General features: G+C 58.9%; 49 protein-coding genes (1 of these 49 running past the window's edge). 29 read left to right on the top strand and 20 right to left on the bottom strand.

Translation table 11 applies throughout. The features are described from left to right. Positions 1-923, bottom strand: the 5' portion of a protein-coding gene (gene acsA / locus SVU69_08175; GenBank protein ID MDY6942978.1) for an acetate--CoA ligase. The gene continues 841 nt to the left of window position 1, outside the view; the window shows 923 of its 1,764 coding nt (coding positions 1-923); the start codon lies at positions 921-923; the stop codon falls past the left edge of the window. A gap of 307 nt (positions 924-1,230) precedes the next feature. Between acsA and SVU69_08170 the strand changes: the two genes are divergently transcribed. The 5 genes from SVU69_08170 (at position 1,231) to SVU69_08150 (ending at position 6,440) form a co-directional block, all read left to right on the top strand. Further along, on the top strand, positions 1,231-2,640 hold the full coding sequence (locus SVU69_08170; protein ID MDY6942977.1) for an O-antigen ligase family protein: 1,410 nt from the start codon (positions 1,231-1,233) through the stop codon (positions 2,638-2,640). Between the two features lie 8 nt (positions 2,641-2,648). Further along, the gene (locus tag SVU69_08165; GenBank protein ID MDY6942976.1) at positions 2,649-3,560 is read left to right on the top strand and encodes a glycosyltransferase family 2 protein; all 912 of its coding nucleotides are present in this window, start codon (positions 2,649-2,651) and stop codon (positions 3,558-3,560) included. A 108-nt stretch (positions 3,561-3,668) separates the two neighbouring features. Beyond that, positions 3,669-4,832, top strand: a complete 1,164-nt coding sequence (locus SVU69_08160; protein ID MDY6942975.1) for a glycosyltransferase family 4 protein — start codon at positions 3,669-3,671, stop codon at positions 4,830-4,832. 86 nt (positions 4,833-4,918) lie between these two features. Then, complete coding sequence (locus SVU69_08155) at positions 4,919-5,623, top strand: serine/threonine-protein kinase (GenBank protein MDY6942974.1); 705 nt, start codon at positions 4,919-4,921, stop codon at positions 5,621-5,623. Positions 5,624-5,669: 46 nt separating this feature from the next. Next, complete coding sequence (locus tag SVU69_08150; protein ID MDY6942973.1) at positions 5,670-6,440, top strand: lipopolysaccharide kinase InaA family protein; 771 nt, start codon at positions 5,670-5,672, stop codon at positions 6,438-6,440. A gap of 7 nt (positions 6,441-6,447) precedes the next feature. On the opposite strand, the gene SVU69_08145 is transcribed toward SVU69_08150, so the two are convergent. Beyond that, the gene (locus SVU69_08145) at positions 6,448-7,791 is read right to left on the bottom strand and encodes a metallophosphoesterase family protein (GenBank protein ID MDY6942972.1); all 1,344 of its coding nucleotides are present in this window, start codon (positions 7,789-7,791) and stop codon (positions 6,448-6,450) included. 86 nt (positions 7,792-7,877) lie between these two features. Between SVU69_08145 and SVU69_08140 the strand changes: the two genes are divergently transcribed. Beyond that, positions 7,878-8,732, top strand: coding sequence for a DUF481 domain-containing protein (locus tag SVU69_08140; GenBank protein ID MDY6942971.1), 855 nt, complete (start codon positions 7,878-7,880; stop codon positions 8,730-8,732). Positions 8,733-8,750: 18 nt separating this feature from the next. Here SVU69_08140 and SVU69_08135 read toward each other — a convergent pair whose 3' ends face one another. Continuing rightward, positions 8,751-10,514 (bottom strand): alkaline phosphatase D family protein, encoded by a 1,764-nt coding sequence (locus tag SVU69_08135; protein MDY6942970.1) that lies wholly within the window; start codon positions 10,512-10,514, stop codon positions 8,751-8,753. Positions 10,515-10,666: 152 nt separating this feature from the next. Between SVU69_08135 and SVU69_08130 the strand changes: the two genes are divergently transcribed. The 4 genes from SVU69_08130 to traF (SVU69_08115) all read left to right on the top strand — a co-directional run bounded on the left by SVU69_08130 (position 10,667) and on the right by traF (SVU69_08115) (position 15,896). Then, complete coding sequence (locus SVU69_08130; GenBank protein ID MDY6942969.1) at positions 10,667-11,674, top strand: PHB depolymerase family esterase; 1,008 nt, start codon at positions 10,667-10,669, stop codon at positions 11,672-11,674. A 134-nt stretch (positions 11,675-11,808) separates the two neighbouring features. Further along, positions 11,809-13,080 (top strand): conjugal transfer protein TraF, encoded by a 1,272-nt coding sequence (traF, locus tag SVU69_08125; GenBank protein ID MDY6942968.1) that lies wholly within the window; start codon positions 11,809-11,811, stop codon positions 13,078-13,080. Between the two features lie 63 nt (positions 13,081-13,143). After that, the gene (traF, locus tag SVU69_08120) at positions 13,144-14,355 is read left to right on the top strand and encodes a conjugal transfer protein TraF (GenBank protein ID MDY6942967.1); all 1,212 of its coding nucleotides are present in this window, start codon (positions 13,144-13,146) and stop codon (positions 14,353-14,355) included. Between the two features lie 206 nt (positions 14,356-14,561). Continuing rightward, positions 14,562-15,896, top strand: a complete 1,335-nt coding sequence (traF, locus tag SVU69_08115) for a conjugal transfer protein TraF (protein MDY6942966.1) — start codon at positions 14,562-14,564, stop codon at positions 15,894-15,896. A 203-nt stretch (positions 15,897-16,099) separates the two neighbouring features. On the opposite strand, the gene SVU69_08110 is transcribed toward traF (SVU69_08115), so the two are convergent. Further along, positions 16,100-17,368: a diguanylate cyclase gene (locus SVU69_08110; GenBank protein ID MDY6942965.1), complete on the bottom strand. Its 1,269-nt coding sequence runs from the start codon at positions 17,366-17,368 to the stop codon at positions 16,100-16,102. A gap of 171 nt (positions 17,369-17,539) precedes the next feature. Next, positions 17,540-18,739 (bottom strand): diguanylate cyclase, encoded by a 1,200-nt coding sequence (locus SVU69_08105; protein MDY6942964.1) that lies wholly within the window; start codon positions 18,737-18,739, stop codon positions 17,540-17,542. A 274-nt stretch (positions 18,740-19,013) separates the two neighbouring features. On the opposite strand from SVU69_08105, the gene SVU69_08100 reads away from it, so the two are divergent. Both SVU69_08100 and SVU69_08095 read left to right on the top strand, forming a co-directional pair. Continuing rightward, positions 19,014-19,355, top strand: coding sequence for a hypothetical protein (locus tag SVU69_08100; GenBank protein ID MDY6942963.1), 342 nt, complete (start codon positions 19,014-19,016; stop codon positions 19,353-19,355). A gap of 227 nt (positions 19,356-19,582) precedes the next feature. Then, positions 19,583-20,359: a glucose 1-dehydrogenase gene (locus SVU69_08095; GenBank protein MDY6942962.1), complete on the top strand. Its 777-nt coding sequence runs from the start codon at positions 19,583-19,585 to the stop codon at positions 20,357-20,359. A gap of 61 nt (positions 20,360-20,420) precedes the next feature. On the opposite strand, the gene SVU69_08090 is transcribed toward SVU69_08095, so the two are convergent. Then, positions 20,421-21,458 (bottom strand): Glu/Leu/Phe/Val dehydrogenase dimerization domain-containing protein, encoded by a 1,038-nt coding sequence (locus tag SVU69_08090; protein ID MDY6942961.1) that lies wholly within the window; start codon positions 21,456-21,458, stop codon positions 20,421-20,423. Between the two features lie 527 nt (positions 21,459-21,985). Here SVU69_08090 and SVU69_08085 point away from each other — a divergent pair. From SVU69_08085 to SVU69_08070, 4 genes are all read left to right on the top strand, one after another. Further along, complete coding sequence (locus tag SVU69_08085) at positions 21,986-23,929, top strand: serine protein kinase (GenBank protein MDY6942960.1); 1,944 nt, start codon at positions 21,986-21,988, stop codon at positions 23,927-23,929. Between the two features lie 168 nt (positions 23,930-24,097). Further along, entirely contained in the window at positions 24,098-25,240 is a 1,143-nt protein-coding gene (locus SVU69_08080; GenBank protein MDY6942959.1) for a DUF444 family protein, read from the top strand. A gap of 23 nt (positions 25,241-25,263) precedes the next feature. Further along, a complete protein-coding gene (locus SVU69_08075) occupies positions 25,264-26,640 on the top strand; it encodes a SpoVR family protein (GenBank protein MDY6942958.1) in 1,377 nt (458 codons plus the stop codon). Positions 26,641-26,751: 111 nt separating this feature from the next. Next, positions 26,752-27,027: a hypothetical protein gene (locus SVU69_08070; protein ID MDY6942957.1), complete on the top strand. Its 276-nt coding sequence runs from the start codon at positions 26,752-26,754 to the stop codon at positions 27,025-27,027. 22 nt (positions 27,028-27,049) lie between these two features. Here SVU69_08070 and SVU69_08065 read toward each other — a convergent pair whose 3' ends face one another. Both SVU69_08065 and SVU69_08060 read right to left on the bottom strand, forming a co-directional pair. Beyond that, on the bottom strand, positions 27,050-27,571 hold the full coding sequence (locus tag SVU69_08065) for an NUDIX hydrolase (protein MDY6942956.1): 522 nt from the start codon (positions 27,569-27,571) through the stop codon (positions 27,050-27,052). A gap of 95 nt (positions 27,572-27,666) precedes the next feature. Further along, positions 27,667-29,544, bottom strand: a complete 1,878-nt coding sequence (locus SVU69_08060; GenBank protein MDY6942955.1) for a diguanylate cyclase — start codon at positions 29,542-29,544, stop codon at positions 27,667-27,669. 330 nt (positions 29,545-29,874) lie between these two features. On the opposite strand from SVU69_08060, the gene SVU69_08055 reads away from it, so the two are divergent. From SVU69_08055 to SVU69_08005, 11 genes are all read left to right on the top strand, one after another. Further along, the gene (locus tag SVU69_08055) at positions 29,875-30,711 is read left to right on the top strand and encodes a PaaI family thioesterase (GenBank protein ID MDY6942954.1); all 837 of its coding nucleotides are present in this window, start codon (positions 29,875-29,877) and stop codon (positions 30,709-30,711) included. A gap of 34 nt (positions 30,712-30,745) precedes the next feature. Continuing rightward, positions 30,746-31,519, top strand: coding sequence for a class I SAM-dependent methyltransferase (locus SVU69_08050; protein ID MDY6942953.1), 774 nt, complete (start codon positions 30,746-30,748; stop codon positions 31,517-31,519). A gap of 175 nt (positions 31,520-31,694) precedes the next feature. Beyond that, on the top strand, positions 31,695-32,546 hold the full coding sequence (locus tag SVU69_08045) for a class III extradiol ring-cleavage dioxygenase (GenBank protein MDY6942952.1): 852 nt from the start codon (positions 31,695-31,697) through the stop codon (positions 32,544-32,546). 529 nt (positions 32,547-33,075) lie between these two features. Continuing rightward, positions 33,076-34,452 carry a V-type ATP synthase subunit B gene (locus SVU69_08040; protein ID MDY6942951.1) on the top strand — a complete coding sequence of 459 codons (1,377 nt, stop codon included), beginning with the start codon at positions 33,076-33,078 and terminating at the stop codon, positions 34,450-34,452. Beyond that, positions 34,433-35,038: a V-type ATP synthase subunit D gene (locus tag SVU69_08035; GenBank protein ID MDY6942950.1), complete on the top strand. Its 606-nt coding sequence runs from the start codon at positions 34,433-34,435 to the stop codon at positions 35,036-35,038. Before SVU69_08040 ends, SVU69_08035 begins: the two co-directional genes overlap by 20 nt. Next, positions 35,035-36,855: a V-type ATP synthase subunit I gene (locus tag SVU69_08030; GenBank protein MDY6942949.1), complete on the top strand. Its 1,821-nt coding sequence runs from the start codon at positions 35,035-35,037 to the stop codon at positions 36,853-36,855. Before SVU69_08035 ends, SVU69_08030 begins: the two co-directional genes overlap by 4 nt. Further along, complete coding sequence (locus SVU69_08025; protein MDY6942948.1) at positions 36,852-37,298, top strand: ATP synthase subunit C; 447 nt, start codon at positions 36,852-36,854, stop codon at positions 37,296-37,298. Before SVU69_08030 ends, SVU69_08025 begins: the two co-directional genes overlap by 4 nt. An 11-nt stretch (positions 37,299-37,309) precedes the next feature. Beyond that, complete coding sequence (locus SVU69_08020) at positions 37,310-38,023, top strand: hypothetical protein (protein ID MDY6942947.1); 714 nt, start codon at positions 37,310-37,312, stop codon at positions 38,021-38,023. Then, complete coding sequence (locus tag SVU69_08015) at positions 38,020-38,709, top strand: DUF2764 family protein (GenBank protein MDY6942946.1); 690 nt, start codon at positions 38,020-38,022, stop codon at positions 38,707-38,709. The genes SVU69_08020 and SVU69_08015 overlap by 4 nt, the downstream gene beginning before the upstream one ends. Positions 38,710-38,727: 18 nt before the next feature. Beyond that, positions 38,728-40,605 (top strand): V-type ATP synthase subunit A, encoded by a 1,878-nt coding sequence (locus SVU69_08010; protein ID MDY6942945.1) that lies wholly within the window; start codon positions 38,728-38,730, stop codon positions 40,603-40,605. Between the two features lie 186 nt (positions 40,606-40,791). Continuing rightward, entirely contained in the window at positions 40,792-41,085 is a 294-nt protein-coding gene (locus tag SVU69_08005) for a hypothetical protein (GenBank protein ID MDY6942944.1), read from the top strand. A 122-nt stretch (positions 41,086-41,207) separates the two neighbouring features. On the opposite strand, the gene SVU69_08000 is transcribed toward SVU69_08005, so the two are convergent. The 9 genes from SVU69_08000 to SVU69_07960 all read right to left on the bottom strand — a co-directional run bounded on the left by SVU69_08000 (position 41,208) and on the right by SVU69_07960 (position 54,045). Further along, a complete protein-coding gene (locus SVU69_08000; GenBank protein ID MDY6942943.1) occupies positions 41,208-42,629 on the bottom strand; it encodes a PepSY-associated TM helix domain-containing protein in 1,422 nt (473 codons plus the stop codon). A 2-nt stretch (positions 42,630-42,631) separates the two neighbouring features. After that, on the bottom strand, positions 42,632-43,180 hold the full coding sequence (locus SVU69_07995; protein ID MDY6942942.1) for a hypothetical protein: 549 nt from the start codon (positions 43,178-43,180) through the stop codon (positions 42,632-42,634). Between the two features lie 60 nt (positions 43,181-43,240). Then, on the bottom strand, positions 43,241-45,430 hold the full coding sequence (locus SVU69_07990; GenBank protein ID MDY6942941.1) for a TonB-dependent siderophore receptor: 2,190 nt from the start codon (positions 45,428-45,430) through the stop codon (positions 43,241-43,243). A 104-nt stretch (positions 45,431-45,534) separates the two neighbouring features. Continuing rightward, on the bottom strand, positions 45,535-46,704 hold the full coding sequence (locus tag SVU69_07985) for a heparan-alpha-glucosaminide N-acetyltransferase domain-containing protein (GenBank protein MDY6942940.1): 1,170 nt from the start codon (positions 46,702-46,704) through the stop codon (positions 45,535-45,537). Further along, the gene (locus SVU69_07980) at positions 46,701-49,127 is read right to left on the bottom strand and encodes a GNAT family N-acetyltransferase (protein ID MDY6942939.1); all 2,427 of its coding nucleotides are present in this window, start codon (positions 49,125-49,127) and stop codon (positions 46,701-46,703) included. The genes SVU69_07985 and SVU69_07980 overlap by 4 nt, the downstream gene beginning before the upstream one ends. Beyond that, positions 49,094-50,281: an MFS transporter gene (locus tag SVU69_07975; protein ID MDY6942938.1), complete on the bottom strand. Its 1,188-nt coding sequence runs from the start codon at positions 50,279-50,281 to the stop codon at positions 49,094-49,096. Before SVU69_07975 ends, SVU69_07980 begins: the two co-directional genes overlap by 34 nt. Then, the gene (locus SVU69_07970) at positions 50,278-51,642 is read right to left on the bottom strand and encodes a SidA/IucD/PvdA family monooxygenase (GenBank protein MDY6942937.1); all 1,365 of its coding nucleotides are present in this window, start codon (positions 51,640-51,642) and stop codon (positions 50,278-50,280) included. The genes SVU69_07975 and SVU69_07970 overlap by 4 nt, the downstream gene beginning before the upstream one ends. Then, on the bottom strand, positions 51,643-53,226 hold the full coding sequence (locus SVU69_07965) for an aspartate aminotransferase family protein (GenBank protein ID MDY6942936.1): 1,584 nt from the start codon (positions 53,224-53,226) through the stop codon (positions 51,643-51,645). 336 nt (positions 53,227-53,562) lie between these two features. Beyond that, positions 53,563-54,045, bottom strand: coding sequence for a cupin domain-containing protein (locus tag SVU69_07960; GenBank protein MDY6942935.1), 483 nt, complete (start codon positions 54,043-54,045; stop codon positions 53,563-53,565). A 218-nt stretch (positions 54,046-54,263) separates the two neighbouring features. Here SVU69_07960 and SVU69_07955 point away from each other — a divergent pair, with 218 nt between their 5' ends. Both SVU69_07955 and SVU69_07950 read left to right on the top strand, forming a co-directional pair. Next, a complete protein-coding gene (locus SVU69_07955; protein ID MDY6942934.1) occupies positions 54,264-54,623 on the top strand; it encodes a CidA/LrgA family protein in 360 nt (119 codons plus the stop codon). Beyond that, complete coding sequence (locus SVU69_07950) at positions 54,623-55,345, top strand: LrgB family protein (protein MDY6942933.1); 723 nt, start codon at positions 54,623-54,625, stop codon at positions 55,343-55,345. The genes SVU69_07955 and SVU69_07950 overlap by 1 nt, the downstream gene beginning before the upstream one ends. Here SVU69_07950 and SVU69_07945 read toward each other — a convergent pair. The 3 genes from SVU69_07945 to SVU69_07935 all read right to left on the bottom strand — a co-directional run. After that, on the bottom strand, positions 55,296-56,066 hold the full coding sequence (locus SVU69_07945; protein MDY6942932.1) for a CDP-alcohol phosphatidyltransferase family protein: 771 nt from the start codon (positions 56,064-56,066) through the stop codon (positions 55,296-55,298). The genes SVU69_07950 and SVU69_07945 overlap by 50 nt on opposite strands. Beyond that, positions 56,063-56,944, bottom strand: coding sequence for a class I SAM-dependent methyltransferase (locus SVU69_07940; protein MDY6942931.1), 882 nt, complete (start codon positions 56,942-56,944; stop codon positions 56,063-56,065). The genes SVU69_07945 and SVU69_07940 overlap by 4 nt, the downstream gene beginning before the upstream one ends. Positions 56,945-56,947: 3 nt before the next feature. After that, positions 56,948-57,671: glycosyltransferase family 4 protein (locus tag SVU69_07935; GenBank protein ID MDY6942930.1), on the bottom strand; the 724-nt coding region annotated here is incomplete at its 5' end.

Raw genomic sequence — 57,671 nt, 5'->3', positions numbered from 1 at the left:
ACCGAAACCGATTCGTTCTGTAAGGTGCGATACCACCGCTCGGCGTCGAACTCCTGTTCGTCCACCAGCATGGTCGCGCCGATGGTCAGGGGCGCGATGATGCCGTAAGAGGTTCCGGTCACCCAGCCCGGATCGGCGGTGCACCAGAAAACGTCCTCGGGATGCAAATCCAAGGCGTAGCGTCCAGTCGCCTGGTGCGCCACGACAGCCCCATGCACATGCATCGCGCCTTTGGGCCGACCGGTGGTCCCACTGGTGAAATGCAACAAGGCGAGATCTTCCTCGGCGGTGGGCGCGATCACGAACTCATCGCGGGCGCCATCCATCAACCCCTGCAGGTTAAGCGTCCCCTCGGGCGGGTCAGCGTCGGCCGGCAAGCCGGCAATCAACACCTGCTGCAGATCCGGCAGCGATTCCCGCAACTGGGAGACCTTGCGCCGATAGAGCGGGGCGGTGGTCACCAACACTTTGGCCCGCCCGATACTCATGCGCTGGTGAATGGGTTCCGGCCCGAAAGCCGAGAACATGGGACAGAACACGCTGCCGTTTTTCAGCGTTCCGAGCGCGGCGATATAAAGTTGCGGGATGCGACCGGCCAGTGCGAACACGCCATCGCCTTTGCCCAGGCCCAAAGTTCGCAGCACACCGGCAAAGCGGTCGGTGAGGCGTTTCAGTTCAGCGTAGCTGAAATCATGAGCCTGGCCCTCTTTATCGAGCCACCGAATGGCGGTTTTGCTGCCCATGCCATGCGCCACGTGGCGATCCACCGCCTCGTAGGCGATATTCAGCCCGCCGCCGGCTAACCCGTCCAACGCTCCGCGGGCGGTGTCCCAGGAGAAGTCCCGCTGGCTCGCCTCGTAGTCTGTCAGATTCGGGGCAACGGCGAACGCCTGAGCGCGCTTGTGAATGATGTCCGCGGTCATGTCCAAGCTCCGTGTCTAGCTGATACAACTAGCATAGGCAGCGCGAAGCGGGACAACGCTTGATACAAATCAAACGATCCCCGCCAAACACGCCCACCCGGGCGCTCCGTCATGCGGGTGTCACATCCAGCCGCAGCCAGGAACCCAGAGACTCGGCGGCACTGATCATTCATGGTATCGTGCCACCGCAAGTTGCGAGAACGGTGTGTGGTGAGAAACCCGCTGGTGGGAAAATCGATCGGCCGCGACCGTTCCAAGAATCGTTTGACTGGATCACAAATCGATACCGGGGGGCTTCGAATTGGGCGTGAGCCAACAGGCTAAAGAGCTTGTTGCCAAGGTGAACCGGGAGCCTACACAGTGGTTTCCTGCACAGGGCGGCGCCCGCCGCGCAGCGAGCGTTTGGCCCGAGCGCATCGGCTTGATCGGCTTATTTCTCTACGCCACGTTTTTCCCGCTCCACAAAAAACTGTGTTACTACGGCGAATGGTTAATGGTGCCGGCACTGTTGCTGGCTTGGCGAACCGCCGGTCCCCATCTGCGTCGCGACCCGGTCTTCCGCTTGTTTTTGATTTGGGGGGCCTATCTCGTCGTGGTGAGCGTTCTGGCCACCCAGGTCACACCGGTGGAACTCGGCAGCCAACTGAGCCATGCCCGGCCCTGGTGGCGGCTGGGCTGGATCGCCATTGTGGCGTGGTGGATGGGTGGCAGTCTCACCTCGCTCAAGCGTCTGTATCTGCTGCTGTTGATCGGCTTCACGCTGCATATGTTGCCGTTCTTTCTCTATCCCCACTATTGGTCTTTGGGCGTCACCGGCGGGCGCTTGCGGTATGGTATGAACGCCCAGCGCAGCGGACTTTTCATCGCCACCACGGTTTTCGGTCTGATATTTCTGGCCCGTGATTTTTGGGGTGACCGGCGCGGGCGCTGGTACGTGCAGCGAATCACGCTCTGGGGTGTCTTACTGGTGTTGATGGTGCTGGCCGTGGTGTTCAATCAAACCCGCGGCGTTTGGCTCGGAATCGTGTCGGCTTTGTTGGCCGCGCTGCCGTTCTACCTGTGGCATGTGTTTCGGGGACCCTCCGATCGATCATCCCGCCGCTATGCCTGGATCAGTGTGGGCGCACTGGTGCTGGCGATCGTCCTGACCGCCAGCCAATTCGATACCCTGAGCCAACGACTGGCGCAAGAGAGGCCGGTGTGGGATGCAGTGGTCAGCGGTCATCTGGAAGAGATACCCAACACGTCCTTGGGGCGGCGGATTCACATGTGGCTTTGGGCCATCGAAACCTGGCGCGAGCGGCCGCTGATCGGCTGGGGTATCCGCAGCACAGCACCGCTGGCGGCTCAGAGTGAGTTACCCCAGGTGCTGGACGGTTTCGAGACCACCCATGTTCACAATACCTGGCTGGAAATTCTGCTCACCACCGGACTGCTCGGCGTGGGGTTTTTCGCCGCCTTCTTTTACTTCGTGGCCAGAGCGGCCATTCGTGCTTATCGACGAGGCCACTTGCCGTATCGCTACCTGATGCTGAACCTGTGTCTGTTCGTGTTGTTTTTCGTCGCCAATTTCACTGAGGCCCATGTCACCAAATGGATCTTTTGGCCCTATATTGCCCTGTTCGGCGGCGCGCTCTATTCCTTGGAGTTATGGCATCAGGCCACACCTGAAGCGCTAGAGAACCCACCCATGCCCACCGCCAAAGCGGCGACCTGAGCTCAGCCATGGCCGCCTCGTTCAGCATTATCATCCCGGCCTACAACGCTGTAGGCTTTCTCCGTCGGGCAGTGGATTCTGCCCTCGCCCAGGCATGGGAGGAGGTGGAAATCATCATTGTCGATGACGGCTCCACCGACGGCACGCCGGCAATGGCAGCGGACTATCAAACGCAGCATCCCGATCGCGTGCGCTTTGTCGAGCAAACCAACCAGGGGCCCGGCGCGGCACGAAATCATGGCATCAGCAAGGCGCAAGGCGATTTCATCTTGTGTCTGGACGCCGACGATGAGTTAGTGCCCGAGGCGCTGGGGCTTTTCGCCGAGAAAATCGCGCAGGTGCCGGAGGTGGAAATGGTCTTTGCAGGCTATTTCTCCGTCAGTTTGGATGGTGATCGCAAAGCCTACTGTCCCGAGCCGGTCGCCGCTGACCCCATGCGTAACTTTCTGAATTACATTCGTGGCCGAGGCGTCACCCCCACCCATGGCGCGGTGGCCATACGGCGCAAAGTGTTCGATCAGCTGCATTACCCAGAGTCGATCCGCAACAACGAAGATGTGGTGCTGTTCGCCCAGATCCTGGCCACCCGTGTCGTGGCCTCGCTGCCTGACCCTATTTTGCTGAAATACAAAAGGGTCGGGAGCTTGCGCTACGATCAGGCCGCGGTTGCCGAAGCCTCGCAGCGCGCGGCCCAATTGCTGTTCGATGCGAATATCCTGCCGCCGGCATTCATACGCCACCAAGCAGAGTTTCAATCCAGCCGCCATTTGGCCCGTTTTCGAACCCTGTATCGGGACAAGCGCTTTGCCGAAGCGCGGGCGCAATACCATCAGGCGATTAAGATCTACCCGCGCCATCTGTTCCGGATGAACGCGTTGGCAAAATATCTTCGGTCTCTGCGACGTGACAAAGCGAACTGACATCCCTTCCGCCGGTCCGGCTCCGCTCGGAGTCGCCACGCCCATCCCGCCGGCGCGGAGCCGGACCGGGGCAGCGATCTTTAAACAACCATCAACCATCTCAACACCATGAAGCACGGCTATCACCTGGCGCTGGTACAGCCCAAATACCGACCTGACGGCGGCGCCGAACAGATTCTCTCTCGCATTCTCACCGCCCTTCAGGGCGAGGACATGCAAATCACCGTGGTCAGCCGCAACTGGCAGGCGGCGGATCTGACCAACGACGCCCGCGAGCTCTTGAAATGCGACCCGTTCTACGTCGGACGCTTGTGGCGGGAATGGAGCTTTGCCCGCGCGGCTTGCCGGGCGCTTCGCGATCTAGACACCGATCTGGTCCAGGCCCAGGTACGAATTCCCTGCTGCGATATTTACCGTGCCGGCGGTGGTGTTCACCGCGAGTGGCTCCGACAGCGCGACAGAATGCGCGGCTGGCGGGGCCGGATCGGCACCTCGCTGAGCCTGTTTCACCGGTTCAAATTGCGACAGGAACGCGACCTCTATCAGAGCCCGAAACTGAAAGCGGTGATCTGCAACTCGCGCATGGTAGCCGACGAGATTCGGCGCGATTTCAACTTCCCCGAGGACAAAATACACGTCATCTACAACGGCGTGGATCTGGATCGCTTCCGCCCCGATGCCGACCCGGCAGGGCGGGCACGCATCCGTTCCGAGCTGGGCATCGGCGATGGCGACACGGCCTTCGTGTTTGTCGGTTCCGGCTTCGAACGCAAGGGACTGGCCAGCGCCATTCGCGCCTTCTCCCGGCTACCGGAGGACAGCCACCTGATCGCGGTCGGTCAGGACAAACGCCCCGGTCATTATCGGCGGCTGGCCCAACGCCTGGGCGTGGCCGACCGGGTTCACCTGGTGGGCAAACAGATCAATGTCGTCGCGTACTACTCGGCTGCCGATGCCTTCGTGCTGCCCACGCTCTACGATCCCTTCGCCAATGCGACCTTGGAGGCCTTCGCTTGCGGCTTGCCGGTGCTGACCAGCGAGAAGTGCGGCGCGGTGGACCTGATCCGCACGGGAGAGAACGGCTACGTCTGTGACGCTCTGGATTGGCAAACACTGTCCCGGCAAATGGACGCCGTTCGAGATCCGCAAACGCGGGCGCGTATCGGCCGGGCGGGGCGCGCCACGGTGGAACCGCTCAGCCTGGAGACCATGGGCCGGAATCTGACGGCCCTCTATCAACGCCTCATGGCAGAATCCGCCAAACCGGACTGAACCATGGCAACCCATCGTCCACTCGCCCCCATCATGGATCTGGCCCGGCAACACACCGTCCCGGCGGCGATCAAGGGCGCTGCGCCATGAGCCGCCAGTCGCCTCACCGACGCGTTCGCATCCATCCGGATTTCGTCGATCACCCGGCGTTGGCTACCTTATTGGCGCAGATCGATGATTATCAGCGCTGGTCCGTCGCGCCACCCATGAAGAACGATCATGCGGCCACGGTGGTTACCGTTCGGGTCGGGGAGAGCGTGTTCGTGGTCAAGGCTTACCATCCCAGATCGGGCATCAAAGGCATCAGTCGTGCCCTGCGCCCCAGCAAGGCCTGGGCCTCCTGGCGCGCGGCGCAATGGCTCCACGCAGCCGGCGTGAGCACCGTCACGCCCATTGCGCTGGTTGAAAATCGTCATTGGAGCCTGACCGGCCGGGCCTTTCTCATCACCGACTACCTACCGGGCACCAACGCCCGGTCGTTCTTCAATGACTCCGGTCGTAGTGACCAGGACAAGCAGGCCGCAGCTGGACAGATTGTCGATACCGTGGCGACACTGCATCGCAACGGATTGGCTCACGGCGATACCAAAGACTCAAACTTCCTGATAGACGACGGGACGACTCATGTGTTGGACTTGGATGCGGTGCGCCGCCCGCGCCTGCCCTGGCGGCGCCGACGCGGCTATGCCCGCGACTGGCGAATCTTGCGTCGCAACTGGCAACAAAACCCGCCGGTTCAGTGCTGGTTCGATGCGCTCATACGTGAGCGGGAGGCGGAAGAGAAGCGATGAACCGCTCGTGGGCGCCGCGACCGACCAAGATCAGTAGAGAGCCGTCATGACAACGCCTCGGACTCAAGACCGCGCTGCCGCCCCAGCGAATCCCGGGAGCGGAGAACCCGGCGCACTGTACTTTTTCGCCCTCAACGAAGCGGTACAGCAACTGTTGGAATACGGCACCGCGCCCGGCTGGCGCGTGGTCGGCGAAACCGATTCGGTGCGGATCGCGCGCACCCAGGCTCCGCCGTTGTTCGAGATGCGGATTTTCCCGCGGGCTTCCTGGCCGCTTCGGATCTGGAATGCGCTACGGGGGGATGCCGCCTATCGATTCGATCGGCTGACGGCACAACTGATTCGCTCGGGGCTGCCGGTCACCGCCATTTCCCTGCGGGGCCGCGTCGCCGGGCACCCCTACACCATCGCCGAACTGCCGGCCGGGATCGCGCTGGATGTTTTCCTCTCAAACCCGGGCGACCCCTTGGCGGCGGCGGGTTCACTGCGCCTGCGACGTCAGACACTCCGAGCCGTCGGGGCCATGGTGGCCAAGCTCCACGAGGCAGGATTTCATCATCCGGCGCTGGATGGGGAGCACATCTTCGTTGAGGCGCGCCCAGGAACACCCGTTCGGGTCGGCTTGACCCCGGCCGGCCCGACTCGGCAATGCGGACCATTGAGCCTGACGGCTGCGACCGGCGATCTGACGGTGTTGGGGCGCACCCTCAAACCGATCACATCGGTTACGGACCGTTTTCGCCTCTTGCAGACGTATTGCGAATCGCGGGGAATGCGCAGCCGGACGGAGATTCTTCAGCTGGCAGAACAGTTTTGACGAAAGACTAATCGGCCACCGCGGTTGCGGCCTCGCGACGCACAGCATCCGACGTCGGAAACTCGAGCACTTCACTGGTACCGTCGGCAGCTTTGTGCAGTTCGAAGGCATCGAAAAGTTCTCCGGTGGCCGTATAGGCCTCGAAGCGCAGTCGATCGCCATCCACGGTCACCAACTGATAGAGCTGCGTCCCGGTCAAGCTGCGTTCCGGCCAGTCGGCCCCTCCCGGGTACATCTTGGGTCCACTGACCGAGACGACGTACATCGGAACACCGTGGCGCCCCAAGACCCGCCCTCCCAAACTGAGATTTTCGCCGCGGGCGTACGAATGATCATGCCCCTGCAATACCAGATCGACACCGTATTTCTCGTAGAGCGGCTTGATGTAGTAATTCAGTAGAAAGGAGTTGGTCCGGCTCGCCCGTGCGCTGAACATGGGGCGATGATGGGTGACGATGGTCCAGCGATGGGGATTGGTTTTCAGCACCTCGTCCAACCAACGCGCCTGCGCGACAGCCACGGCTGGACCGCCGGCATCGACCATCGCTTCGGTATCCAGGGAAATAAAGCGAACCCCTTGGTAGTCCAGATAATAAACGGTCTCTTCCAGGCCGGGGAATGCCGGTCCATTGTGAGGAAACGCAAAATGAGGACGCCACTGGGGCGATAGTTTCCCATCCCGGTATTCGTGGTTGCCGGGAGTGGCAATGGACGGGGTGGAACAATTCAGCCAACCCCCCGCTTCAAACCACTCGCCCCACTCCAAATCGCTGTGGGGCACATTCACCAAGTCCCCCGCGTGCAGCATGAACGACGCATCGGGCAGATTCGAGTACGCCTGCCGGATGACACGAGACCACAAGGACTTGATCTGGTTTTGCGCATCCCCAAAGTAGATAAACGAAAAGGGGGCCGACTCGCGCTTGGCTGTGCGAAAATGGCACCATTCGCTCCAGATCTGGCCATCGCCCACCCGGTAGGCATACAAGGTGTCAGGCGTGAGCCCGGTAAAATTTACCGTGTGATGAAAGGATGAAACACCATCCAGGATCATGGCGCTGGTGGTCGCATCAAACCTTTCTGCGCCCTGGCCGAATTTGGGGGAAGCGGTGGCTTCGGCCAACTCCGCAACGGCCGTCCCGGCCGGGGCGGCCATCCGCCATGTTACCGCCTGGCTGGTGGCCGGATCGGACGTCCAAGTTAATATCACGCGATCCGGTACGCGGGTGGACGCGTAATGTTCGCTGAGGATTTCCGCTGGTGTGGGCAAGTTCTGCGCCCCCGAAGGCACAAAGCCGCTTGCCAGCATCAGGGCGACGACCATGAAGGCCGCAGGGCTATTTCGAAGCATGCTCAACAAACGGAACTCCCCAGTCCGGATCGCCGATTCGATGTCGATCCGGCGCGTGATCGTGCGCCTAGTATAACGGCGCGGTCATGACGATATCGCAATGGCTCGACCCGCTTTCGTTTTACTTCATCACCACGGACAAAGTACTTGGAATGACCAACTCTCTTGATCATCGCAACCGTTGGAAAAAACTTTTGATTGTTCCGCTCTTGTTAGGTTCCGTTTCGCCCCATGCGTACGGGATCACCAACATCGAGAGTGAACGCATCGCCGTGCCACCGGAAGGCTACAGTGGTCACGCAGAGTTAGGTCTGGCCGGCAAGCAGGGCAACACCGACGAGATCGACTGGGAGCTTTCAGCAAAGTTGATACACAAGGCGGGTCCTCGTACCTGGCTCGGCATTGTCGGACGCGAGTACGGTAAAACCAACGACGTGAAAGACACTGACAAATCCTTCGCCCACTTGCGCCGGGTTCAGGAAATCTCACCTCGGCGCGCTGTGGAAGGATACACGCAATATCGCCGCGACGAGTTTCGCGATCTCAAAGACCGCACTCTGATCGGCGGCGGCTATCGCATCGAACGGTTCACATCCACGCCCCAGCGCCTGAGTGCCATCGGTATCGGCGCATTCTACGAGTACGAGCGGGAGCTGATTAACGGCCTCGAACAATCCAATGAGACCGTTCGGCTGGCCACATATTGGACCGAAAAACGCCAATTGAACGCGCACGTGAGCTTCACCAACACGCTGTATCTGCAACCGTCTTTGGAAGACGCGTCGGACCTACGAGGGCTCGACCAGTTGAGTTTATCGGTGAGCTTGGTCGACCCCATCTCGCTACAAGTCGGCCTGGAAGCGACCTACGACAGCAAACCGCCACCGGGAATCGAGAATACCGATGTCGAATACCAACTCGGTTTCCGCTGGGACTTCTAAGTCCCACCCGTCAGAGGTTCATAGCCAGCGGGTCACGCGATCGACCGGCCCCCAGGCCGGCAACTCATCCAGATCGTCTGTGCCGGCGTAGTGGCGATACTTTCGGTAAACGCGTTCGCGCGGCGGAATCGGTCCGCGCCGGTTCTTGTCCACTACATAGGCGGTCCACTCGCAGTAGCGGTGATTGAACTCAATCACCGAATAGCCATGCTGACTTAGATCGGCCAAACGAATGTGCGGATTCAAAGATTGAATGAGGCCCTGGCCGACCGCCAAATCCAAAATCGGTTGTCGTTGACTCAAAGACAGAGCAGCGTTGATCTGATCCAGCCCGCCGGCGGAGGTCACCGAGGTCGTCATAAACTCGACGCCGATGGTATTGAGCGGATTGTGGTTAATATCACGGCCGTAATTGACCTTCAAATACGAAACGACGTAGGAGTGAAAATCGCCGGTCAGCACCACCAGGTTGGGCCGCCGGATACCGCGCATTTCCTCGGCGATGAATTGCCGCTCGGCCTGAAACCCGTCCCAGGCATCGACGTTGAGAGGCAACGCCTGGCCACCCCGCCCCACGCTCAGCTCCGCCATGAGGACTTGATTGCCCCAGACCTGCCATTGGGCGCGTGAGCGCAGGGTTTCCTGGACCAACCAGTCGCGCTGTGCGGGTCCCAGCATGGTGCGCTCCGGCGCCTGATAAAAATCGCAGTTTTGGGGAACGAAGCGCTCGCCGAACACGCCTTCACCGCAGGGGTGCGGCGAGCGATAACTTCGACCGTCGGTCATGAACAAATCCAGCAGTCCACCGAACTCCAACTTGCGGTAGATCTGGACAAAGTCATGAGGATGGCTGGCATCTCGGTTGATCTTGACCCGCGCCGGTACGTACTCCAGCCAAGCGCGGCGGGCATCCAGCGCCAAACGTCTCAAGCGGCCGGCATCGTTGCCGTAAGCCGGATCCAATGTAAACGGATGATCCGGCGCGCCCAGAGTGTCACGCTCATAATCCCAATACGCATCATTGGCGGTTTCGTGATCGTCCCAAACCACGATGAAAGTGTGATTCTCCAAGCACCGCTGGAAATCGGGATCGGACCGATAGGTACGATAAATGTGGCGAAAGTCTTCCAGATCCAGCGCCACCGACCCGCCGCTGGGCAAGACCAGTTGACGGTCCTCAAACGGTAAAAACTGGAAGCGGGGATCGGCCGCCGACTCATAAATGAAATCGCCGAGGTGGATGACGAAATCCACGTCATCCCGCTGCGACAGCGTACGAAACGCCCCGTAGTAACCGTTGGTATAGTCCTGACAGGAGAGTACTGCGAAGCGCAACGACCGCGCACCCAGCGCGGGATGCGGCGCGGTGCGACAACGTCCCCGGCGACTGGAAACACCGCCGTAGATGAAGCGGTAGTAGTACCTCATGCCCGGCAGGAGGCGGCCGTCGAGATCCACCGTGACGGTGTAGTCACGCGCCGAGCCGATCTGCTCCGATCCGATGGTTCCTTCAAACGCAATCACGCGGAAGGCCGGATCTTGCGCCACCTGAAAACCCAACGGGCGGCCCTCGACATAGGCGTGGGGATCGATTCGGGTCCATAACACCACGCCGCTCGGGCTGGGATCTCCGGACATCACCGAGAGCGAAAAGACCTGATCGGCGCTGGTAGAATCGGTGTTGGACAGGCCACCCGCCGTTCGGCTCAAACCTGCCGAATACGGCGTCGCCAAGCCCACCCCCAACATGCCGAGTACCTGCCTCCGGCTGAAACGACTCATGTAACCCCCCCAATCTCGGTTTCAGCGGCCCATCATACCGATGTCAGGTGACAGTGGCGTGCCGAAGTGAATTTCGCGGAATTTTTACGCATGATGGCGGTCTGATTGGACAAACGTGTACCCCACAGAATTCGAATAACCCACACCTAATCATGCTGACCAAACACCCGAGAGTTCGCATCCTACCGCTTGTGTGGCTGGTCGTCGCGCTGTTCGCCCTAGGATGGCTAAGCCCGGTAGGCGGCAGCGATGATTCAAATGGCACGCTTACGGCGCCCGATCCCCTGGATGTCGGAAGTGACCACTACTTCGAGTTGCAGCACGGCGGTCAGTTGCGTTCATTCGAACTTCATTTACCCCCTGATTGGGACAACGAGCCCATACCCTTGGTGGTCTCCATTCATGGTGCCACCCTGTCCGTTGGCATGTACCGAAAACAGGCGGGACTGGATCGCTTGGCCGATAAGCACCGATTTATGGTGCTCTACCCCTATGGCACTCGGATGGCCGGCCTGCGGCTATGGAATGCCGGAACCTGTTGCGGCTGGCCGCAGGTGACCCAGCAGGACGATGTGGGCTTTATTCTCTCCGCCCTAGCGCAAGTCAAACGATTCTTTCCGGTGGACACCAGCCGGGTCTACGTGACGGGGATGTCCAATGGGGCCATGATGACCTATCGCCTGGCACTGGAGGCCCCGGAGCAGTTCGCGGCCATCGCCGCCGTGGCCGGTAACATGGCCTCGAATGAATTTAGTCCCAGTCGACCCATCTCCATCATGCATATCCAAAGTTATGACGACCCGCTACTTCCCTACCGCGGCCGAGCCAATTTGCCCCTACCGATCCAAAGTGGCGCGGAAACGCTGAAACTGTGGGCGCAATACGCCGACTGCCCCAAAGAACCCACAATTGATCGTGAGCGAGCCGGACCGCCGGACAAAACCCACACTTGGCGGGCGGTGCGAAAGGTCTGGCGACCGTGCAACGCCAACACCGAAATTGTCTTGTGGGAGCTCCACGGTGCCGGCCACGTGTGGCCAGGTGGCTATCAACCGCCCCATATCCAGCTGCTGGCCGGCGGCGCTTACGACGTGATCGATGCCAGCGCGGAAATCTGGACGTTTTTCCAACGCCATCATCTGACCGACTCCGGGTCCTGACCCGTCGGCAACAACCGGCGTGGACGCCGAACCACCCCTTCCGCCGACCGCGCTCATCTCGGCGGTGCAGCGAAAATTCCATTGACACCGTTTAGCCCGTCGTTTCAAGCTTGCCACTACAAGCCGGAGGCGTCATGCGTGTGCGCATTCGGATGAGACGCACGTGCACCCGCCACCACTGCAAGGATCGCAACCCCATGCTGCACGCCCCCAAACGTCATGTCATCTTCGCGACTGCACTTTTGTTAACGGCGACCACCAGCCTGGCCAGCCCCTTCCGTTACTACGATGCTCGATCTCAGTCGATGGGCGGCACCGGTGTCGCCAGTGCCGAAACCGTTGTGGCCGCCTTTTATAATCCGGCGCTACTCGGAGACACCCGCGGCTCTTCGAATTCATTCATCTCGTTCCCAAACCTCACGGCCTACGCGTCCGACAAAAGCGACTTTCTGGACGACTTGGACGACTACCAAGACCTGTTCGACGAGTTGGAACAACTGGAACCCTCCCTGACCGCACGACGCCAGGCCATTGAAGCGATCGAAACCGTGCAAGGGGCGCTGAACGAGCTGAAGGAAGACCGACTGGAAGCGGATGTGACCTTCGGATTTACCGGGGGTATCACCGGTCGGGGCCAAGGCGTGGCCTTGTTGGCCAAGGCCTGGATCATCGCCGGTGCCCGGGCCAATGTTGAGCCCACCGACGAAGCGGTATTGCGGATCAACCTCAACCTTCTGCGGGCTGGCCTACCCCCCATCATTCCCCTGGAAGAAGATGTCGACTCCACGGTCGACTACCGGGGCGCGATCATTCAAGAGTTCGGAATCGCCTTCGGCCAGCATTTTGAGACGCTGTGGGGGATCTCACTGGGTATCACACCGAAGATCATGGTGGTCAACACCTTCGACTACGTGCAGACTGTGGAAGAGGCCGACCTGGATTTTGACGAGGGCCGGAAAGACTACTCCGATTTCAATGTGGATATCGGAATCGCCAAGCGATTCTCGCCCCAATGGAGCGCCGGGTTGGCGATTAAGAACGTCGTAAAAAACCGATACGAAACGGCTTTGGACAACGAGATCGTCATCCAGCCCCAGTACCGTCTGGGCGTGCTATATGAGAAGGAACGTTGGCGCGCCACCTTGGACGCCGATCTGATTGAGAATGACCCGTTGGGCTCACTGGACCGCCCGACGCAGTTCATCGGCTTGGGCGGAGAGTACGATTTGACCCGCGCGCTGCGTATCCGCGGGGGCCTGAGGACCAACCTCAGTGATAATTCCACGGTAGAAGACACCATCACACTCGGCTTTGGCGTTTCGGTATTCGGCGCGACTTTGGATGTCTCCGGGATGGTAGGCGACAACGAATACGGCCTCGGCTTAGGACTCAACTTCGGCTTATAACCCACGGGCAACCCGTGACCTCTCTTGACCCCAATGTGCCGATTCGGAGGCAATGGACACTTTATGCAAACGATCATCACTCGCTCCAAACAGATAACCGCGATCGGTCTTTGCCTTTTTACCTCGGTCGCTTCCGCGCTACCGTTCAGCAGCTACGACCCCCGATCTCAGGCGATGGGAGGCAGCGGGGTCGCTGCGGGGAACGCCAGCAACGCGGCATTTTTCAACCCGGCCCTGCTGGCCGCCGCCCGTTCCGAGGAAGATTTCGCACTGGCCTTGCCCATCATCGGCGTGCGAGTGTCTGACAAGGACAAGTTCCGCGATGACCTGGATGAACTTCAGGACGTCCTCGATCGCTTGGAGGCGGTGGATTCCGTCGACGACGCCCCCCAAACATTTGATGATATAAATGAGTTGGAGCGATTACTTCGAAAAGCCGACGGCGACCGAGTCGAGGCCGAAGCCCTGGTGGGATTTACCGTGGGCGTTCCATCCAAACGGTGGGGCATTTCCGTGTTCGCAGACGCCCGGGGCTTGGTTGGCGCGCAAGTCAATGTCGCCGAGCGCGATCTGCGCTTTTTGGATGTCCCGGTTTTTTCGACGATCGTCTACGAACTGGCCGAGGACCCTGAGCAACTGCTGGATTCAGAGGTCCAATACACCGGCGCCGTGATCGGTGAAGCGGGCATCGCCTTTGCCCGTAATTTCGACATCCCTTGGATCGGCGACCTGGCCGTCGGTATTACGCCAAAATACACTCGAATCGCGACGTTCGACTACGTCCAGACCGTCGCCGAAGCCGAGCTGGATGTCGACGAGGGGCGCCGGGACTACGATGACTTTAATGTAGACCTGGGAATCGCCAAAGCACTGACGGACCGACTGAAAATCGGTCTGGTGGGAAAAAACCTGATCTCCGACAGCTATGAAACCGTCCGCGGCAATACCATTCGCATCGAGCCACAAGCTCGCCTGGGATTGGCCTGGGACACCGGCACCGTAACCTTGACCGGCGATGTGGACGTGATAGAAAACGACCCGCTGGGCCCGCTCGACAGTAAAACGCAGTACGCCTCCGTAGGCGCCGAGCTGAACCTGCTGAACACCCTGAAACTCAGGGCCGGCTATCGAGCAAATCTTGCCGACAGCGACTACAACGAAGAGTTGTTCACGGCCGGATTCGGCTTCCAGGTACTGGGCCTCCACCTCGATTTCGCCGGAATGGTCGGTAATGACGAGTACGCCGTCGGGCTCCAAACCGGCTTCCGCCTTTAAGGTAGCCGAAGCTCACACTGGCAACCCTTGCTAACGCGTTCACATATCTGCCCTTTCGCATCGAGCGAAAGGGCAGATAACTCAATGATGTAAGCTTTCCCCCGCTCTCGACCCGGGCATAAGACGCCTCAACTTGCCCCGCCCTTCGACCGATATATAGAGAACAAGGAATAACAAACTCCGCGTAGTGCGGGGGAGAGAATCTCATGTATTTTCGGTCGTGCGCGCTGCTCGCGTGCTTGGCCCTTGGCCTCCCGGCGGCCTCGGCCGCGCCCTTTGGCATCTACGATTCACGATCACAGGGCATGGGCGGTACCGGCGTGGTCTCCGCAGATACCGCGGTGGCCGGGTTTTACAATCCCGCACTGGTCGCAAGCGGCGAATCCACGACCCGCTACTCGATACTCCTGCCTACAGCGGTCGCCCGCGTGTCGGACCAAGGGGAAGCCATTGCCGAAATCGATGATATCCAGGACACGTTCGACCGTCTCGAGCGCGTCAGCGACGCGATTGATACCGACAGTGTGGAACAAGCGGTGGAAGAGTTCGCCGACGGTGTATTGGCGAGCGGTTGGCCCATCGACCGAGGAGCGCTTGTCGTCGGCGCCGTGGAAGTCTTAGACACCTTACTCAACACCAGTACTGCGATCGATACCGACGCGGCGCTCGCTGCACTGGACGACTTACAACGCCAACTCGTGGAACTCAACCACGACCTTGTCGAACTGGACGCCTTTGTTGGCCTCGCATTGGCCCGTTCGAATCCCAAACTGGGCCTGTCGCTGTTTGCCGGGGCCCAGGCGCTGGCCAACGCCCAGGCATTCTACGACGAACGCGATCAACGCATTCTGCGCGCCATCCGGAAGTCGGTTTCTTTGGGATTGCCGCCACCGGTCCCGCCGGAAGAACTATTGCGATCGACCGTTAACTACCGAGGTGCGGTAATACGCGAAATCGGCCTGTCCGTCGCCCGTCGCTTCGATCACTGGAGCGGACTGACATTGGGCATTTCGCCCAAAGCCCAACAGATACAAACCTTCGATTACGTCCAGACCGTCGCTGAGGCCGATATCGATTTCGATCAAGGCCGCAAAGTCTACGAAGACGTTAATCTGGACATTGGCGCGATCAAGGAACTCGGAGAGCACTGGCGTGTAGGCTTGGTAGCCAAGAACCTGATCGCTCACGATTACAAAACCGTGCTCGGTAACCGATTGCACATCAAGCCACAGGTCCGGCTCGGCCTCATGTATCAGACCACCGAGTTTGAGGTGGCGCTGGATCTGGATATGGTCAAAAACGACCCCCTTGGCACATTGGATCGATCGACCCAGTTTGTCTCCGTGGGCGGGGAACTATCGATGTGGGATTGGCTGAAACTCCGAGCCGGCTATCGTCACAATATGCAAAACAACGCCTCCAGCGGCGACGTTCTGACCGCCGGTTTGGGGCTGCGTCTTTGGAAATTCGGTTTGGACGCATCGGTGATGGGAGGATCAGGTGAATACGGCGCCGGACTGCAATTGAGTTTCGGACTCTAAGACACCCAGCCCGGGGCGGTTGTCCTTAGCGATTCTGATCAAGCGGGATGACGAGCCGCACTCCACCCCGCCGGGAGAAACGACCCTCAACGGTCCAAAGGTGCGGGAAATCAAGGAGAAAGAAAGGGAAATGCGCGTGCAAGGCCGCTGGCTTTAGACTCACTGAACGAGCCATAAACAACCACGCCAGCTGATTCCGGCCCTCACTCAACCAATGCCATACCGTCGCCGCGCGAGGTGTAGGGATCGTACTGCGCGACCTGATTGCGTCCGTTCGCTTTGGCTTCATAGAGTGCGCGATCCGCACGTTCGACCAAATTCGAAGGCACCGACTCTTCGATTTGATCCATACCGGCCACGCCCAGGCTGATAGTGACGTGGTCGCTTGTGACCGAGCCATGATGGGGGATCGACAGGGCCTCCACCGCCGCTCTAATTCGCTCGGCAATGGCCACCGCACCCTCGATCGTGGTCGAGGGCAACAGCACCGCGAACTCTTCGCCGCCGTAGCGCGCAACCAAATCGCCGCATCGGTTGAGACTGTCGGCGACGGTTTTCGCGACTCGCCGAAGGCACTCATCGCCGGCGAGATGCCCATAGTGATCGTTGTATTGTTTGAAGTGGTCGATATCGATCAGTACCAGAGACACCGACTCCGGCTCTGATCCACGGCCATTGAACTGTCGCCCGACGTGATGCCGGGTGGCGCGACGCCACTCGTCATGGAGAACTTCGTCGAAACGGCGCCGATTGGGAACCAGGGTCAACCCATCCACCATCGACATATACCGAAGGGCGTTGTTGGCTCGCTCCAATTGCGTGGTTTTATCGTCGAGCCGCTGATTTTGTTCTTCAATGATCCGATTGTTATCTTTCTGCTGTTTGAACAAATCGACGATCAAATACTTTTTCTTGCTGTTGTTGCCGTTAGCGATGGACTGAATCGTCCACGCGGTGGCCCATGCCACCATAAACAGCCAGAACAGCAACGGTGACATGGTCATTTCGTGATGGGGCACCAACAGATAACCCAAAGCCGGAAAGCTCAGAACGACAACCCCGCCCGCGAGCGATCCGAGAAACCCATAGTTTAGCCCGATGAATGCCGGGCCAGCCGGGAGGACCATGGTAATACCCACGATGGTGAAGTAGCTAAAACCATCGGCGATAAACATCAGCATACCCGTCCCGGCATGCAAGCATAGCCCCCAAAAACTGACCACGTTGAAACGGAGCGGCAACGCCACGCAAAGCGGGCTGCGGAAATAGCTGTATTGGATAAGGATATAGGTGGCGCCAAGCAGGTAAAACGTGGCGGCCGTGGCGTAACTCATGGAGGCCAAACCCAATTCCCGCGTGACCGCGTGAAGACCCGCGACCAAGATCCAAACGAAGCTGGCGGTCAACGCCGCCCGGCGTGCAGTGCGGCGCTTTCGGTTGACCGCCTGATCATGATCGGGGTTTGAATCCACCCAAGTCCTCTTTTTTCTACGTTATTGATATACAGGGAATGATTGCCGGTTGCCAAGTCATGTCTGCACCTTCGGATATTAGATTTCCGAGCGGGCCAATCTACGATTTGGTCGGCTAACCGCCGAGAAACTTAACCCCCGTGCATACAGCGCCATGCCGATCATCAGGCCTTAAGCAAAAGTCGTATTGTCGCTGGCGCCGCTGTCAATATCCGCTGACACGCAGCAGTTGCGCCCGCTCGCTTTGGCCCGATACAAGGCCCGATCTGCCATTTCGATCAATTCACCCGGGGCACTTTCTTTGATTTCAAATCGCGTCGCCATACCCAGACTGACCGTCACGACATCCGAAACATTCGAGGCTTCATGGGGAATGCGCAGCATCTCAATCCTTCGACGGATTCGTTCTGCCACCTTGAGCGCACCCTCCGGTGGCGTGCCCGGCAACAGTACGGCAAATTCTTCCCCACCGTAGCGGGCGGCCAAATCACTGGAGCGCTTCAAGCTTGAAACCAGGGTGCGGGCAACCTGCCGCAGACAGTCATCGCCAGCCAGGTGGCCATAGTGGTCGTTAAACTCTTTGAAAAAGTCGATGTCGATCAGCAACAGCGACAGCATTTCCGGCTTTGTGTCCGATTTACGTGGTTGCCGAGCAGCTTGCTGGCGAACGGCTCGCCCCCATTCGTCTTGTAACGTTTCATCAAAGTGGCGCCGATTTGCAACGCCGGTCAGGCCATCGACCATGGACATATAGCGCAACCGCGCATTCGCCTGCTCCAACGCCTTGGTTTTCTCATCCAGGCGTTGATTCTGTTCCTGAATCGTCCGGTTGTTGTCTTGCTGCTCCTTAAACAGATTGAGGATCAGATATTTCTTGCGGATGTTGTGACCATTGACGATGGCGCCGATGGTCCAGTTCACAATCCACGCTGCGAGGAAAAACAAAAAGATCTTCGGATCGGTCGTCGTGGAGTTGTCGGGAATCAATGCGTATACCACTATGAGTAACGGCATCAGCAAACCCAACACCGCAATGGTTCCGCGAAAACCATAGTTGAGCCCCAAAAACGCCGGGGCGGCCGGCACCCCCATCGTGAGCAGAATCAATGTCAGGTAGCTGAACCGGTCGAACCACACCAGAACCATGCCGCAAATTCCCTGCGCGACCAGATTCAATGTACCCACCGTTTTGAAAGCAAGCGGAACCACCAGACACATCCGGGTCCGGAAATACAGTTGATGAAGCAGGATGACAGACAGTGCGACAGCCACGATGGCGCCGGACTGGATAAAGGTCATTTGGGTCAGACCATAGCGGGCCCCAGCGGCATGTAGAGTCAGTACCGCCACCCAAATGCCAATGCTCGTCAATGATGCTCGTTGCGCAACCTTTCTTTTTCTTTCTAGGTTGGATTGCGTCTCCAAATTTTTATCCTCACAAAGTCTTGGATTCTTCTATCCCTCTCTCGGCGCGGTCTTTGCCGCTGCTTGTCTGTCAACGCGAACGCGTTTACTAATGAGTTAGCGGATGCTTTCCCAGGTTCCTTGATACCGAAGATGGTTCTGCCCGTGCCGCTTGTCTTGGGCGGAGGGTTAACCTAGCCTTGTGCACACAGACACATTGTTCTAGTAGGAGACAGCACATATGGATATCTTGGCCGTTGTGATTTTCGCCGCTGTGGCAGGTTTCGGTTCGCTGATGACACTGCGTATTGCGCGCAAAGATCCCATCCCCGGCAATTGGCCCGTGATGCACGCCATTGCCGGCGGCGCGGGGCTGATCGTGCTACTGATGGCTCAACTCAGTGAAACCGGCAACATGATGGGCTGGATCGCCTTCGGGATATTTGCAGCCGCCATGGTCGGCGGCGCATTTCTTTTCGGGATCGTTTACCGAGGCAAAGAACGACCGCTCATCGTCGCCTTGGCACACGGATCACTGGGCTACGCAGGATTGATTGCGCTACTGCTTGCGGTATTCGGGTGAACCGATACGGTATCGATTTGCTGATGATATCGAGAACTCGAAAGCCACCGTCCGCACCGGCTATCAGATTCGTAAACGATTGAAATTATAATGATTAATCCAGCGAACTGTCCGATCATATTGCCGGATTCTAATCGGGCGACAGGGCATGATTCGAACCGCGCCCATAGGCTGAAGACACGTGACTTCGCCGGGATCAAGAGCGAAACACTCAACGAGGATGTTCTATGAACGATCTGTTCAATATTCGGGGAAAAACGGCTCTGATTACCGGGGGATCACGCGGCATCGGATTGATGATCGCCCAGGGCATGGTCGAAGCGGGCGCCAAGGTCTATATCGTTTCGCGAAAAGCCGATGCCGTCGCCCATGCCGCCAACAAGCTGGCCGAAAGCGGCGAATGCATCGGCCTGAGCGCCGACCTGTCACGAGAAGCGGGTATTCAGGCCTTAGCCAATTCATTTCGGGAGCGGGAAGAGAAGCTCCATATCCTAATCAACAATGCCGGAACGACATGGGGCGCCCCCCTGGCGGAATATCCCGATAAAGCGTGGGACAAAGTCCTGGGGTTGAACGTCAAAGCGCCGTTCACGCTCACCCGTGAACTTCTGCCCCAACTCAAAGCCGCCGGTACGCTCGAGGATCCCGCGCGGGTGATCAATACCGGTTCAATTGCCGGGATGCGCACCGACATCATGCAAGCTTACGCATACTCGGCCAGCAAGGCCGCTCTTCACCATGTCACCCACTTGCTGGCCAACGAACTGGCCCCGAAACACATCACCGTCAACGCCATCGCGCCGGGGCCATTTCACACCAAAATGACCTCCTTCATGCTGGATAATCCGTCGATGGAAAAAGCCATGGCCAAACAAATCCCGTTAGGGCGCATCGGTACGCCAGAGGACGTGGCCGGCATGGCGATTTTTCTCTCCTCGCGCGCCGGTGCATTCGTCACGGGAACCGTGATTCCGCTCGACGGTGGGCTTTCGAATAAGCCCTGACAGATCGCCAGCAGGAGAATACGCCGCCCAGACATTCCATGTCGGCGAAAGGCAATGGACCTTACTCGCCGATCTTGGCGGCCGCCATTTGGTCCGCCGCATCGCTCATCGCCAGATGGTGTCGCTCTGCATACTCGATGACAGACGACACGGTTTCGTAGATGGCCGAGAGGCGCCGTCTCGTATCGGTGGGCGACTCACCTCGATAAGCGCCCATAATTTGAATAATGCCACCGGCGTTGGCAACGTAGTCCGGTATATATAAAACGCCCCGTCGCTGGAGAATCCGGCCCATCTCGGGTTCCGCCAGCTGGTTATTCGCACCACCCCCGATCACCTTTGCTCTAATCGTGTCTACGGTCGAGGCGTCAAGTACCGCGCCCATGGCGCAGGGGGCCAGGATGTCGCAATCGACACTCAGAATATCTTTGGACGATACCGCGTCAGCAGAAAACTCACGGACACAGCGTGCCACGCGTTCGTTATCCGTATCGGCCACCGTCAGTTGTGCACCCTGTTGGTGGAGCAGACCGGCGAGATGGTAACCGACATTGCCAACACCCTGGATAGCGACATGCCGACCTGCCAAGTCGGGATCACCAAACCGGTATGCCGCGGCAGAGGCCATCGCACGGAGAACCCCGTAGGCGGTGTGCGAAGACGGATCGCCGTGTCCGCCTTGGGACGTGCAGCTGACGTGCGGGGTCACAGCGCCGATCACGTCCATGTCCGCAACGGAGCTTCCGCTATCCACTGCCGTGATATAGCGCCCCCCTAAGGATTCGACGAAACGTCCGAAGGCAGTAAACAGCCGTGCGCGATCAAACGTCTGTTCCGGATATAACATCACCGCCTTGCCCCCGCCCAAAGGAAGACCGCTCATGGCCGCTTTGTAGCTCATACCGCGGGCCAGTCTTAAGGCATCTTGTACGGCATGGGTGGTATCCGGATAGGCCCTGAATCGACAACCGCCCAGCGCCGGGCCCAACGTGGTGCTGTGAATCGCAATGATCGCCCGCATTCCCGTTTCCGGGTCGACCCGGAAATGGGTTTCGTGGGTACCACTGGCTTCGCATAAGTCGAAAAGGTCTGCTTCCATCCGCCGAGTGCGCCTCCCCGCTGTGATTTGCTGGCGCCATCCTAACGGCTGAATACGCCGACAACAACGGCCCGGCATCGGTAAGCGTCAAGAACCAACCGCCAAGAAACAGTCACCGCTCACCCCACCGACAGCGCAGCCGGGCATCACGTCGTTGCACCATTCGGGGGCGCACAATGACTCAAGTGAAGGCTCGAATCGACCGAAAACCTATACAAACATTACAGTTACGGCCCGCGCACCGAACCAGCGCGAGAAAACACAGTCTAAAGGATCACCGAAGAACTAAGCACTGGCCTTTAGCCGAAACACTCGCTTGGCATGCTTTATGCTTGAGTCTACAACAAGGCTTGCCACGGGTGGTCGGAGCGAAATGGATCCGGCCGCATGCCAAAAGCCAACATCATAAACATCGAGTACATAAGGAAAATCAACGCTAGGGAAGCAAACCGACAAAGGCGGGGAGCAACCGCGGGACCATAACCCTCGATTGCCCGTCCCAACGAGAGCCACTAGGAGGCCGAGCCATGCCGAGTAACCGACGTCGAAGCGATCCGGGGAAACTGATCGAAACGCTCGAAGCGTATTCTCGGGAACACAAGGCGACCCGTTGGCGCGGAACCCTCCGCGAGTTTCTCAATGACGTGCTGCCCCATTCGCCTCAATTGGTGGCCCGTAACAGTCACCAGTACATGTGGGACATGCTCCGCTGGAAGCACCGGAGCATCACCGGCGAAGAACCGGGCGACAACCCACCTACCGGCCTGTTTACCCAGGATCTCTATGGTGTCGATGAGGCCCTGGGCCGAGTCGTTGATTACTTCAAAGCCGCCGCCGCCGGCACCGAAGTCGGGCGACGCCTCCTACTGCTACTCGGCCCTCCTTCGGGCGGCAAATCCAGTTTGGTGATCCTGCTCAAGCGGGGTCTGGAAGAGTACAGCCACACCGATGACGGCGCACTCTTCGCCATCGAAGGTTGTCCGGTTCACGGCAATCCGCTCAACCTGATTCCGCACAGCGTGCGGCCGTCGTTCCGCGAAACCTACGGTATCGAAATATCGGGGGAGATTTCACCTTACACTCGCAGCCGATTGGAAGACGAGTTCGACGGCGACTTCATGCAAGTCCCTGTTGAGCGCATTTTTCTGTCCGAATCGGACCGCATGGGTATCGGAACCTATGCCCCCCACGACCCGACCACGGCCGACATTGCCGATTTGGTAGGTTCGGTGGATCTATCCAAAGTGGCCGAAATCGGCGACGAAGGCGATCCGCGGGCGTGGTCGTGGTCCGGGGCAGTCTATGCTGCCAGTCGGGGCGTGTTGGAAATGATCGAAATTCTCAAAGTTAAACGAGAATTTCTCTACTTGCTGCTCACCCTGACACAAGAGAAAAACGTCAAGGTGTCACGTTTTCCGCTGATCCACCTGGATGAAACCATCCTGGCGCACACCAACCTGGCCGAGTTCCATAAGTTCTTGCAGGAAAAAGAGAACGAAGCCCTCCTCGATCGAATGGTCATCGTCCAGGTTCCCTACACGCTCTCCTACAAAGACGAAGCCCAGATCTATCGCAAGCTCATTGCCAAGGCAAGCGCTTTTCACGATGTGCATCTGGACCCTCACGCACTCGAAGTTGCGGCGGTATTCGCCTCGCTCACCCGTCTGCACGATACCGAGAACATGGAACCGTCCCAGAAAGCGCGTCTGTATGCCGGTGAAGATGTGGAAGGTGTCAGCGCAAACGAAGTAGACCGAGTCCATGCCGATAACCCGGAAGAGGGCCTTTCCGGCATCAGTCCGCGGTTCGTCATCAATGCACTCTCGAACGCCATCGTCCGCAATCGGGTTAAGAGCCTGAGCACCATGGAAGTACTGCTGGCATTGAAAGACGCCATTGAAGCCGATGCCCGAATGGACACTAAACAAAAACGCCAATGGGTGGATTACCTGGTAGCGGCCCGTAAGGACTTCTACAACCGCTGGGTCAAACAAGACGTTCACAAGGCCCTGTTTGCCTCCTTCGAAGACGAAGCCCAGGGGCTGTTGGAAAAATACCTCGACGAAGTCGAAGCGGTGTTGGACAAACGAGACGTAACCGATCCGGTCACCGCGGAACAGCGCAAACCTGACGAACGCTTTTTGCGCCAAGTGGAGGAGAAAATTCGCGTGTCCGATTCCGGCAAGGAATCGTTTCGGCAAGAGGTCGTTCGCAAAGCGATGGTGGCCTACAAACAAGGCGAGAAATTCACCCTCGACAGCCATTCCCGCCTGCACGAGGCCATTGAGCAGTACCTATTCGAAGAACGTCGGGATGTGCTGCGCCTAGTCAGTTCCAAGACCCGCCCGGACGAAGAAACCCAACGTAAGATTTCGGCAGTTCAAGAACGATTGGTCAATGAATACGGGTATGACGAATACAGCGCGGAAGAAGCATTGAACTACGTCACCACGCTTCTGTCGCAAGAATAGAAGATCAAACAAAAACGATAATCTTTGGCACAAAACGTGCCTCCAATATCGTAACGGAACATCGAACTGCAAAGGTTTGATTTGGAGCGTGCGCGGGAACTGAACGCCCCCGCAGGGACAGAGGAGAACAAAAACACACGCGACCACATTGGTTGAGAGGTTTTGACGATGTTTGACCATCACGAACAGCAATGGTACGACCTGTTTTCCCGAGGTGCCCGGGATTGGCTTCGACATAACCAAAAAGTTCGTGAGTCGGTACGCGAACAACTACCCGGTCTGATCGGCCAGGCCGACGTCATGAGCGGCAATGGCAACCGCCGGGTTCGGGTACCGGTGAAGTTTCTGGAACACTACCGGTTCAAGCTCAACCGCCCCGAGGAGCAGAGCGGCGTCGGCCAAGGCGAGGTCGAACCCGGCGACCAACTCGTCAACCCGCAGCAACAGCAGGGGGACGATAAGGGTGGTGGCAACAACCAAGGTGGCATGGAGTTCGTTCTGGAGATGAAGGTCGATGAGATCGTCGACTGGCTCTGGGAAGAACTCAAACTTCCGGACCTCCAGCCGCGAGTCGCCGGCGAAGTGGAAGAATCCGACTGGCGACGGGAAGGTTGGGATAAAAAGGGTGCACGGGCCCGGCTCGACCGTCGCCGGACCATGAAGGAGGCACTAAAGCGGCGCAGCGTGCACCAAGGCCAACCCGCATTCACCAACGACGACCTGCGTTTTCGTCAACTTCGAATGCGCCCGCAACCCAGCGCCCGGGCGGTGGTCATTTTCGGCCTGGACGCATCCAGTTCTATGGGCGAACGGGAACGGGTGCTGGCCAAAACGTTCTTCTTCTGGACCTTGCAAGGGATTCGGCGACAATACAAACAGCTCGATTCGGTGTTCATCGGCCACACGATGGAAGCGTGGGAGTTTTCGGAAGAAGATTTTTTCCAGGTCAGTGGTCAAGGCGGAACCGTCGCTTCCACCTGCTTTGAGAAAGCGCTGAACATCATTGACGAGCGCTACGACCCCAGCCAGTACAACATTTATTTCATGTACGCCTCCGACGGGGAGAACTTCCCCGACGATCACGATGCGGCGACCCAATCCTTGTCCCGCTTGGCGGGAATCTCCAACTTCACCGGTTTTGTCGAGGTCGGTGCCATCACGCAACTGCCACGTTATCCCGAGTTTGCCCGCATCTTCGACGAAGTGGTTGCGGAGCAAGATTTAGGTTCTCGATTCACCTTGGGCACACAAGACGATATCTGGGAAGGCATACGCGCCTTTTTCGGGCATCAGTCAGTGGATGCCGCCTGATTTTACGTTGACGGGGAGAGGTCATGAACGCGACCAATCAAATCCAATATCAAGCTGATATCGAGCAGCTCGCCGACCAATATGGCCTCGACTACTACCCGGTGCAATTCGAACACGTACCGCCGAGTTTCATGATGGAAGTGGCCGTTTACGGCCTGCCGGTGCGGATGCCCCACTGGTCATTCGGTGTCCGCTATATCTATCAGTTGATTCAACACCGCATGGGCCATTCCCACATATTCGAAGTGGTCGTCCCAGGCAATCCCGGCCACGCCTACCTGGCCAACACCAACAAAGATACCGAAAACGTGCTGGTTACCGCTCATGTTCTCGGTCATGCCGATTTCAGCAAAAACAACGTGCTGTTTCGGCGGGTTCAAGAGCAGGCCGGTTATCACATCGTAGAGCAGGCCGCTGGCCACGCCCAACGGATCAACGACGCCATCGAGACTTACGGCCAAGAACGGGTCGAGCAGGTCTTGGATGCGGCGTTCGCCCTGGAACAACACATTGAGATTCATCAGGATCTACGTCGGCCGCTGTACGCCGACCAGATTCGTGAACAGGCCAGCCCCAAGCCAAAATCCGCCTTCCAGGATCGCTATCGACAACTTCCCGGCAGCGAGTTGGATAAACCATCGACAATCGGCGACAACCGAATTGCCATTCCGCCTCGCCCGGAAGGCGATTTACTCTGGTTTATTGCCGAGTACGCGCCTGAAATGGCGGGATGGGAACGGGACATCTTCCTCGCCGTTCGCGAGGAATCGTTCTATTTTCAACCCGTCTATGCCTGCCAAATCATGAACGAAGGTTGGGCCTCCTATTGGCACGCGCGCTTGCTCCGAGAGGCGGATTTTCTCCCGCAGGAGATGTATGTCGATGCCATCAAAACCCATTCCGACGTGGTGCGCCCCTATGCCGGCGAACAACAAGTGTCGCTGTCAGTGAACCCATACCACCTCGGGTTCAAGATGTGGGAAAAAATCATTGAGGACAAAGGCTTGAAAGCGGCCCGCGAAATCATGAGCCTGGAAGATGATTTCGCGTTTATTCGCAACAACCTGGACGAATCTCTGGCTCAGGAACTCGGCCTGTTCCGCTACACTGCCCGCCGCGGTGGCCGCGAAGCAACCGTGGCCGACTGGGATATCGATGAAATCAGAGAAGCCATCGTGTCACCGAAATATCACTTTGGCGCACCCCATGTGAATGTCACCGAGCTGAAAAAGGACGGCACCCTGATACTCACCCACGACCACGAGACGGACGGCCGAGGACTCGATGCCGACTCGGCGAGGAAAGTTTTGGGTTACATCCACACTGTTTGGCGCCGCCCGGTCATTCTTCACACCATTAACAGCCAAGGCCGGGAGACCAAAATCAGCGTCGGCGAATGACCCCAAAGTAGGACTGATGGCCATAGGCCTTTCATTTGCTATGCTAGAGTGATCGTTTTCGAGTGCAGGACGCACTCATCAATTGTGTAATTTCAACCCAGGGAAGGGCTCATGTTCGAATCCCGCAGTTTCTGGATCGCCCAAGGGGCGGGCATCATCGCTTTTCATATGGCGGCCATCGCGGTGATGGCCATCACCGGCCAGTGGTTCGCTCACCCGCTTGGGATGCTGTGGCTGATTATTCTTGTGATTCATGTCCTGGAAATTGGTGTGGCTTTCCTGGCCCTGAAAGACAAAGACGTCCCGCCAATGACACTGATCGCGAAAACACTCGTTTTCGGATTCATCTGGTGGATACCGCGGCGAATGGGAGTCTATCAGTCCTGAACCCGACGCCTAAAACCGGCCGCTAAGTATTTCCTGACAACCGGAAACGGTACAAGGCGGCCAAGGTTTTGGCATCGCGGATACGGCCGTCTAGAACCATGGCATCGAGCTGCTCGGTTTCCAACCAATGCACTTCCATCACTTCATCGACCTCCCGATTTACCTCACCCAGAATGAGATCGCGAGCCAAAAACAGATGAATCACTTCGTCACAAAACCCAGGGCTGGGAACAATCTCCCCGAGACTGGACCACGTATCGGCGCGGTATCCCGTTTCTTCCTCCAGCTCACGCCGGGCCGCGAGTTGAGGGTCTTCCGCACCGTCCAGCTTCCCGGCGGGGATCTCCCATAACCAGCCACCGGCCGCATGGCGGTATTGCCGGAGCATGCAAAGCCGGGCCGAGGCATCCAAGGCCAACACCGCCGATGCACCCGGATGGCGGATAATCTCCAAACGCGTTCGAATGTTTCCCGGAAGCTCAACGGACTCACGCACCAGGGTGAGAAAATCACCGGAAAACAGCAGTTCGGTAGAATCGACCATAGGGGGTCAAACTCCCTGTTGCGGGTGATCGGCAGGTGCGAAAGCGCTACGGATCGCGCTTTGATCCGCCGGCTCGCGGCGGATAATTGAGCGACTTAAGTCTCTAACATTTGAACCTGGTTACGGCCCGCCGCCTTGGCTTTGTAGAGACATTCATCGGCATCGGCGACCAGTTGAGTATACCCGTCAGTATCCTCCGGAACGCGGACCGCCACACCCACACTGATGGTGAGAGGAATCTTACGTTGTGCGGATTCCACGGGCGTCTGCTCGATGCTGCGGCGGGTCCGCTCGGCCAAGTGCAATGCGCCGTCCCAGTCAGTTTGGGGCAGCAACACCGCAAACTCTTCACCACCATAGCGGGCGACCATGTCGCCCGGGCGTCGCAGCGACTGGGAAATCAGTTTGGCCACTTGTTTTAATGTTTCATCGCCCGTGAGATGGCCGTACGTATCGTTCACCCGTTTGAAGTGATCGATATCGATCATCAACAGGGCCACCGGATATCGAGCACGGTGAGCGCGGCGCCACTCCGCCCGCAGCTCGCTCTCAAAGAAGCCTCTGTTCTTAATCCCCGTCAACTCGTCGGTTGCGCTCTGCGCCTTGAGTTTCTCGTTGGCCAACGACAGCTCCCGCAATGCGGCATCGAGGGCACGGGTGCGATGGGCGACTTTGCGTTCCAACGACGCCGCAGCTTCGCGCTGAAGCTCGGCTTTATCCTCTTTCAGCAAGCGAATGCGATCGGCCAATGCAAAGGACAAGAGGATCACTTCCAGTGCCGCACCGATCTGAATCCCATACTCAGTGACAAAGACCGGCGGCAGCCATCCGAACGTCTTAATGATGTAGACGACGATGCCCAGTAGAAAAAGCGTCCACGCCAACAGAAAATATCGAACCGCCCGCACAGACCACACAAAACAAAGACCGGCCACCGTGAAAATGGCAAGCACAGTCATTAAAGTAATGGCGGTGACGACCTGGAGAATGATCGCGAACGGCAAGAACCAACCGACGGCGGCAATGGCCCCGAATACCACCAAAAGCCCCCGAAAGAACCAATCCCAAGGCCGCGAGTTCTCGGACAGCGCGAGGAAGGTGCGGGTAAACTGGGCTACCCCCATCATCGAAACCGCAATCAGAAACGGAATGGAGCGATTCGCCAAAATCGGGCTGTTTGGCCATAAGTATTCGTATGCCAAACCGTTTAAGGTGAATTGGAGCAATCCGAAACTGACCAGATAGATCACATAGTACAGATAGTTCCGGTCCCGGATTGATAGGAAAATTAGTAGGTTGTAAAGTGCCAAGGCGATAACGATGCCGTAATAGCAACCCAGTAGAAGTTGCTCATTGCGCTCACGCAGGTGGAACGCATGTTCGGTCATCAACGACATGGGTACCTGCAACGACCCCTCGTTGCGGGCCCTCACATAGACGTCGACCCGCTCACCGGGCAACATCGCGATCGGGAAAACGAAATTCCGATTACGAACCGGCCGCTGTTCGAACAACCACCGGTCGCCCGTTGCATAGTCCGTAATCCGCCCGTCCGAGGCAATAATAGAGAGTTGCAAATCATCCAAAAGGGGATTGGAGATCAGTAACATCCAGGTGCCAGCGGAATCCGTTTCGTTTTTCAGGCGAAAACGAAACCAATGAGTCGCACCGGTAAAACCAAGGTTGGTCGCAGTGTTGTCCACTCCGGTCCAGGCGGAACCCGATTCCATCGAGCGTACGTCGCGAAGATTTAAATTCCCGGTGGGATCAATCAAGTGCTCGGCGTATTCCGCCAACGAAAATTGGCGAGCTTCGAGCGAAACCGGCATTTCAGTTCCGTGACGCTCGGCCATCGCTGTGTTGCTAAGGAGCAACAGGGAAAGCACCAAGAGGATTCGGAAGACAGGAAACAGCACCTTACGTCGGCCGAACTGCCGAGTAGCCGCCTCATACCCACGATGCGCGGTATTCACCGTCCAAACGCCCTTCCCTGGGTGATATCTAGCTGATATTTCCGCGAGCTCCATACGCTATAAACAGACCGTCCGTTCCATTGTCGCAACACCGGCAACGCGTTGGCGCCCGCATTGTGCGCCTATTCACGGCAACACGCAAAGTTTGCCTGACGCCCCAATATCTTTTTCCGGGAACAAATCCAGCTAATCAACCAGTTAAGCCTGTCCATTTGTCGATCAGTCGAGTATTCTTTGGCGTTTTAAACCTTGGGCCAGTCAATGCTAACCAAAGATACAATCAACGAGACATATAAACAGGATCTCTGGGGACAGGAAACCGGCGCTTTCGTGTCCGCCCTGTCAGACGATCAGTCTTTGACCCTCACTGTGCCATTTAAAGCGTCCAACATGAACATGGGCGGGAGAACCCACGGGGGAAAAATCGCCACCTTTCTGGTCGACGCGGCCAAATTGCTGGTGCACGCACACACGGCACAGGCTCCCGAAAAAACCTCGCAGTTGCTGGACTTTCAAGTCTCCTACTTGAAAGGCGGCGGGCGAGAAACACTGACGGCACAGGCTCGCATCACCCGGCGAACCCAAGAGTTCATTTTCGTCTCCAGCGTGGTTGTGAACAGCGAGCAGGAGCCCATTGCACAGGCCAACGTGGTTTTTCGCCATTACGACGCAGACGCCGCTGAATCACCGACACACCATAACCACCCAACTCTGGAGCAACCGCCGTTCCAATTGCCCGGGAGCCTAGAAGACTCTCCCCATAAAAATATCGTTAAGTTGTTCAACCAAGCGATGAAACAAGCCCACCCCGGAAGTGCTGTAGACTATATGGCGCCGGGCATATGCCGTATGGTCCAGGCGGACTATCCTGAACAATACGATTTTCAGGGAAACATATCGGCGGGCCAATTGCTGACGTTTTTCGATAACGTGGGGGGCGGATCAGGTTCATCCCTGGCCAGTGAATTCGGTTTAGCGGTGACCCTAACCATCCAGGCCGCTTTCTGTGAGCCGGTGGCGGGCGAGGATGTGATCGGATACAGCCAAGCCTTCCGCCGGGAACAAGGCTTGAGTCACAATCAAATTCATTTGTATGGCGCGGACTCTGGCCGTTTGAAAGCTTTCGGCACCATGACGCACTTGGTTCGGCCACCGCGACGCCGCTGATCGGCGCCTTGTAACTATTCGTTGTAGAGCCGGTATGCCCATCCAAGACCGCGATCCCAAAGTGCGCTTTTCCGATCGGGTGGAGAACTATCGCCACTACCGCCCGCACTATCCCGCCGAGGTCTTGGAGATTTTACGGCAACGGACCGGCCTCGCCCCCGAATCGGTCATCGCCGACGTGGGCTCGGGGACTGGCATCTCGGCTGAGCTGTTCCTGCGTGCCGGTCATGCCGTCTGGGCGGTGGAACCGAACGAACCCATGCGCCGGGCAGCGGAAGAAGCGTTGAGCTCCTGGCCGGGGTTTCACAGCATCGCGGCCCAGGCGGAAGCGACGACTCTACCCAACCACAGCGTGAACTATGTGGTGGCCGCCCAAGCCTTCCACTGGTTCGAGGCTGCCGCGGCCCGGCAAGAATTCAAGCGGATTCTGACCCCTCACGGCTGGGTCGTTCTGCTATGGAATACGCGCAGCGGCGCGGTGACACCCTTTTTAACCGACTACGAACAGCTATTGCGGCGCTTCGGCACGGACTACCATAAGGTCCGACGCCGCAACGTGGACGACGCGGTCATCGAGGCGTTTTTCCCGCAAGGCTTCGAGCGTCATCAGCTGGCCAACCAGCAAGTCTTCGATTTCGAAGCACTGAAAGGTCGCGTACTTTCGTCATCCTACGTTCCCACCGAAGGCGATCCGCGCTTCGAACCCATGCTCGCCGAGCTCAAGGCGTTATTCAACCGGCACCAGCACGGCGGCCGCGTCACCTTTCTGTACGATACCGAACTCTACTTCGGAACAATCGAATCGTGATCCGATATGGGTGCTCGGGCGTGGGGGCGACCAACGACGCCTCGACAGGCCTGGCGATGCATCGTATGGTTCCCTTTAGGCTTTAAAGCAAGCCTCCGTCTCCTGGATCGTTCGGGCCTTTAATCCCGCGGCCAATCCTCCCAATCCCGACGGCGATCCGTAGGATCGGTTCACAATGAACAACGCCACACCCCAAGCCCCATCGTCCGGTTCGGTCCTGTTCATCCCGCATGGCGGGGGCCCGTTACCCCTTCTCCGCGATCCCGGACACGAAGTCTTGGTGCGTTTCCTGGAAGAGATCGGCCCCACGCTCGGCACACCCGAGGCCATCTTGTTGATCAGCGCCCATTGGGAAGCGTCGGTGGCCACCCTCACCAGCGGCAAGAGTCCCGGCCTCATCTACGACTATTACGGCTTCCCAGAGCCAGCCTACGACATTCGGTACCCGGCGCCCGGTCACCCCACATTGGCGACCCAGGTGCACGGACTGCTCACGCAAAGCGGAATGAACGCCAAACTCGACCCTCAAAGGGGCTTCGACCACGGGATGTTCGTCCCACTGAAAATCCTGTTTCCCGACGCCCGGATTCCGTGCGTTCAACTCTCCCTGCTAAAGAGCCTGGATCCGTCCGCCCACCTCCGAATGGGGAAAGCACTCGCTCCCCTGCGGCAGGAAAATATTCTCGTCATCGGCTCCGGCTTGTCGTTTCACAACATGCATGCCCTCATGTCACCGCATTCGGGGATCGCGGACCCAAAGAACGACGCATTTGAACGCTGGCTGGTGGATACCTGCACCAACCCAGCGCTCGATTCCGCGGAACGGGAAGAACGTCTGATTCGATGGCAGAAAGCACCGTTTGCCCGATACTGTCACCCACGGGAAGAGCATCTCTTGCCACTCCACGTCTGCTGCGGACTGGCCGATCAGGTGGGACAACAGGTCTACCACGGCACGGTTATGGGAAAAAGGGCCAGTGCATTTTTGTGGTCCACACACCCATCGACGGCGAGCGGCGGGCGATAGTCAACCTTCGAGTCGCATCTGAGGTGTGACGCAACCACGGCCGGCGTGGCGCTCGCCCCTCGCACCATATCGATGCGGTCTGAACAACATGGGGATACGAGGCAAATCTCCTGGAAAGGCCCACTGAACGATCGGGCCACAGTACCGCCAGCTCACCGGTAGCGCCGCCCACCCGTGCCAATCATCTTCTACGATAGGAGAGGGACAGAAGATTCTGGAGCTCTGTGATCAGTGACTTATCGTTAACGCTCAGAAGGCTCCGAGGCGATGGGATAGAGGTCAGTCCGGCCGGATCCTGCATCTGAGGCTTAAATTATGACTCAAGCTGCCGATGATGAGCCTGTACAGTTAGCGCCGCGAAGCGGAAGGGCAGGAGCGCGCATGATTATTGCAAGTCAATTGCGAAGTACGTGCTGCCCGGCCCGTCATCAGTCTGTTTCAAGCCGAAAAGATAGAGACGGCAGAATCACGGATCCACAGCCTTTCCATTTGCCACTGACAACACGCCGCGACATCAAGGCCCAATAGCATGCTCGAGTCCCTCACCCGTTATTCCAACGTACTCGAAATCGTCGGCGACCTGATCAAGATCCGTATCCCCAAAGAATCCGGAGGCGCTGCGCGGTTCGGTGATTTGGCCCTGGTGGAAAACGTCGATGGCGAACGATCGCTGGCGCAAATCATTCGTCTCCAGGGTGATGTGGTTTCCTTACAAGTTTTTTCCGGAACCCGCGGTCTGTCGACCCAGGCCAGCGTCCGGTTACTGAATCAACCCATACGGGTCACCTGCTCGGAAAACATCCTCGGACGCGTTTTCGATGGCACGGGCACGCCGTTGGATGGCGGCCCGGAACTGGATCAAGACCCGACCGTCCCCATCGGCGGCCCTTCGGTGAACCCCATGCGCCGGGTACTGGCGTCCCAAATGATCCGTACCGACGTCCCCATGATCGACGTCTTCAACTGTCTGGTGGAGAGTCAGAAGATACCGATCTTTTCAGTGGCCGGTGAGCCTTACAATGCCCTACTGGCCAGGATCGGCATCCAAGCCGATGCCGACATTGTCGTATTCGGTGGTCTTGGCCTGATTTACGACGACTACCACTTGTTTCGATCGGCGTTCGAGGACGCCGGTGTGTTCTCCCGCACCGTGATGTTCGTCAACCTGGCCTCCGACCCGATCGTCGAGCGCTTGCTGGTTCCCGACATGGCGCTGGCGGTGGCGGAGCGCTTCGCGCTGGAAGAAGGCAAGCGCGTCTTGGTGCTATTGTCGGATATGACGGCCTACGCCGATGCGCTGAAAGAAGTGGCCATTGCCATGGACCATGTGCCATCGAACCGCGGTTACGTCGGTGATCTCTACTCCCAGTTAGCGCGACGCTACGAGAAAGCCTGCGATTTCAAAGGCGCCGGCTCGGTCACCATCCTGTCGGTGACGACGATGCCGGGTAACGACGTCACCCATCCGGTACCGGATAACACCGGCTATATCACCGAAGGCCAATTTTACCTGCACGACGGCGTGCTGGATCCGTTCGGGTCGCTTTCGCGACTGAAACAACACGTCATCGGCAAGATTACGCGCGAAGATCACGCCCAAATCATGAACACCATGATCCGCTTCTATTCCGGTGCCCGCGATGCGGAACAGAAGCAAGCGATGGCTTTCGAACTGTCCGAGTTCGATCATAAGCTTCTGAAGTTTGGAGAACTATTCCGCCAGCGCTTCATGGACATCGAGGTCGCCATGCCGCTGGAGACTGCGCTGGACCTCTGTTGGCAGACCCTGGCCGAGTGTTTCAAGCCCGAAGAGCTGCTGATGAAACCCCATTTGGTGGAAAAGTACTTCCCCAAGCCCACGCCCAGCTTGAACGAGGAATCCGCCCGTGGCGCGATTAGCGTTTAACAAAAGCGCATTGCATCAGCAGGATGCGGTACTTAAAACCTACCAACGGTTCCTGCCACCGCTCGATATGAAGCGACGCCAACTCATGGCTGAAAAAAACCAGGCCGCCCATCGATTGGCCCATGTGGAGGCGGAGCTGGAAAAACTGCTGGCCAATGTCGGGCCGCGGCTGCCCATGCTGGCGGACGAATCGATGGATTTGAAAGATCTGGTCACCATCGCCCATTTGGAGGTGGGCACGGAGAACCTGCTGGCCACGCCGTTGCCGGTGCTCCGCCGATTGGAAGTCCAAAGGCGCCAATACTCGTTCCTCGCCAAACCGCATTGGGTAGATCAGGTCGCTGCGGAATTGGAGCAGGCCGTGAAACTGAGTGTGGAACGGCAGCTCGCGCAGAGCCGGTTGACCCAACTGGAACAGGCGGTTCGGAAGATCACCCAGCGGGTGAATCTGTTCGAGAAGGTTTTGATCCCGCGCACCGAGGAGAACATCCGCCGCATTCAGATCTATCTCGCCGATGCAGAGCGGGCCGCCGTTGTCCGGGCCAAACTGGCCAAGGAACGGGCCGTGCAGCGGGAGTCGTTATGAGCATACTCCGCCTGCAAAAAATCAGCCTGATCGGCCGCCGCCAAGAGAAAGCCGAGATTCTCGATGGGCTGCAATCCCTGGGGCTTTTGCACTTGGTAAATTTGGCTTCGCCCAAATCAGAAACGAACGCCGAGGCAGGACCGGGGGGGCGGGACACCAGTGGCGCAAAAAAAGCACTGCGCTGGTTGCGCGACAGTCCCGTCCAACGCCGAGCAATCCGGCATGATAACGCCTTCGATGCCACAGAGATCGTGGGACAGATCAACGCCAACCAACGAGCCCTTAAAGAAGCCGAGGATCGCCGGGATTTTTTGCGTAAACGGATATCGGACGTGACGCCGTGGGGAAATTTTCGACTACCCGGACTCGAAGAACTCGGCGGCTATCGGTTCTGGTTTTACATCGTACCGCACTATCAAATGCCCCTGGTCGCCGAAAGCGGATTGACGTGGGCAATTGTGGGCCGGGATCGCCGGAATGCGTTCGTGGTCGTCATCTCCAAAGAAGAACCCGGAGAGCACCGCATGCCGGTGGCACGCACCCACACCGGCGAGCTCCCTCTGCGTCAGTTGGAGCAAGAGTTGGAGGCCGCAGAAGTGGCCGTGGAGGAACACGCCGCTGAACGGGTGGCGCTCACCCGGTGGCGATATCTGCTCAAACTCGATCTTGCCCACTTGGAAGATCAGGCCAACCAGCAGTTGGCTGCCGACCTGACCCTGGAACGCGAAGGCTTGTTCGCCGTGCAAGGTTGGGTGGCCGAATCCCAGTTGGCGCCGGTTCGGGAATTTGCCGACACCCACGGCCTGGTGATGCTGGCAGAGAAACCCGGGCCTGAAGAATCCCCGCCCACTTTGCTGCAGAACCCCCGTGCCTTATCCGGAGGCGAAGATCTGGTGCGGTTTTACCAAACGCCCGCCTACCGCGCATGGGATCCGTCGGTGGTGGTGTTTCTCTCTTTCGCATTGTTTTTTGCCATGATCTTGGCCGACGGCGGCTATGCGGCCCTCATGGCCGTGGGACTGGCTTTTTATTGGCGTCGATTGGGCAAAACCGAAACGGCCGCCCGGTGGCGAGTGTTGCTGACGGTGCTGGCCGGTTTTTCACTGTTGTACGGCATCGCCATCGGCAGTTACTTCGGAGTCGAACCGCCCGCCGGCAGTTTCTTGGACTGGCTGCGTATTCTCGACATGAACGATTTCGCCGGGATGATGCGAATTTCCCTGATCATCGGCGCAGCCCATGTGATTCTGGCGAACGGACTAACGGCTTGGCAGCAGCGCAAAACCGCCGCCGCATTGGCCCCGCTGGGTTGGATGGCAATCGTGGTGGGGGGGCTACTGTGGTGGCTCACCCAAGGCAAACAAGACATGTGGACCGCTGCCGGGCCGGTGCTGGTCGCCATCGGAACACCTTTGGTCTTTCTGTTCAGCGGGGCACAGTCGATGGATGAAACCACGCCCTGGAGCAAGGCGCTGTTGCGACGCGCGTTGAACGGTTCCCTCGCGCTCACCGGCATTTCGAAGGCGTTCGGCGACGTACTGAGCTACATGCGGCTGTTTGCGCTAGGCTTGGGCAGCGCGTCGCTGGCGATTACCTTCAACGATATCGCCGGCCAGGTTGCAGCGGCGATTCCCGGCCTGGGTCTGCTGTTGGCGGGGTTGATCCTATTGCTCGGCCACACCTTGAACATTTTGCTCGCCATCGTCAGCGGCGTGGTCCATGGGCTGCGGCTGAACTATATCGAGTTTTTTCATTGGGGTCTGTCGGACGAGGGTTATCCGTTCCGCCCCTATGCCAAGAAGGAGACGGAATCGTGAACGAGCTGGTCATTGCGCTCGGTTGGCTGGGTGTCTACGCACCGATGGCCCTGGGCGCCATCGGCAGCATGATCGGCTGCGGCATCGCCGGGCAGGCGGCGATCGGCGCCATGCTGGAAACTGAAAGCGGCTATGGACGTTATGTCGGCGTTTCCGCCATGCCCTCGTCCCAGATTATTTTCGGCATCGTAGTGATGTTCACTCTGAACCGGGACATCACCGTAGAGGCCGCCCCGGGCATTTTCGGTATCGGCGTGCTGGTGGGTCTGGCGTTGATGGTCAGCGGTGTTCGCCAGGGACAATGCTGCGCTTCGTCGATCAATGTGTCCAAAGACAAACCGGAGGTATTCGGCCTGTCACTGGCGCCCGCGGCCATTATTGAAGGCTTCGCGGTTTTCGCGTTCATTTTCGCCCTGGTCATTAGCGCCGGCATTCCCAGCTGAGGAGCGAAGTGATGAGTAAAACGGCGGATCGCTCCGAGACGTCTTCGGTTTCTTCACCCACGGCCTCTGGCGTTGAGGCTTTGATCGAGAAGCTCCGGGACGAGGGGCTGGAAAAAGGCAAAGCGGCGGCGGAAAAACTCATCGCCGACGCCCAAAGCCGAGCCGATTGGCTGCTTGAGCAAGCTCAGATGGAGGCCGACAAACACATCGCCGAGGCCAGAGCAGAAGCGGAACGACTCAAACTGGCCGGCCAGGAAGCACTCAAGGTGGCCGCCCGAGATACCGTGCTGCAAACCAAATCCGCGTTGACCACCCACTTCACCGATGAAGTCGCCCGGCTGGTTTCTGAGCAACTGCAAGACGAAGCGGTCCTTAAGGATATGATCATAGAAATCGTCCGGCGAGTCGCGGACCAAATTACGCCTGAATCCGAAGGTTCCGTGGAACTGATTTTGCCCCGGGACACGGTCGGCCTGGAAGAGCTGCGCAGCCGTCCCGCGGAGATCAAAGAAGGTCCGTTGAGCCAGTTCGTGTTGGCCACCGCCGGTGAGTCATTACGAAACGGCTTGACCCTGGCGTTAGGGCCAGCCGGGCAAATCGGTATTAAGGTCCGCCTGGTGGAACAGAATGTCGAACTCGACCTGACCGATCAGGGCGTGAGCGAGCTGTTGCTGCAACATCTGCAGCCCCGCTTCCGGGCGCTACTGGAAGGTATCGTCCATTGAACCGCTTGGCACCCTACTACACCTTGATATCCAGCCTGCCGAAGCTGCCACCGCCTTTCACCGGCAGCCGCGTCCCCATTTCACGGGTCAAGCTGGATCAACGGCTCAACATGCTGCTGCCAGACGATGCCGCCACCATGGCGGACATTCAAAAAATCGTCCAATGGCACGATCTTCCCATGCACCGTACAGACGAAAAGCTGGTACGTCAGGCGAAACGCCTGCTCCAGACACTTGAGAACTCATTGATTTACGAGATCGTGCTGTGGCGCTTGGAAGTTCGTACCGTCATGGCGGCCCTACGCCGCCGCCGACGGGGCGATCGACCGCCCAATATGGACAAGGTGTGGGGTTGCGGACGTTGGAACCGCCACATCGTGACCCATTGGCAACACCCGGATTTTAATCTGGCCGGCGTATTTCGGTGGATTCCGGAAGCCAATCGGATGATCTCGGAAGGCGATGCGCTGGGCATCGAAAAAATGTTATTGCGGCTCAATTGGCGATTGATGGGACAACTGTCCGTCGGCCACCCGTTCGACTTCGAGGCGGTGGTGATCTATGTCTTGCGATGGGGCGTCGTCGCCCGTGCCGCCACTCACGACCATAACGCGGCCCGAAAACGATTCGGCCACATGCTTGAGCACGCGATGGAATCGGCACAAACGGTGCCGGCGACCGGCTGAGAGGCGGCTGAGGATAACATGAACGCAACTGACCGCAAGAAATCGAATTTCGGCGATCCGGCCCTGGACTCACCACCGGCCAAAGTCGTCGGCGTGCGCGACGATATCGTCACCATCGAAGCACAACAGCTCGACGGTCGCTTAGCGCCTTTAATGAAAAATGAGATGGTGCTGATCTGCCCCTTTGCCGATGACGAAAAACGTGACCGTGGAGAGCGGCTGAAGGCCGAAACACTTCGCGTCCGGGGTCGCGTCGCTGACGTTCAAGTGTTCGAGGATACGGCCGGCGTGGGCATTGGCGACCCGGTAGTGCAAACCGGCGAGATGCTTTCCGTCTCCCTGGGTCCCGGATTACTGGGACAGGTCTACGATGGACTACAAAATCCGCTTGCGGGACTCGCCGCGGGCTACGGCGCCTTCCTGCCGCGGGGCGTGGAGAGTCCCGCGCTGGACGAACAAAAAAAGTGGTCGTTCACCGCCCGGGCCCGGGTAGGGGACACAATGTACGGCGGCGATGTGCTGGGAACGGTTCAGGAAGGCCGTTTTGTCCATAAAATCATGCTGCCCTTCAACCAAGCAGATGCGGTCGAGATCGCGTGGATACAGGAAGGCAGTTTTACCATCGACACGGTGATCGCCCGAGCACAAGACAGCCAAGGACGGGAAAGCGCCATTACCATGGCTCAGCGTTGGCCGGTGCGGCGGCCTTTATCCGGGCCGCTACTTGATGCCCGCCGAGCCCAACGAATCTACCCTCAGGAACCGCTGATCACGTCCTTAAGGCTGATCGACACGTTTTTCCCCGTGGCACGGGGTGGTACAGCCTGTATTCCCGGGCCTTTCGGGGCCGGAAAAACGGTCCTGCAAAGCCTGATTTCCCGCTTTGCCAGCGTCGATGTGGTGATTATCGTGGCCTGCGGCGAACGGGCCGGTGAGGTGGTGGAAACCATCCAGGAATACCCGCAAATGGTCGATCCGAAAAGTGGTGGCTCACTGATGGATCGGACCATCATCATCTGTAATACCTCGTCCATGCCCGTGGCGGCGCGGGAAGCATCCATCTATACCGGCGTGACGCTGGGCGAATACTATCGGCAAATGGGTTACGAGGTGCTGCTGATCGCCGATTCGACCTCGCGCTGGGCCCAGGCCATGCGGGAGACCTCAGGCCGATTGGAGGAAATTCCCGGCGAGGAAGCCTTTCCTGCCTACCTGGATTCAGCCATCCGCAGCATTTACGAACGCGCGGGCGTACTGACGACGGCCGACGGGAAATCGGGCAGTTTGACCATGATCGGCACCGTCTCACCAGCCGGCGGGAACTTCGAAGAACCCGTGACGCAGTCGACTCTGAACACCGTCAAGACCTTTCTGGGACTCAGCGCCGAGCGCGCCTACAAACGATTCTACCCCGCTGTGGACCCGCTGATCTCCTGGTCCCGCTATTTGCAACAGCTCCGCCCCTGGTATCGACAGGAAATGGGTTCCGATTGGACCGAAAAAGTCTCGCACATGCAGGACTTACTGCGCCGAGGAGAAAGCATCCTACAAATGATGCAGGTAACCGGCGAGGAGGGCGTTTCCAATGAGGACTTCGTGACCTACCAGAAAAGCCTCATGCTCGATATGGTCTATCTGCAGCAAGACGCCTTCGATCCGGTCGATGCTTCCGTTCCCTTGAAACGCCAACGCAAATCGTTCAATTGCCTTTATGAGCTTCTCACTCGCGACTACCGCTTCGCCGATAAAGCAACGGCCCGCGACTTTTTCGTGCGGATGACCGGGCTATGGAAAAACCTCAATTACTCCGCCGATGGCTCAAAGGAATTCGACCGATACTGGCAGGAAATCCAATCCCTCGCTGATTCCGCTCAACAAGCCGCTTCCCGCATCTAAAGCTGACCCGATCACTCTGAATCGCCAGCGCCGCGAGAAGCACACAATACCAAAAAATCAAGTGACAAAGTTACAAAAACGGACACTTGAATCGCTCGATGACTTTGCCAAACTTATGGTGAGCTTTACTTAACCGCGACATCATTGAGATGTCACATCCAAACCAGAAGTTAAGGAGTCATCCCTATGGAATCTGTTCTCAAGACCACCTTGATCGCCACAAGTCTGTTTGCCCTACCGCTGGCTGCCCACGCCGAGCTCCGCCCCATGGCCGATGCCGAGCTGAAAGCGGTCACCGGGCAAGCCTCCTTTAGCATTGGTGGTGGTTTCGGTGGCGGCTATGGATACGCCTACGAAGGCGCGTTCGGAACCTTCGGTGGAGGCACCAACGTGGAGTTCTTCACGTTCGAAAAGAGCTTGGAAACCGAATTCGCTATTCCGCCCGTACTAATCGATATTCTCGAGGCGATTCTCGACTGATCGGGCGAGCGGAATGATTTTCCTGCTTCCTCGCGGACGGGATTGACGTCCCAAAACGGGGGTGTCTGCAGACACCCCCGTTTTGCCAGAAGGCGCAGCGGCCATAAACTGATGAAGTGCGGTTAGCGTCCGCGTAACCCGGCTCCCAGGACAGCCGCAACCAGCGCAACTGCGATTAGCGTGCCATTAACCCAACCGGTCGCCCCGGTCTGCGTTTGGATACCGAATCGGGCCAGATGAATCACGGCCACGGCGGCCAAGCCGCCCGCTAAGGCCCAGACCAGCCACCTCGCGGTTTTCCGTTCGTCTTGTAGGATCACACCCAACAAACAGGCCGTGAAAAGACCCAGTGCGAAAACCGGCAACGGCGTGACACCAAGCAGCGCCCCTGACGCGGCCACCGACAAGGCCAACGGTGCGCCCCAGACAAACCCTGCCCACAGATCGTTGACCGCGCTGCGATAGGCGCGCTTGGCCAACCAGATATTGACCCCGGTCACGCATATCGCCGTCAACGCCAATCCCATCAATCCGTAAAGCAGCTTCACCCATAGACCGGCGAAGTTCCCGAAGTGCAAGCGATAAACCGAGTAGGCAACCTGGCGTCCACGCGGCCCGTCTGACAGCGCCTGACGATTCATGTATTCGCCCGCCGACGTGAAACGGTAAATCTCCGAATAAATCAGTCTTCGGGGAACGCGGGCGGCAATCTCCACATACTGCCGGCGCGTGCCGGGATGCATCAGGGCGACATACATCGGCTCAGCCTTCGGGTCCACGAGCGCCAGCGACCGCAATGCCGAATCCACATCCGGCGAGACCGCTTCCTGCACAAACACCACCGGGTCTGACCCGTACATTTGGGCGAAAACTTGCTCGCGATCACCGTCGTGAAAAGTCTCCGCAACGCCCGCGTAAAACAGACTAACCAAACCCAGAAAGGCACCGGTCAGTGCGATCATCAAGTGGAACGGCAAGCCCCAGACGCTGAGACGGTTGTGGAGATCCACCTTCGCCAGACGCCCCGCACCTCCGGTACGGAGCCGGAACGCATCACGGACGATGGTCGGATGGGCCAACAGCCCGGAAAAAATCAAGCTGCAGAGGAAAACGCCCAATGCACCCACGAAAATCACACCGGGAACCGTGGGGAGATGGAGCTGGATATGCAAGGATTGCAACATCCGCGTCCAGCGCGCTTCAGAGCGTATCCCCAGCGTACCGTCGGCGTCCACGAACCACTCCTCGTCGCCCGCAGATAGGTGCAAGCGCGGCATGGCAACCGACGGCAACACAACGTAGACGGTCTCAGGTAGCGAAGCGGATTGCTTGAGGAAGTTAGCAATTGCCGCATCGATTTGCGATCCGGAATAATCGGTGTTTTCGGTGACTTGAGGTTGCTCCCAACGCTCGAACTCTTCGAAAAACACCACCAGTGTGCCGGTCAGACAAATCAGATACATCAGAGCACCGACGACCAATCCGATTCCTGAGTGCGCCGAAAGGGAGCGGCGAACGGTCGCCGGTGAAATTCGCCGGCCCATGGCTATGGAACGAATGTCAGCAGGGCGACATTAGCGGCAATGACACCGGTCGCCGCCAAGGCGGGTGCGCGCAGACGTTCCGCAGCGGCCACCCAAACGCCCCATAACGCCCAACCGATCAAAAAGCCGAAGCTGCCGAGGGCAAGCCGGTCGGCCGGATCACCCGGCAAGAACCCAACCAGCACCAACCCGGCGGTGGCACTCGACAGGAAAGCGAGGGGACCAAACACGATCAGCCGAGCCGCCACCCGGCGGATTCTAGTCCCGCCCGGCCATTGCACACGATCGCGCGGGCGGTGATTAACCGCCGATGGCTTGGATTGACGTCGAAAAAAGACCACGGCCCAAGCGAAAACGGCAGTGGCAACACAAACGTAGACCGCCGCGTACTCCCAACCGCTAATCCCGGCCCACGCCGCGAATGAGGTCGCAACCAACAACCAACCCCCAATAGCCAACCGCCGCCGCGAACGGCCCTTCGCCGACCAGGCGCTATACAATAGGGCGACGCCTGAGGCGTCAGTCGCCAGCGCAATCCATCCTGTCATCATATCCCAACCTTTTAATCTCCCATCCCGCCCGGCAGTGCGCCCCCACGACCCGCTGATGGATCAAAATACGTATCGCAACCCGGCCTCGTAAATGCGCTCCTCGCCGAACCAGCAATTGTTGGCATCGAAACAGGTGTAATAGGTCTCATCGAATACATTGGCCGCGGTCAAAGTCGCGGTCATCGATGTCAGGCGAGGATGTAGCTGCCCGAGATCATAGAGCACACTCGTGTCCACCAGTGTTCGGGACGGCACAGTATCGCTATTCAACGAATCCAACTGCGTCTTGCCGGCGTAGCGCAAACCTGCACCCACATCAAGACCCGCCCAGGGTCCGACATCAAAGGCGTAGTTGGCCCACAACGATGCCGACTCTTCGATGACCCAAACCGGTGTCTTACCCGCCAGCCCACGGTTGTCTCTAGTGATCTCGGCGTCGAGCAGCGTCGCATTCAACGACAAACGCAAATTATGAAGCGGCTCACTGAACGCCTCCAGCTCCACGCCACGGGAGCGAATCTCACCGGCCTGAATCAGGTCATATGGCCCGCCCTGCGGGTCGCGGGTGAGGTCATTTTCCTTTGTGATATTGAAGGCGCTTAGGGTCACGGTATGCCGATAGTCGAAGGAGCTGTACTTAACCCCGGCTTCCCACTGAGCCGCCTCCGCCGGCACGAACTTGTTGCCGTTGCGATCGGTTCCGGCCAGGGCTTCGAAGCTCTCGGAATAACTGACGTAGGGCGAAAAGCCGTTGTCGAACTGGTAGAGCATGCCCACCCGGCCGTTGAAGTCGGTCTGCTCGAAGGTGTCTCGTACCTCGAAGCCGTATTTCCTTCCGTCCTCACGTTGCTCGTAGCGATCGTAACGACCACCGGCGATCAGTATCCAACGGCCCAGACGAACCTGATCTTGCAGATAAACCCCGGTCTGCTCGTATTCCAGATCGAAATCACTACTCAGTTGTCGCCCGCGGAAATCCAGCAACGCCCTTAGATCGCCGATGGAACGCACATCGGCCAGCCCGATGTCATAGCGCAATGCATCCGGATCAATGGCCCGGTTATTCGGATCGTAGAGGTCGAGGGGCGCGGCGATCGTATCCTGATAAATAATGCCGGATTCCAGCTTGAGATAATCCAGCCCCAGCAACAGATGATGTTGCATTCCGGCGAAATCGATCCATCCCGACAGCTGGTTGTCGATGGTGATCCCTTCGCTGGTTTCTTCGGTACGATACGCCCGTCGGTTCAAGGTCCGGCCATCGGCTTCCAGGCCAGTATTGTAAGTATTCTCCTGGTACAGATCGCCCTTGAGCAAACGCGCGTTCTGCAAAAACGACCAGCGCTGACCGAAACGATGGGCTAACTGATAGCCCGGCATGATGATCTGCCGGTCGAAGGTATTGTAGTTGGCATCCCCCGCATACGCGTCCGGCTCGAGCCGTCCGTTGGGATTCGAATACACCGTGCCCTTGGCCGGTAACGAATTGTAGATACCGGCCGAGGGATCATCCTGGTAGTACAAATTCAGGTTCAACGAGGTATCGGGCGTCAGCTGCCAATTCACCGTCGGCGCGAACAGATAGCGCTCTTCCTCCGAGGTAATCGCTTGGCCGTCGCGTTGGCGGCCCAAGGCAACCACACTGTAGGAAATCGGGGAGTCGGCCACTTGCCCGGTAAACTCGCCTTGCACTTCGACCAGATTCCGACTACCCAGCGCAAAGCGCAGTTCGTTGTAGCGATCGACACTCGGTTGTTTGGCCAACAGATTTACCAGCCCGCCGGGCGGCTGGTTGCCGTAAAGAACCGACGCCGGCCCCTTGAAGACCTCGACCCGTTCCACCGCCGCCAAATCAATCTGCGGCTGCAAATTCCAGCCGTTGAAAAGCAGCAACAAGCCGTCGTAAGCCGTTTGGTAGTTCTGAAAGCCACGGATCGTGTACTGATCCAGCCGGGTAATGCCGCCACCACGTAACTCCGGCGTCACCCCGGGGGTATAGCGCAGCGCTTCGCTCACCGAGTCGCCGCCGCGCCGCTCTAGTGCCTCGCTGTCAATCACTGTAATACTGCCCGGCGTCTCCTCCGGTTCCAATGCCGATTTGGTCGCGGTGCTGCGGTAGGTTTCGCTTTCCACGACCAAGGTCGGCAGCTCTCGGGGCTCCGTCCCTTCAGCCGCGGCTACCCCCGGAAAGACCAATAACACGACCCCGAATAGCGTGATTAAGCGCCTTAGAATTTGTAACCCAAACATGTTTGATTCCTAATCCCGATTAAAACAGCACAAAGCGTTTCGCGAATTTCCACCGGACCATTGGCAATTCGAGGCAGCCCGGCATCCACTCGGAATACAACCGCTCACGCGCTCAGCTGTTGCCGCCGCAACTGCCCAACCGCCCGGCGTAGCATCCACTCCACACCCAAGGTGGCCACAACCATCACCGGCATCATCCCCACAACTTGCCAGACCCCCAGGGTCTGATAGCCAATCAGCCCCATGAACCAGCAGATCAGCGTCCACTGCACGACGTAGAGGGTGGTGACATGGGCGCTCAGGTAGGTCAGGGAAACGCGAAACCATTGCCGGTCCCGAAAGGGCGTGGCGACAAACCTGGCGCCGAGGTAGAACACACACAGCCCGGCGCCGATGAGATACACCGCCCCACCGGGTCCGGTGTGGAAGAAATCGTTAAAGTGGTATGCCCAATCCGTGAGGGTGATCGCGCCGCCGCCGATCAACAGGATCGGCCCGAGAATTCCCGCCGCCCGAAACAACGCCTGCTCATCGCGACCCTTCTCCAGGTAATGCATACCCAGGAACATGCCCACCAAAATGTTGGCGATCCAGGGAAACACCGGGAAATATACGTTCCACTCCGTACCCCAGAGCAGATCCAGGCAGTAATCCGCCACCGGGTGCCCGATACGGGTTCCGCGAACCAACGCGGAGAACCCCACCGCGACGAAGGCGAGGGCCAATACCCCGTACTTGTTCGACACCCAGTGGCGTACCAAACCGATCAGGACGAACGAGATACCGGCCATGGGTAAGATGTCGCCGGTGGCCACGAGGTATAGCGCCTGATTTAGCGTCAGTGGCGACCGCCAGCCATAAGCCTCGATGAACGCTTCGGGCATAGTGCCGAACACGTAAATGGGCACGATGAACTTCAGCGTATTCAGGCCATAGGCCACCAGCAAAATGACCACGCCACGGCGCAGGGCGCGACCCAGACTCCGGTCGCGCACCACCATGAACGAAAATCCCATGGTAATAAGAAACGCACAAGCGCCTTGGCCGGCAATATGGACCCACTGGCCGAACCCGGATTCCACTTGGGCCTCGCGGGTTCCGAACATCCACAAGGTGTGGACGGCGATCATAAAAAGCACCGCCGCACCCCGCGCCATATCAATGGCAAACACCCGCGCGCTGGGGGAGGAAACGCCGGGGGTTACGGAGTGGGCGGTGAGCGGATCAGGCTGTCCGGTCGCCGTGAAACCCCGTATATCGGGCGTGACACTCATGTCGATCTCCGGTTCGGACGGTAAGCCGTAATGGGGTTGTCCAGCTGGCCGGCAAAGGAAAGCGCCTCGAACGGATCGGCCAGATCGATCAGCTGCTGATTGTTTCTCAGTTGCAGACGATTCAGACAGGACAACTTGAACCGCTCGGCGAACAAATTCCGTTCGGCAAAGCGCTCGGCCATTCGCGGGTGTGCCTGCTGGTAGGCAATCACGCAGTCCGCCACCCGGGCCCAAAAGCGAGCGGGCGGATAATCAGCCTGATCGAGCAAGATCGCACTGAGATACCGAAAAAAGCAGTCGAACACATCAGTAAAGATGGACAACGTTTCTTTGTCTTCGGGCATCTTGACCGCGATGCGGGCGATTTTCCCGGGCACCGGCGTGCGTCCATTGAGCACCGAGACTTCCTCACCGATGTCTTTCATGATCGCGCCCACCGGCACATCGTCCTCAATCACCAGGATCACGTTTTCCCCATGGGGCATGAACACCAGTCCGTAGCGGTAATAGCAATGCAGAACCGGCGTCAGGTAGGCGCGAAAATAGCGCGTCAGCCAGGCATCGATGGATCGCCCGGAGCGCCGAATCAGCTGCGGTAGCAGCGCGTCGCCTTCGGCATCCACATGCAACAAGGCCGCCATGGTCATCAAGCGCTGATGGCCGCTGAGCCGGTGTACCGGACTTTCCCGCCACAAGGCGGCCAAGGTTTTGTTCAGATGACCGCCGCGCAGCGGCTCCTTGCCGTACAACGGGTGGCTGTAGCCGATACCGGCAACCTCCCGCAGCACACAAAACCCTTGCTGCTGCAGGTAGGGATCCTCTTCCACCAGATTGGCCACCCAATCGTTGACCGCGGGGTTGGTTTGCATGTAGTCCGGCGACAGACCGCGTGTGAACCCCATGTTCAACACCGAAAGCGCCGTCTTGACGTAGCGCTTACCGGGATTGCTGACATCAAACAGCGTTCGGATGGATTGCTGGGCCAGATAGGCGTCGTCACTCCGCCCGAGATACACCAGATGTCCCGTGGCCAGCTCCCCCGCAAACAGATGGGAGAGCTTATTGACCCACTGCCAGGGATGGACGGGCATCCAAAGATAGTCCTCGGGTGCGCGACCCGAATCCGTCAGGTGCTTCTCGAAGCGCCGACGGGTGGTGATATCGAGCTCTTCGTCCATCAATTGTTGGTAGTCAAGATCCCGGCTTCCGGAAAACCGCGCCCGACTACAGTGAACCGCCAACCAGATGAGCTGCACCGGGGATGCCGCCTCGGGCGCGTAGCGCTGCATGTCCTGGGCATCGAAGCCGATCCGCCCGCTGTTGGCGATGAACGCCGGATGGCCCTCGGTCATGGCCGTCTCGATGGTCTGGAAATCCGCACCAGCCAGTTCCTCGGCCGACCACGGGCAGGCCTGGTATTTACGCGCACGCGCCGCCGCGGTGGCCGCGACCTCTTCGACGTAAACCGGCAGATTCTGTGGCTTGATCCCAAGCGTCTCGGCAAACTCCACGACGAACTCGGCAGCATCCGGCGCCGCAGGCTGTCCATGGACCCATTTTTCGATGGAAGCCGGATCAATATCCCAATGATCCAGCGGCAACCGCCGCGCCTTGAAGGCATACGCAACCGCTCCGCACGGGCTGGTCAATCCATAGCGTCCCCACTCCCCCTGCCGCGCGGCAAGTACCGGTTGAATAATCCGCTCGTGGGAAAACTCCGCCAAACACTTACGGACCAGGGCGCGGTTTACGGCCTGCCATTGCGGACCGCCCACCGCTTGCACGCTTTCGGCTGCGGAAACAGGTACATGCGTATCTGACAGAGCGGTTTGCCAACGCAGCGCCGCGTCGTACTGGCGCCGCGTACAAAAAGCCAGATAGGCGGTTTTTTCCCCCATTTGCACCACTTGCCGATGGACGAATCCGACCCGTCGATTCAACGCGTGAATCTTGTGGTTTCGCCAGTCCGGCTCCACCACCACCCGGCGCGTCTCCGGCCGGCTGAACAGGTAAGCCATGACGGTACGCATCACCGCCAAACTGAATCCGTGCAGTGGCTCATCGGTCGGTGCGATGAGAAGATGCATGCCGACATCGCCGGGCCGCACGCAGTAACAACCGCCCACGGGGTCAGTCGCCGGATCGTAGCGCTCCACCAGAAAGCTCGGCTCGCCATTGAACAGGCCGAGGTAGGCGGCACAGCCCGGCTTGGTATTCAACTGGGCGTAGAACGCCGCCACGTCGGACACCGATGAATCCAACATGCCCCAATAACGGGCATAGGGCTCACGGGTCCAGCGTTGGACCTGCTCCGCATCGCCCTCCGGCGCCAACCGACGCAACGCGAATTCACCGAGGGGATCGGTCCTGCGAAGCAACTGCGGCGCATTCAGGCCGAGGGCATGCGTGCGAGTGATGGCCACAGGCGACTCCCGAATAGCACAACAAAAACGACGGTGGTCAGCGCAAAACCGATCAGGGCGACAACGAAGGGCATCTGCAGGTTGTAGCTCGACACCACCGATCCAACCGCGAAGGACGCCACGAGCACGCCGACGTTCTGAAAAATGTGGATCTTGCTGAAGTCGAGGGCGTAGTGAGCACGGTTGCTCAGCTCGAACACCAACACCTCCAACCGCACGGCGCCCTGGAATAACGCCCAGCCGAACACCACCCGGCCCAGCACAATGGCCACCGGGTGCGGCAGGCTTTGAATCGCCGCGCCGATCATGGCGAAGATCAACGCCTGAAAGACCACAGCAAAACTGTTGCGCGCGCGCCCGAAGCGACTGTTCAACCAAAGCCCGGCCAAGGCCACCCACGCTGGAATGGAATAGATCACGCCGGCCAGGAGCTCGCTGCCGCTCAGGGCAACCGACTCCCAATAGCGGGAGAAAAACGGCCGCATCATGAACGCGCTGAGATAAAACAGCAGGCTGATCACACCCAGTTGCAGCATCAGTGGATTACCGCGGGTTTCGCTCGCCTCCTCGACAGCCGATATATCCGGAGGCGGCTGGAGCACAGGGATGTGTCGGCTGCGGATAATGAGTGCACAGACGAGCACCTGCAGCACATCGGTACCGGCCATAATGAGATAGATGCTGCGCGGCTCGGCAAACTCGAGGATGGCGCCGCCGACCAGCGCGCCGCCGATGGCGCCGAAGTGCATCAGCACCGAGAACAGCCCGGCCACGCCCAGATGCTGGTCCTTTTCCTCCAATCGCATCACCAGTGGGTAGATCAGCAAATAGCTGGCCTTGAACACGAGCATGGCTTGGGTGATGACCCAGAAGTGCGGCAACGATTCGGTGAAGTAAGCGGCGATCCCAAGTGTTCCCGCAGCGATTTGCGTCAAGACCCAGAGATGGAACTCGTTGATGCGCCGCGCCACCTTGGCCCATAGGGGCAAGCTCATCATCACCGTGAAACAACACGCGGCGATGTAGAATCCCACGTGCTCAGGGCTGGTGTTGCCAAACTCCCGGGCAAAGAACTGAGGGTAGAAAGGCAATAGCATGGTGTCGGCGACGACCGAGACCCACGTCAGCAGGATCAAGCCGTGCTTGAGGCTCATGATGCCACCTGCCGGAGCGGGCGCGAGGCAGTGGCCAGATCGCCCGGTACGCCGAATTCCTGAAAGGCGATACGCTCTTCGACGGGGTAATGTGCCACGCCGGTCATCGCCTTGATGATGTGCGAGTTGCGGTAACACGCCATTCCGAGATCCGGGGTGACGAACCCGTGGGTGTGCAGCTCGGCGTTTTGCACGAAGATCTCCTCGCCGGCCCGATCGATGGTGTAGTTCCCGGCCACGGCAAAGCGGCCCGCGGCATCGAAACGGATGCGTGAGGCGATGCCGGCCAGGAAGGCCGGCGGGGTATAACGATACCCGGTCGCCACAATCAGGCCGTCGGTGTTCAGCACGTAATCGCGGCATTGCTCGGCATGATGCAGCGACAGTTCGAGCGCGCTGCTGACACGCACCACATCGCGTAATTCACTGTTGGTGTACAGCCGCACCCGCTGACCAAAATCCTCGCCCCGCTCATCCATGATCAATCGTTTCTGGTAAAGCAGCTCGTGGATGTCGTTGATCAGCGAACCATTGATGCCCTTGTATAAATTCGTCTGACTGGCGATCAGTGCATCGCGGGTTCGGCCGGGCAGGGCATGGAAATAGCGCACATACTCGGGTGAGGTCATCTCCAGGGTGAGCTTGGTGTACTCCAACGGCACGAAGCGCGGCGATCGCGTCACCCAGTTCAGGGTATAGGGGTGGCGCTCGATGCCCTGCAACAGATCGACAAAGATCTCCGCCGCGCTCTGGCCACTGCCCACCACCGTCAAGGCACCCAACGTCTTGAGCATCTCGTGTTGGTTCAGATACTCGCTTGAGTGGTGCACGTTGGCGGCTTGTTGAATTCCGCCATCACAGCATGACGGCCACCAGGGCGCCGGACCGGTGCCGAGCACCAACCGTGCCGCCCGATAGGTGCTGATTGCGCCATCGTGCACATGACGCGTGATCACCTCGTAACAGGCGCCGGCCTCGTCGTATCGGATCCCTTCCACGCGGGTATTCCAGCGAATGCTATCCAACTGAGCTGCCGCCCACTGGCAGTAGCGGTTGTATTCGCGCCGCAGAAGGAAAAAGTCCTCCCGTATATAGAATGAGTAGATCCTGCCCTGGCGCTTGATGTAATTGAGAAAACTCAGCGGATGGGTGGGGTCGGCGAGGGTCACCAGATCGGACAGAAACGGCGTTTGCAGATGCGCGTCATCGAACATCACACCGGGATGCCAATCGAAGCCGGGATTCTGGTCGACGAAGATTCCGTCCAGTCCCTCGATGGTCGAAGTCAGGCAGGCCAGGCTGAGATTGAACGGCCCCACGCCGACCGCCAGAAAGTCATGGATTTTTCCCCGCGTGTTCATTCAACTGACTCCAAAAAGCCGAGCGTCGGCTTGCGGGGCGGATGAGGCGGTGTCCAGCAACGCCTGGCCGTGCGTGCGCAAACCATCCAAAACCGCCCGCACGTCGGCCAGCGTGGTGGCCGGATTGAGCAAGGTGAATTTGAGATAACACCGACCCGCCTCGCGGGTGGCCGCGACCAGGGCCCGACCCTCCCGCATCAACGCTTTGCGAATCGCGGTGTTGAGTTGGTCCAGCTGCTCGGAATCGGTTACGCCTGCCGGCCGGTAACGGAAGACCAGGGTGCTCAGTGCAGGCCGATGCAGGACCTCGAAATCCGAATCCTGCGCCAACAGGTCGTACGCTGCCTGGGCCAGCGCCATGACGTGCTCGAACGCCTCGCCCAGCTTGTCCGGCCCCAGCACCCGCAAGGTCATCCACAACTTCAGCGCATCGAAGCGGCGCGTGGTCTGAAGGCTCTTGCAGACCAGGTTCGGCGTCTTCTCTTGCGTCTGGCTGAGCGGATTGAGGTAGTCGGCGTGGTAGGTCAGGCAGGCTAGGTGAGCGCGTTCTCTTACCATGAATGCACTGCAGCTCACCGGCTGCAGGAAAGACTTGTGGAAATCCACCGTGACCGAATCCGCCTGCTCGATGCCGGCCAGCAGCTCACGGGCTTTACGTGAGACCAGCAGCCCGCAACCGTAGGCCGCATCGGCATGAAGCCAAAGGCCTGCTTGCCGGCAGATGGGTGCCAACTCGACGATAGGGTCGATACTCCCGAAGTCCGTCGAGCCGAGCGTTGCCACGACCGCAATCGGCGTGTGACCGCCCCGACGGCATTGCTCGATGGCCATCTTCAGCGCCACCGGCGACATGCGGTAGTCGGCATCGCAATCCACCGGCACGATGGCATCCGCCCCAAGGCCGAGAATGGCAGCTGCCTTTTGCAGGCTGAAATGGGCAATTCGGGAGGCCAGAATCCGAAAGCCCGCCGCCTCGGTTGGCAGGCCTTGCCGTTGGATGCTGTAGCCGTTGAGCTGCACCAAGCAGTAATTGTCGCGTGCCAACAGCAGAGCCATCAGATTGGACTGCGTCCCGCCGCTGGTGAATACCCCGTCCGCCCGTTCACCAGCAAAGCCGATCCGCCGCGCGGTCCAATCGATGAGATGCTGCTCGATCAGCGTGGCCCCAGCGCTCTGATCCCAGGTATCGACCGACGAGTTAACCGCCGCGGTGATGAGCTCCGCCGCCACCGCCGGGTAGGCGATCGGGCAGTTGAGGTGCGCCATGTAACGCGGATGGTGAAAATACACCGCATCGTTGAGATAGAGCGACTGCAGCTCGTTCAAGGACTCGTTGAACGAATGCAAGGGTTCATCCAGGTCGACAGCGTTAAAGTACTCGGCGAGCTCGGCCGGCAAGATCCCGGAAAATGGCTGCTCCACGCTTTTCAGGCGGCCGGAAAGCAAACTTGCCGCGCACGCGACTGCCTGTTCGAATGCCGCTGTATGGTCGGTGTTTAACAAGCCATGGGTGGCATCCGGATAAGCATCACTTCCGGAAGAGTCGGAGGCGTCAAGGTCCGTGAGCGAAGATCCCAACAACATCGCAGCTCCCTGGCATCAGCCCTTGATGAGAATGGGAGCTAATCGTAAATGATTCTCATTTCCCTTTCAACAGGTCAAACACAGGAGGCGCCAATCTTCAGGAAATCGGGTTCGGAGCGCGCTGTCAGCCGAAACAGTCCGGTGAATGAACGAGCGCCCGGAGGCGAAGCGTGGGTCTGACCTAACGCACGATTTCGGGCAGGCTGATGGGGGAGGAGCGGTCAAGCTTAAAAAATGGATTGGGCCACGCTTTTTTTTATGATTCTGCCCACCAACGCCTTTCCCAACACCCGGCGCAGAAATCACAGCCGGGGTTTCCGATGTGACGCTTATTGTTCAGCGCACGTTGCCGGCCGTTGGCTCATCGATATCGCCTATGTCCACCAGGTTCCACGGCAAACCCTTCTGGCGATACAAGCGTTTTCCGAGCCGGGGATAGTCACCCACATCGTGGTCCAGGCGCTGTCCCACCACGATGCACTTCAACAGCGAATCACCGGTGTTTCTCAAAGTGTGCGCTTCTCCACCGGCTCGGTAACCGATAAAGTCGCCGGTGCTCACCGGGTAGGACTGATCGCCGATCACGGCCTCGGCCTGACCTTCGAGCACGTAGACGCACTCATCTTCGTAGTAGTGCTTGTGGAACTCCGTGGACTCATGGCCCGGCTGAACCTCGATGATGTGGAATCCGAGGCCGGTTAGACCGGTGAGGTCGCCCAGCGACTTGTTCACGCGCTGCGCGTTGTCATTAAGGAAGTGGGTCTTATTGATCCCTTCGTACTGCTCAATCTCTTTTCTTGTGACAATGTACTTGTCCATCTCGCCCTCCGAGGGCTCGGCAAATCGCGGGTTCCCGGTTTGGGAAAGTGAGTGTAGCGAATGGCGCGCTATCGCTCACCGCCAGCTTGTTACCGTTCAAGCGTCTTGTCCAACAGATGCCTGAAGAAAAACGGGCCCGTGACGGTCGATGCCGGTGGACTAATCCCCACCATCTGGTAATTTGTGCCGGTGTTTTCCATCGCCGGAGCGGATCTGGAATGGCTATGCTGAATCAGTTGATTGGCCTGTTGGCGTTCCAGCTGGCCGGGGAAGTACTGGTGCGCGGGCTCGGCCTGCCCCTGCCCGGCCCAGTGGCAGGTATGATGTTGCTGTTTTTCTGGCTGTGGATTCGGGACAACCCCGGCCAAGAACTATTGCGTTTGAGCACTTGGGTTCAACGCCATATGGGCCTGCTATTCGTGCCCACGGGCGTGGGTCTGATGACTCAATACGAACGCTTGGGCCAACAGTGGTTCGCCATCATCGCCGGGCTGTTTGTCAGCACCGCGGTCACGCTAATTGTCACCGGCTATCTGATGTCCCGTCTCGGCGTTGCCGAGACGGGCGGTGAACCGTGATGGTGGCGTGGCAAATTCTCTGGGAGCGTGCCGATACGCGAACGCTGCTGGGTCTGTTACTGACCCTCACGGCCTACCGCATCGGCCTTTGGGGCTACCAGGCCAGTGGCCGCAATCCCATCCTGCACCCGGCCATTGTCGCCATCGCACTGCTGATCAGTTTGCTCACTGTGCTCGATGTCCCTTACGAAACGTATTTCTCGGGCGCCTATGCGCTGCATTTCCTGCTGGGCCCGGCCACGGTGGCTTTGGGTGTCCCTTTGTATCAAAACTTCACGCTGGTGCGCCAGCGGGCCAAACCCATTGTGTTGGGCCTGCTCGCCGGCGCCATCACCGCACCGGTATCGGCGGTGTTGATCGCCCACTTGCTGGGTGGGGATAGCGACACCTTGCGGTCCATGGCACCCAAGTCAGTCACCACGCCCATCGCTATCGAACTCGCCGAGCAGATTGGCGGTTTGCCGTCGCTGGCCGCGGCGATGGTGCTTTTAACCGGCGTGTTCGGCTGCCTGCTGGCACCGGGCCTTTACCGATGGTTGGGCATCCGCGACCCGGCCGCTCAGGGTTTTGCGCTGGGCGTGAGCGCCCACGGATTCGGGACCGTGAAGGCTTTCGAATGGGGCCCCACGGCGGGGGCTTTCGCCGCCTTGGGCCTGGGAATGACCGGCATTGTCACAGCCTCCCTGTTGCCCCTGACGGTGCAGTGGCTAGCGGCCTGGTGAGCAACCCATACGTATCACGGGCAAAAGAACAGACAACCAAAACCAGGCCGATCAGCGCCGCCACGGTGGCCACCAAAGGACCGATGATCGGTGCCATGCAGCCGGTCAATATGCCCGCGTTGATCATCGCCAAGGTGCCGCGGAATCGGCTGGGGGGCAACGGCCGACGCAAGCGGGGTAGCACATAGCCGAATGCGACAAAGCCGTAGCGCAAAAAGCCGGATAGCAAAATCCAGGCGCCCGTCTTGTCCATACGCCAGATGAGAAAACCCGCTACGAGGGCAAAGAGCGCATCCATTTCCATGTCGAACCGCGCGCCAAAACGGGAGGTGGTGCCACTGCGACGGGCCGCGTAGCCATCGAACCCGTCCAGCACCAAAAAAAGCGTGCTGCCCAGCACTAGCCACCAACTGCCGGATCGGGGCAAAAAGGCAGCACCGGCGATTAGGCACAGCAAGACGGCCCGAAGCAGGGTGATCCGGTTCCCCCAGCCGAAGCGATCATGGGGACGGTGGGCCGGTATACCCATAAGCACAATCCCCGCAACCGCCCAGTACGCCACCAGCGACCAACGGGCAGAGCCTTTTAAAAGAACGCCGTCCTGAACCAAAAACCACAACAACCAGGTGAGCACCAAACCGGTCAAGGCGAGTTCCAGCACCGTCACCAACCAAAGGGCGGGAAAGCTTCGCCTCGCGGCGGACCCGAGTGCATCGGTCATGGATCGTCCGGCCGGCGAAGAGCCAAAAGATCGAAATGGCCCACCCGAACACGCAGTCGACCGGCGGCAGCCTCCTGCAACCGCAGCGGTAGCCAGTGCTCTGCGATTCCACTGGCATGCGCAGTCTCCTGCTCCGCGGCGGCTGCGGCGACCCCACATACCCACTCGGCAAGCAAGCGGTTGCCCATGCCATCCAACTGCCAAGGCGTGGATTCCGATGCGATGCGATAACCGCACTCGTTCAATGCGCGGGACAACAAACGGTGGCCATCACCCCCGATCGCGGGACCGAAGCCCTTGTCCTTTTGCATATGGGCTTGGAAGGCCGAGCTCACAGCCTCATCCAGCTCATCGGACGGGGAAAAATCGATCGAACCGTCCACCGTCATGGCCAGATAGACCATCGGGACGCGCCAGCGCCGGCACCACTGGGCAAAATTTTCGATCCAATCAGCCGAGACCAAATCGCACCAGGCCGAGGCCACGATAGCATCACCGTAGAACGTGGTCGGCAAACGGGTCAAGTCATGCTGTTCAAAAGTGATTCGCAGCGTGGCGTCCGGTGTTTTCAACTCTAACGCCGGCCCCACGTGGCGAGCGCGGCATCCGGCGGCCGAGGCCCAGGCAAATAACGTATCGCGCGCACGCTGCAATAAGGCGACGTCGTGATCCAAAAGTCGCCAAGAGATCTCACCGGTCAAACGGGGCACCAAGGCTCTAAGCAGAGAACCGGTGCCGCCGGCGAACTCCAACACCGTACCGCCGGCGGTGAGATGTTCCGCCAATCGCTGCTGAAAGTGCCGGCTGCGGGCGGTGGCGTCGGCCCGTTCCCGGAGGGCCAGCCAGTCCGAATCGAAATGGGCGTCGGTCGATGACATGGCTTACCTCAATCCTGCCAGCTCGGTCAGGGCCCGGTCGAATTCGTAGCGAGCCTGGGACCAGCTACGCAGCTGCCGTCCGGCACGGCGGGCCGCCTGCGCCATCTGGCGCCCCCGGCGGGGTTGGCAAAGCACCGCAGCGATGGCCCGCCGCAGGGCTCGGGTATCGCCCGGCGGTACCAACCACCCAGCGCCGCGCGGCACGGTATCGGGTATGGCGCCGGCGGTGGTGCTAACCACCGGAAGCCCATGGATCAACGCTTCCGCCAAGGCCATGCCGTAGCCCTCGTGGTGGGAAGGCAATACGAATACGCTGGCCCGGCGGTAAGCACGCTCCAGCGTACGCTCGTCACACTCGCCTCGCAGCCGAACCCTTGATCCAAGACGCTGCCTCCGAATGATCGCCCGCACCCGCCGGGTTTGCTCGGCATCCCGATGCACGCTACCCAAACACTCCAGTCGCCAACGACGATGACGCAATCCGACCAAGGCCCTCAACAGCTCGGGATGCCCTTTACGCGGCGTGATGGTGGCCACGCACAGCAAGGCCGGCGTCGATGAGCGAGGACGCCGTGGCGGGCAGGCGGCACGGCGGGTTCCCGGGCTCACCACCCGGACACGAGCACCATCGTAGCCCCGGCCCACCAACGCCTGGCGGGTGGATTCACTGGTGCAAATCACGCCATCCAACTGTGCCAGTGCTCGCCGCTCAAGGGCGTCCAATTGG

Source organism: Pseudomonadota bacterium (genome assembly GCA_034189865.1).
GTDB lineage: Bacteria > Pseudomonadota > Gammaproteobacteria > UBA5335 > UBA5335 > JAXHTV01.
The sequence above is the reverse complement of the archived record's forward strand: the minus strand, read 5'-3'. Positions and strand labels throughout refer to the sequence as shown.

Bases quoted from the DNA above. Each gene is read 5' to 3' on its own strand.
- SVU69_08065 (MDY6942956.1), bottom strand. From the start codon at position 27,571: ATGGTCGATTCTACCGAACTGCTGTTTTCCGGTGATTTTCTCACCCTG.
- SVU69_07990 (MDY6942941.1), bottom strand. From the start codon at position 45,430: ATGTTTGGGTTACAAATTCTAAGGCGCTTAATCACGCTATTCGGGGTC.
- SVU69_07970 (MDY6942937.1), bottom strand. From the start codon at position 51,642: ATGAACACGCGGGGAAAAATCCATGACTTTCTGGCGGTCGGCGTGGGG.
- SVU69_08075 (MDY6942958.1), top strand. From the start codon at position 25,264: ATGAACGCGACCAATCAAATCCAATATCAAGCTGATATCGAGCAGCTC.
- SVU69_07975 (MDY6942938.1), bottom strand. From the start codon at position 50,281: ATGAGCCTCAAGCACGGCTTGATCCTGCTGACGTGGGTCTCGGTCGTC.
- SVU69_08010 (MDY6942945.1), top strand. From the start codon at position 38,728: ATGAACGCAACTGACCGCAAGAAATCGAATTTCGGCGATCCGGCCCTG.
- SVU69_08090 (MDY6942961.1), bottom strand. From the start codon at position 21,458: ATGGAAGCAGACCTTTTCGACTTATGCGAAGCCAGTGGTACCCACGAA.
- SVU69_07960 (MDY6942935.1), bottom strand. From the start codon at position 54,045: ATGGACAAGTACATTGTCACAAGAAAAGAGATTGAGCAGTACGAAGGG.
- traF (MDY6942968.1), top strand. From the start codon at position 11,809: ATGCGTGTGCGCATTCGGATGAGACGCACGTGCACCCGCCACCACTGC.
- traF (MDY6942966.1), top strand. From the start codon at position 14,562: ATGTATTTTCGGTCGTGCGCGCTGCTCGCGTGCTTGGCCCTTGGCCTC.
- SVU69_08140 (MDY6942971.1), top strand. From the start codon at position 7,878: ATGACGATATCGCAATGGCTCGACCCGCTTTCGTTTTACTTCATCACC.
- SVU69_08050 (MDY6942953.1), top strand. From the start codon at position 30,746: ATGCCCATCCAAGACCGCGATCCCAAAGTGCGCTTTTCCGATCGGGTG.
- SVU69_08005 (MDY6942944.1), top strand. From the start codon at position 40,792: ATGGAATCTGTTCTCAAGACCACCTTGATCGCCACAAGTCTGTTTGCC.
- SVU69_07940 (MDY6942931.1), bottom strand. From the start codon at position 56,944: ATGTCATCGACCGACGCCCATTTCGATTCGGACTGGCTGGCCCTCCGG.
- SVU69_07985 (MDY6942940.1), bottom strand. From the start codon at position 46,704: ATGAGTGTCACGCCCGATATACGGGGTTTCACGGCGACCGGACAGCCT.
- SVU69_08030 (MDY6942949.1), top strand. From the start codon at position 35,035: ATGAGCATACTCCGCCTGCAAAAAATCAGCCTGATCGGCCGCCGCCAA.
- SVU69_07950 (MDY6942933.1), top strand. From the start codon at position 54,623: ATGGTGGCGTGGCAAATTCTCTGGGAGCGTGCCGATACGCGAACGCTG.
- SVU69_08150 (MDY6942973.1), top strand. From the start codon at position 5,670: ATGACAACGCCTCGGACTCAAGACCGCGCTGCCGCCCCAGCGAATCCC.
- SVU69_08135 (MDY6942970.1), bottom strand. From the start codon at position 10,514: ATGAGTCGTTTCAGCCGGAGGCAGGTACTCGGCATGTTGGGGGTGGGC.
- SVU69_08070 (MDY6942957.1), top strand. From the start codon at position 26,752: ATGTTCGAATCCCGCAGTTTCTGGATCGCCCAAGGGGCGGGCATCATC.
- SVU69_07955 (MDY6942934.1), top strand. From the start codon at position 54,264: ATGGCTATGCTGAATCAGTTGATTGGCCTGTTGGCGTTCCAGCTGGCC.
- SVU69_07945 (MDY6942932.1), bottom strand. From the start codon at position 56,066: ATGACCGATGCACTCGGGTCCGCCGCGAGGCGAAGCTTTCCCGCCCTT.
- SVU69_08130 (MDY6942969.1), top strand. From the start codon at position 10,667: ATGCTGACCAAACACCCGAGAGTTCGCATCCTACCGCTTGTGTGGCTG.
- traF (MDY6942967.1), top strand. From the start codon at position 13,144: ATGCAAACGATCATCACTCGCTCCAAACAGATAACCGCGATCGGTCTT.
- SVU69_08165 (MDY6942976.1), top strand. From the start codon at position 2,649: ATGGCCGCCTCGTTCAGCATTATCATCCCGGCCTACAACGCTGTAGGC.
- SVU69_08045 (MDY6942952.1), top strand. From the start codon at position 31,695: ATGAACAACGCCACACCCCAAGCCCCATCGTCCGGTTCGGTCCTGTTC.
- SVU69_08100 (MDY6942963.1), top strand. From the start codon at position 19,014: ATGGATATCTTGGCCGTTGTGATTTTCGCCGCTGTGGCAGGTTTCGGT.
- SVU69_08095 (MDY6942962.1), top strand. From the start codon at position 19,583: ATGAACGATCTGTTCAATATTCGGGGAAAAACGGCTCTGATTACCGGG.
- SVU69_08020 (MDY6942947.1), top strand. From the start codon at position 37,310: ATGAGTAAAACGGCGGATCGCTCCGAGACGTCTTCGGTTTCTTCACCC.
- SVU69_08085 (MDY6942960.1), top strand. From the start codon at position 21,986: ATGCCGAGTAACCGACGTCGAAGCGATCCGGGGAAACTGATCGAAACG.
- SVU69_07995 (MDY6942942.1), bottom strand. From the start codon at position 43,180: ATGATGACAGGATGGATTGCGCTGGCGACTGACGCCTCAGGCGTCGCC.
- SVU69_07965 (MDY6942936.1), bottom strand. From the start codon at position 53,226: ATGTTGTTGGGATCTTCGCTCACGGACCTTGACGCCTCCGACTCTTCC.
- SVU69_08000 (MDY6942943.1), bottom strand. From the start codon at position 42,629: ATGGGCCGGCGAATTTCACCGGCGACCGTTCGCCGCTCCCTTTCGGCG.
- SVU69_08040 (MDY6942951.1), top strand. From the start codon at position 33,076: ATGCTCGAGTCCCTCACCCGTTATTCCAACGTACTCGAAATCGTCGGC.
- SVU69_08155 (MDY6942974.1), top strand. From the start codon at position 4,919: ATGAGCCGCCAGTCGCCTCACCGACGCGTTCGCATCCATCCGGATTTC.
- SVU69_08145 (MDY6942972.1), bottom strand. From the start codon at position 7,791: ATGCTTCGAAATAGCCCTGCGGCCTTCATGGTCGTCGCCCTGATGCTG.
- SVU69_08080 (MDY6942959.1), top strand. From the start codon at position 24,098: ATGTTTGACCATCACGAACAGCAATGGTACGACCTGTTTTCCCGAGGT.
- SVU69_08160 (MDY6942975.1), top strand. From the start codon at position 3,669: ATGAAGCACGGCTATCACCTGGCGCTGGTACAGCCCAAATACCGACCT.